This is a genomic window from Nonomuraea mesophila, from assembly GCF_004352805.1.
GTDB classification, from domain to species: Bacteria; Actinomycetota; Actinomycetes; order Streptosporangiales; family Streptosporangiaceae; genus Nonomuraea; species Nonomuraea longispora.
This window is the reverse complement of record NZ_SMLD01000072.1, coordinates 1-42,807: the sequence shown is the minus strand read 5'-3', so window position 1 is coordinate 42,807 and position 42,807 is coordinate 1. Positions and strand designations below refer to the sequence as shown.

42 protein-coding genes and 1 pseudogene are annotated in these 42,807 nt (G+C 70.9%); 23 read left to right on the top strand and 20 right to left on the bottom strand.

What is annotated here, in order from left to right; all coding sequences use genetic code 11:
* Positions 1 to 150: 150 nt before the first annotated feature.
* Positions 151 to 2,214 (bottom strand): S9 family peptidase, encoded by a 2,064-nt coding sequence (locus E1295_RS25460; RefSeq protein WP_132633375.1) that lies wholly within the window; start codon positions 2,212 to 2,214, stop codon positions 151 to 153.
* A 44-nt stretch (positions 2,215 to 2,258) separates the two neighbouring features.
* On the opposite strand from E1295_RS25460, the gene mshB reads away from it, so the two are divergent.
* Genes mshB through E1295_RS25445 form a run of 3 tightly spaced genes read left to right on the top strand, consistent with a single transcriptional unit; the run spans position 2,259 to position 4,102 of the window.
* Positions 2,259 to 3,164, top strand: coding sequence for an N-acetyl-1-D-myo-inositol-2-amino-2-deoxy-alpha-D-glucopyranoside deacetylase (mshB, locus tag E1295_RS25455; RefSeq protein WP_132633373.1), 906 nt, complete (start codon positions 2,259 to 2,261; stop codon positions 3,162 to 3,164).
* Positions 3,165 to 3,175: 11 nt separating this feature from the next.
* Positions 3,176 to 3,589: a DUF6113 family protein gene (locus E1295_RS25450; protein WP_132633371.1), complete on the top strand. Its 414-nt coding sequence runs from the start codon at positions 3,176 to 3,178 to the stop codon at positions 3,587 to 3,589.
* Between the two features lie 18 nt (positions 3,590 to 3,607).
* Entirely contained in the window at positions 3,608 to 4,102 is a 495-nt protein-coding gene (locus E1295_RS25445; RefSeq protein ID WP_246080341.1) for a flavin reductase family protein, read from the top strand.
* Between the two features lie 71 nt (positions 4,103 to 4,173).
* Here the strand turns inward: E1295_RS25445 and E1295_RS48950 are convergent, their stop codons facing one another.
* Positions 4,174 to 5,187: a hypothetical protein gene (locus E1295_RS48950; protein WP_166427405.1), complete on the bottom strand. Its 1,014-nt coding sequence runs from the start codon at positions 5,185 to 5,187 to the stop codon at positions 4,174 to 4,176.
* A gap of 75 nt (positions 5,188 to 5,262) precedes the next feature.
* Between E1295_RS48950 and E1295_RS25435 the strand changes: the two genes are divergently transcribed.
* A complete protein-coding gene (locus E1295_RS25435; protein WP_132633367.1) occupies positions 5,263 to 5,685 on the top strand; it encodes a hypothetical protein in 423 nt (140 codons plus the stop codon).
* 56 nt (positions 5,686 to 5,741) lie between these two features.
* On the opposite strand, the gene E1295_RS25430 is transcribed toward E1295_RS25435, so the two are convergent.
* The 8 genes from E1295_RS25430 to E1295_RS25395 all read right to left on the bottom strand — a co-directional run bounded on the left by E1295_RS25430 (position 5,742) and on the right by E1295_RS25395 (position 18,396).
* Positions 5,742 to 8,228, bottom strand: coding sequence for a penicillin acylase family protein (locus tag E1295_RS25430; RefSeq protein WP_132633387.1), 2,487 nt, complete (start codon positions 8,226 to 8,228; stop codon positions 5,742 to 5,744).
* A 106-nt stretch (positions 8,229 to 8,334) separates the two neighbouring features.
* Positions 8,335 to 9,699 carry a cysteine--tRNA ligase gene (gene cysS / locus E1295_RS25425; RefSeq protein ID WP_132633365.1) on the bottom strand — a complete coding sequence of 455 codons (1,365 nt, stop codon included), beginning with the start codon at positions 9,697 to 9,699 and terminating at the stop codon, positions 8,335 to 8,337.
* Between the two features lie 21 nt (positions 9,700 to 9,720).
* Entirely contained in the window at positions 9,721 to 11,565 is a 1,845-nt protein-coding gene (locus E1295_RS25420) for a sigma factor-like helix-turn-helix DNA-binding protein (RefSeq protein WP_132633363.1), read from the bottom strand.
* A 50-nt stretch (positions 11,566 to 11,615) separates the two neighbouring features.
* The gene (locus tag E1295_RS25415) at positions 11,616 to 13,439 is read right to left on the bottom strand and encodes a UvrD-helicase domain-containing protein (protein WP_132633361.1); all 1,824 of its coding nucleotides are present in this window, start codon (positions 13,437 to 13,439) and stop codon (positions 11,616 to 11,618) included.
* Between the two features lie 4 nt (positions 13,440 to 13,443).
* A complete protein-coding gene (locus E1295_RS25410) occupies positions 13,444 to 16,086 on the bottom strand; it encodes a hypothetical protein (RefSeq protein WP_132633359.1) in 2,643 nt (880 codons plus the stop codon).
* A 112-nt stretch (positions 16,087 to 16,198) separates the two neighbouring features.
* Positions 16,199 to 16,975, bottom strand: coding sequence for a class I SAM-dependent methyltransferase (locus E1295_RS25405; protein WP_132633357.1), 777 nt, complete (start codon positions 16,973 to 16,975; stop codon positions 16,199 to 16,201).
* A gap of 102 nt (positions 16,976 to 17,077) precedes the next feature.
* The gene (locus tag E1295_RS25400; RefSeq protein ID WP_246080339.1) at positions 17,078 to 18,148 is read right to left on the bottom strand and encodes an ABC transporter substrate-binding protein; all 1,071 of its coding nucleotides are present in this window, start codon (positions 18,146 to 18,148) and stop codon (positions 17,078 to 17,080) included.
* A gap of 17 nt (positions 18,149 to 18,165) precedes the next feature.
* Complete coding sequence (locus E1295_RS25395) at positions 18,166 to 18,396, bottom strand: putative acetyltransferase (RefSeq protein WP_132633355.1); 231 nt, start codon at positions 18,394 to 18,396, stop codon at positions 18,166 to 18,168.
* A 104-nt stretch (positions 18,397 to 18,500) separates the two neighbouring features.
* Here E1295_RS25395 and fdxA point away from each other — a divergent pair, with 104 nt between their 5' ends.
* The 3 genes from fdxA (at position 18,501) to E1295_RS25380 (ending at position 20,745) form a co-directional block, all read left to right on the top strand.
* Positions 18,501 to 18,827, top strand: a complete 327-nt coding sequence (gene fdxA, locus E1295_RS25390; protein ID WP_132335925.1) for a ferredoxin — start codon at positions 18,501 to 18,503, stop codon at positions 18,825 to 18,827.
* Between the two features lie 58 nt (positions 18,828 to 18,885).
* The gene (gene dapC / locus E1295_RS25385; protein WP_132633353.1) at positions 18,886 to 19,998 is read left to right on the top strand and encodes a succinyldiaminopimelate transaminase; all 1,113 of its coding nucleotides are present in this window, start codon (positions 18,886 to 18,888) and stop codon (positions 19,996 to 19,998) included.
* A gap of 90 nt (positions 19,999 to 20,088) precedes the next feature.
* The gene (locus E1295_RS25380) at positions 20,089 to 20,745 is read left to right on the top strand and encodes a DUF4178 domain-containing protein (RefSeq protein ID WP_246080337.1); all 657 of its coding nucleotides are present in this window, start codon (positions 20,089 to 20,091) and stop codon (positions 20,743 to 20,745) included.
* 6 nt (positions 20,746 to 20,751) lie between these two features.
* Here the strand turns inward: E1295_RS25380 and E1295_RS25375 are convergent, their stop codons facing one another.
* Complete coding sequence (locus E1295_RS25375) at positions 20,752 to 21,567, bottom strand: hypothetical protein (RefSeq protein WP_342775906.1); 816 nt, start codon at positions 21,565 to 21,567, stop codon at positions 20,752 to 20,754.
* A gap of 37 nt (positions 21,568 to 21,604) precedes the next feature.
* Here E1295_RS25375 and E1295_RS25370 point away from each other — a divergent pair, with 37 nt between their 5' ends.
* The 6 genes from E1295_RS25370 (at position 21,605) to E1295_RS25345 (ending at position 26,467) form a co-directional block, all read left to right on the top strand.
* The gene (locus tag E1295_RS25370) at positions 21,605 to 22,438 is read left to right on the top strand and encodes a 2,3,4,5-tetrahydropyridine-2,6-dicarboxylate N-succinyltransferase (protein ID WP_132633351.1); all 834 of its coding nucleotides are present in this window, start codon (positions 21,605 to 21,607) and stop codon (positions 22,436 to 22,438) included.
* Positions 22,438 to 23,493, top strand: a complete 1,056-nt coding sequence (dapE, locus tag E1295_RS25365; RefSeq protein ID WP_132633349.1) for a succinyl-diaminopimelate desuccinylase — start codon at positions 22,438 to 22,440, stop codon at positions 23,491 to 23,493. Before E1295_RS25370 ends, dapE begins: the two co-directional genes overlap by 1 nt.
* A gap of 249 nt (positions 23,494 to 23,742) precedes the next feature.
* Entirely contained in the window at positions 23,743 to 24,540 is a 798-nt protein-coding gene (locus E1295_RS25360) for an LOG family protein (RefSeq protein WP_132633347.1), read from the top strand.
* Between the two features lie 11 nt (positions 24,541 to 24,551).
* Entirely contained in the window at positions 24,552 to 25,136 is a 585-nt protein-coding gene (locus tag E1295_RS25355) for an LOG family protein (RefSeq protein ID WP_132633345.1), read from the top strand.
* Positions 25,137 to 25,196: 60 nt separating this feature from the next.
* Entirely contained in the window at positions 25,197 to 25,910 is a 714-nt protein-coding gene (locus E1295_RS25350; protein ID WP_132633343.1) for a hypothetical protein, read from the top strand.
* Entirely contained in the window at positions 25,907 to 26,467 is a 561-nt protein-coding gene (locus tag E1295_RS25345) for a DNA-3-methyladenine glycosylase I (RefSeq protein WP_132633341.1), read from the top strand. Before E1295_RS25350 ends, E1295_RS25345 begins: the two co-directional genes overlap by 4 nt.
* A gap of 9 nt (positions 26,468 to 26,476) precedes the next feature.
* Here E1295_RS25345 and E1295_RS25340 read toward each other — a convergent pair whose 3' ends face one another.
* Both E1295_RS25340 and E1295_RS25335 read right to left on the bottom strand, forming a co-directional pair.
* Positions 26,477 to 27,253 (bottom strand): enoyl-CoA hydratase-related protein, encoded by a 777-nt coding sequence (locus tag E1295_RS25340; RefSeq protein ID WP_132633339.1) that lies wholly within the window; start codon positions 27,251 to 27,253, stop codon positions 26,477 to 26,479.
* Positions 27,250 to 28,026: a PaaX family transcriptional regulator gene (locus E1295_RS25335; protein WP_132633337.1), complete on the bottom strand. Its 777-nt coding sequence runs from the start codon at positions 28,024 to 28,026 to the stop codon at positions 27,250 to 27,252. Before E1295_RS25335 ends, E1295_RS25340 begins: the two co-directional genes overlap by 4 nt.
* 181 nt (positions 28,027 to 28,207) lie before the next feature.
* Here E1295_RS25335 and E1295_RS25330 point away from each other — a divergent pair, with 181 nt between their 5' ends.
* Together E1295_RS25330 and E1295_RS25325 are read left to right on the top strand one after the other, a co-directional pair.
* A complete protein-coding gene (locus E1295_RS25330; protein ID WP_020545024.1) occupies positions 28,208 to 28,375 on the top strand; it encodes a DUF3117 domain-containing protein in 168 nt (55 codons plus the stop codon).
* Between the two features lie 83 nt (positions 28,376 to 28,458).
* Entirely contained in the window at positions 28,459 to 29,868 is a 1,410-nt protein-coding gene (locus tag E1295_RS25325) for a leucyl aminopeptidase (protein WP_132633335.1), read from the top strand.
* A 153-nt stretch (positions 29,869 to 30,021) separates the two neighbouring features.
* Here the strand turns inward: E1295_RS25325 and E1295_RS25320 are convergent, their stop codons facing one another.
* Complete coding sequence (locus E1295_RS25320; RefSeq protein ID WP_132633333.1) at positions 30,022 to 30,660, bottom strand: O-methyltransferase; 639 nt, start codon at positions 30,658 to 30,660, stop codon at positions 30,022 to 30,024.
* 185 nt (positions 30,661 to 30,845) lie between these two features.
* Here E1295_RS25320 and sigE point away from each other — a divergent pair, with 185 nt between their 5' ends.
* The 4 genes from sigE to E1295_RS25300 all read left to right on the top strand — a co-directional run bounded on the left by sigE (position 30,846) and on the right by E1295_RS25300 (position 34,821).
* Positions 30,846 to 31,478 carry an RNA polymerase sigma factor SigE gene (gene sigE, locus E1295_RS25315; protein WP_132335901.1) on the top strand — a complete coding sequence of 211 codons (633 nt, stop codon included), beginning with the start codon at positions 30,846 to 30,848 and terminating at the stop codon, positions 31,476 to 31,478.
* 1 nt (position 31,479) lies between these two features.
* On the top strand, positions 31,480 to 32,007 hold the full coding sequence (locus E1295_RS25310) for an anti-sigma factor family protein (RefSeq protein ID WP_132633331.1): 528 nt from the start codon (positions 31,480 to 31,482) through the stop codon (positions 32,005 to 32,007).
* A 167-nt stretch (positions 32,008 to 32,174) separates the two neighbouring features.
* Positions 32,175 to 34,010, top strand: a complete 1,836-nt coding sequence (locus E1295_RS25305; RefSeq protein ID WP_132633329.1) for a S1C family serine protease — start codon at positions 32,175 to 32,177, stop codon at positions 34,008 to 34,010.
* 445 nt (positions 34,011 to 34,455) lie between these two features.
* Positions 34,456 to 34,821 carry a sec-independent translocase gene (locus E1295_RS25300; RefSeq protein WP_132633327.1) on the top strand — a complete coding sequence of 122 codons (366 nt, stop codon included), beginning with the start codon at positions 34,456 to 34,458 and terminating at the stop codon, positions 34,819 to 34,821.
* A gap of 275 nt (positions 34,822 to 35,096) precedes the next feature.
* On the opposite strand, the gene E1295_RS25295 is transcribed toward E1295_RS25300, so the two are convergent.
* The gene (locus tag E1295_RS25295; protein WP_132633325.1) at positions 35,097 to 36,233 is read right to left on the bottom strand and encodes an Mrp/NBP35 family ATP-binding protein; all 1,137 of its coding nucleotides are present in this window, start codon (positions 36,231 to 36,233) and stop codon (positions 35,097 to 35,099) included.
* A gap of 160 nt (positions 36,234 to 36,393) precedes the next feature.
* On the opposite strand from E1295_RS25295, the gene E1295_RS25290 reads away from it, so the two are divergent.
* Positions 36,394 to 36,855 carry a MarR family winged helix-turn-helix transcriptional regulator gene (locus E1295_RS25290; protein WP_246080335.1) on the top strand — a complete coding sequence of 154 codons (462 nt, stop codon included), beginning with the start codon at positions 36,394 to 36,396 and terminating at the stop codon, positions 36,853 to 36,855.
* Here E1295_RS25290 and E1295_RS25285 read toward each other — a convergent pair.
* Positions 36,839 to 37,306: a DUF1003 domain-containing protein gene (locus E1295_RS25285; RefSeq protein WP_132633323.1), complete on the bottom strand. Its 468-nt coding sequence runs from the start codon at positions 37,304 to 37,306 to the stop codon at positions 36,839 to 36,841. The two genes, E1295_RS25290 and E1295_RS25285, sit on opposite strands and share 17 nt — an antisense overlap.
* The gene (locus E1295_RS25280; RefSeq protein WP_246080333.1) at positions 37,296 to 38,504 is read right to left on the bottom strand and encodes a magnesium transporter MgtE N-terminal domain-containing protein; all 1,209 of its coding nucleotides are present in this window, start codon (positions 38,502 to 38,504) and stop codon (positions 37,296 to 37,298) included. The genes E1295_RS25285 and E1295_RS25280 overlap by 11 nt, the downstream gene beginning before the upstream one ends.
* A gap of 96 nt (positions 38,505 to 38,600) precedes the next feature.
* Between E1295_RS25280 and E1295_RS25275 the strand changes: the two genes are divergently transcribed.
* Positions 38,601 to 39,587, top strand: a complete 987-nt coding sequence (locus E1295_RS25275; RefSeq protein ID WP_132633321.1) for an EamA family transporter — start codon at positions 38,601 to 38,603, stop codon at positions 39,585 to 39,587.
* Here the strand turns inward: E1295_RS25275 and E1295_RS25270 are convergent.
* The gene (locus tag E1295_RS25270) at positions 39,571 to 39,939 is read right to left on the bottom strand and encodes a hypothetical protein (RefSeq protein ID WP_132633319.1); all 369 of its coding nucleotides are present in this window, start codon (positions 39,937 to 39,939) and stop codon (positions 39,571 to 39,573) included. The two genes, E1295_RS25275 and E1295_RS25270, sit on opposite strands and share 17 nt — an antisense overlap.
* A 50-nt stretch (positions 39,940 to 39,989) precedes the next feature.
* Here E1295_RS25270 and E1295_RS25265 point away from each other — a divergent pair, with 50 nt between their 5' ends.
* Positions 39,990 to 40,922 carry an HpcH/HpaI aldolase/citrate lyase family protein gene (locus E1295_RS25265; RefSeq protein ID WP_132633317.1) on the top strand — a complete coding sequence of 311 codons (933 nt, stop codon included), beginning with the start codon at positions 39,990 to 39,992 and terminating at the stop codon, positions 40,920 to 40,922.
* On the opposite strand, the gene E1295_RS25260 is transcribed toward E1295_RS25265, so the two are convergent.
* Both E1295_RS25260 and E1295_RS25255 read right to left on the bottom strand, forming a co-directional pair.
* Entirely contained in the window at positions 40,912 to 41,457 is a 546-nt protein-coding gene (locus E1295_RS25260; RefSeq protein ID WP_132633315.1) for a DUF6529 family protein, read from the bottom strand. The genes E1295_RS25265 and E1295_RS25260 overlap by 11 nt on opposite strands.
* The gene (locus E1295_RS25255; RefSeq protein WP_132633313.1) at positions 41,454 to 42,185 is read right to left on the bottom strand and encodes a hypothetical protein; all 732 of its coding nucleotides are present in this window, start codon (positions 42,183 to 42,185) and stop codon (positions 41,454 to 41,456) included. Before E1295_RS25255 ends, E1295_RS25260 begins: the two co-directional genes overlap by 4 nt.
* Positions 42,186 to 42,283: 98 nt before the next feature.
* Between E1295_RS25255 and E1295_RS25250 the strand changes: the two are divergent.
* Positions 42,284 to 42,807, top strand: a pseudogene (locus tag E1295_RS25250) (hypothetical protein); the annotation flags it as partial.

Below are 42,807 nucleotides of genomic sequence, written 5' to 3'. Positions count from 1 at the left end.
GGGTGGTGGTTTCGCCGTTCGGTCTGGGGTGGGTGGTCGGCGGCTTCCGGTTTTCGTGCGTGGTGGTCTCGGGGTAGCCGTCCGTGGTGGGTTCGGCCCGCCGCCGGGAACACCCCTGGCCGGTACGGTGGCCGCCCCAGGCGGCGGGGGTCAGCCCAGCGCCTGCTTGAGGAAGTCCAGCTGCAGCAGCAGCAGGTTCTCCGCCACCACCTCCTGGGGCGTCATGTGGGTCACGCCGGACAGCGGCAGCACGCTGTGCCGGCGACCCGCCGCGAGGAGTGCCGAGGACAGGCGGAGGGTGTGCGCGGCCACGACGTTGTCGTCGGCCAGGCCGTGGACCAGCAGCAGCGGGCGTTCCAGCTTGCCCGCGTCCGCGAACAACGAGGACTTCTCGTACACCTCGGGCTGCTGGTCGGGGTGGCCCAGGTAGCGCTCGGTGTAGCACGTGTCGTACAGCCGCCAGTCGGTCACCGGCGCCCCCGCGACCGCCGCGTGGAACACGTCGGGGCGGCGCAGCACCGCGAGCGCGGCCAGGTAGCCGCCGAACGACCAGCCGCGGATGGCGACCTTTGTCAGGTCGAGGTCGTCGGGGTACTGCTCGGCCACCCCTTGCAGGGCGTCGACCTGGTCCTCCAGCGCCGGGGTCGCCAGGTCGTTGAGCACGGCCCGCTCGAAGGCCGTGCCGCGGCCGGGGGTGCCGCGCCCGTCGGCCACGACCACCGCGAACCCCTGCTCGGCGAACCACTGGCTCTCGAGGAAGATGCCGCGCTGGTTGAGCACCCGCTGGGCGTGCGGGCCGCCGTACGGGTTCATCAGGACCGGAAGCCGGCGGGAGCCCTGCTCGTGCCACGACGGCAGCACCACGGCGGTGGCCAGGTCGCGGCGGCCGGAACGGCCGAGCGAGACCCGCATGTCGAGGCCGGGACGCTCGGCGTACGACGGGATGGGCACCGCCGTGCCGTCGCGCTTCACCACCGTGGTCGAGACGCCTTCGGCGTCGAGGCTCTGCTCGGTCAGTACGCCCACCCCGCCCGACATGCGCCCCGAGAACACCCCGGAACGGGTCGAGACGGGCAGCAGTGAGTGGCCGTCCCACGTCCACAGCTGGATTTCGGTCGGGTCGCCGCTCGCGCTGAACAGCACGCTGTCGTGGTCGACGTCGAGCACGGCCCGCACCTGCAACGTCGGCGGGGTGACCGGGTGGTCGTCGATGTAGAGCCGGTGCCCGCCGTCGGCGGAGGCCACCCAGACCAGCGACCCGTCGTCGAGGTGCGCGGGCACACCCGTCACGATGTCGACCCAGGCGGGATCCGTGTCCTCGCGCACCAGCGTGCTGGCGCCGGTCGCCGGGTCGACGGTGAACAGCCGCATCGTCTTCTGGTCGCGGGTCATCGTCACGATCGACAGCGCGTGGGAGTCCCAGGCGGCGGTGGTGAGGTATTCCTCGGTGTACGGAACCGCGACGCGCGACCCGTCGAGCCCCAGCACGAACAGCTCGGTGACGGCGTTGGCCGTGCCGGCCGCCGGGTAGCGCTGGACCGTGGCCGGACGGTCGGGGTTGGCCGGATCGGCGATGTGCCAGACGTTGACCGGCGCCTCGTCGGCCCGCTCGACCAGCAGCGCGTCGCTCGACGGCGCCCACCAGTAGCCGCGCATCCTGTCCATCTCCTCGGCGGCGATGAACTCGGCCAGCGCGTACGTCACCGTCCCCGACTCCGGCGTGGCGAGCGCGCGGTCGGCGCCGGAGAGCACGTCCTGGACGCGCAGGGCACCGCCGGTGACGTAGGCGACGTGCCGTCCGTCGGGGGAGAGCCGGGGGTCGATGACCGCGCCGGGCGTGTCGAGCCGGTGCGCCTGGCCGCCGGCCAGGTCCACCACGTAGAGCCCGCCGGACAGGGCGAAGCAGGCCCGGGTCACCCCGGCGTCGGTGGCGTAGGAGACCACGCCGCCCGCCGACTCCCTGCTGCGCTCGCGTCTGGCCCGCTCCTCGGGCGGCAGGTCCTCCTCGTCGGCGTGAAGCGTGCGCGGATCGACGATCAGGCGTTCGACGTGGGTCTCGGTGTCGAGCTCCCACAGGCAGGTCACCGGGTCGTCGCCGGACTTCGTGCGCAGGAAGACCACCCGGCCGCCGTCAGGGGAGATCCTGAAGCCTCTGGGCACTCCGAGGGTGAACCGGCGGGTCCTGGCCGACAGTCGCGGGAAGCTCTCACTCATGGGGCCAATCCTGCCAGGGACGCACCATTGTTACGCTCAGGGCTATGACGGATCGACGGCTCCTGCTCGTGCACGCCCATCCGGACGACGAGTCGATCGGCACCGGGGCGACCATGGCGAAATACGTCGCCGAGGGGGCCCACGTCACGCTGGTGACCTGCACGCTCGGCGAGGAGGGCGAGATCATCCCTGGTGACCTCGCCCATCTGGCGGCCGACAGGGACGACGCGCTGGGGCCGTACCGGATCGGCGAGCTCGACGCGGCGTGCAAGGCGCTGGGCGTCGAGGACCACCGTTTCCTCGGCGAGCCGGGGCGCTGGCGCGACTCGGGCATGATGGGCGTGGCCTCCAACGACCATCCGAAGGCGTTCTGGCAGGCGGACCTCGACGAGGCGGCGGGCGAGCTGGTCAAGGTCATCCGCGAGGTGAACCCCCAGGTGCTGGTGACGTACGACGAGAACGGCTTCTACGGCCACCCCGACCACATCCAGGCGCACCGCGTCGCGCGCAGGGCGTTCGAACTGGCCGCGGACCCCGGCTTCGGCACGGGCGAGCCGTGGCGGATCGCGAAGTTCTACCACACCGCCGTCGCCAGGTCCGTGCTGCGCCGCAGCTCGGAGGCGCTGCGCGAGGCCGGGGTCGGTTTCCTCGTTGAGGACGTCGAGGACATGGCCTTCGGCTGCCCGGACCAGGACGTCACCACCGAGATCGACGCGCGTCCCTGGATCGGCAACAAGTTCGAGGCCATGCGGGCCCATGCCACGCAGATCACCGTGTCGGAGCCGTGGTTCGCGCTGTCCAACAACATCGGCCAGGAGATCGCGGGGGTCGAGCACTACACCCTGGCGATCGGGTCGCCGGGCCTGCCGGTGCCGGGGCCGCCCGTGGAGGCCGGAGGGCTCGGCGAGCCCCACAACCGCGAGAACGATCTCTTCGCCGGCATCCACTAATCTCAGTCGCTATGGAACATCGCAGCCAGGCCGAGTCGGCGCTGGGCGGGGCGGCGTACGGCATGCTGTTCGTGCTCGGGGTCGTGATGGCGGTCGTAGGCGGCTTCACCCACCCGTCGTGGCAGGTGGACGGGGTGCCGATGGCGGCGCTGGTCTGGGTGCTGGCGTTGCTCGGGGTGAGCCTGGGGGCGGGCCGGCTGATGCGCGCGAGGCTCGGGGCGGTGGCGACGGCGGCCGGCTGGCTGCTGGTGACGATGCCGTTCACGCTGGAGCTGGGCGCGGGCGACCTGGTGATCGCGCGGGGCGCTCCGGGCTACATCTATCTGTACGGTGGCCTGCTGGCCCTCGTGGCGGCCTACCTGCTGTCGCCCTCGTCAGGGGGTTCGTGGTTGCTGCGGGGGTATTCTCCGAATAATCCTATGTAGCGGCATAAAGTATCTTTCGTGCATTTCATCGAGCGGCACGTGGACCCCGCAACCCATCGCAAGGTCGTCGGCCGCTTCGCCACCGGAGTCGCGATCGTCACGACCCACCGCGACGGCGTCGATCACGCGATGACCATCAACTCCTTCACCTCCGTCTCCCTCGACCCGCTGCTCGTGCTCTTCTGCGCCGAGAAGGTGGCCCGGTTCCATGACGCGGTGCTGGAGACCGGGGTGTGGGGGGTGTCGGTGTTACCCGCCTCGATGGAGGACGCCTCGCGCTTCTTCGCCCACCGCGGGCGGCCGCTGAACGGGCAGCTCGCCCGGTGGCCGCACCACCGGGGCGGGACGGGGGTGGCGTTGTTCGACGGGGCTATCGCGACCGTGGAGTGCGTCACCACGGCGGTGCACGACGCCGGCGACCACTCGATCGTGGTGGGCGGGGTGGAGGCGCTGAGCACGCCCTGGGATGAGGCGCCGCTGCTCTACCACGAGGGCCGTTACCGGAGCCTCTGACGTGCCGTGAGCGCGGCGCATGAGTCGGGCCAGGCACGCGGCCTGGCCCGATCACTGGGTCGGATCCCGCGTCACTGGGCGGGAACACTCTCCGAAGGCGGCGGTGGCGCGCCCGTGTCCGTGGGGGCGCCGGTGTCCGTCGGAGGCGTCTGCGTGGGTGCGTCCGTGGGCGGCGGCGTGTCCGTCGGTGCCTCGGTGGGCGGTACGTCGGTCGGCGGCAGCGAGGCCGGTGGGCAGGTGGGGATCTCCTCCGTGGGGCCCGCCGAAGGCGGCACACCGTCCGTCGGCGGCGCGGTGTCCGTCGGCGGCGCGGTCGGCGCCGCCGTGTCCGTCGGCGCCGCCGTGTCCGTCGGGGTCACCGTCTCCGTCGGGCCGTCCGTGGGCTCCTCGGAAGGCGTCTCAGTGGGAGTCTCGGTGGCGGTCTCGGTGGCGGTTTCCGTGGGAGGCGGCGGGGGAGCGGTCTCGTCCGGCGGAGGTGTGTCCGTCGGTGCGTCGGTCGGCGGAGGTGTGTCCGTCGGTGCGTCGGTGGGTGGCGGCGTGTCCGTCGGTACGTCGGTCGGCGGCGGCGTCTCCGTCGGCGGGTCAGCCGGCCGGCAGGTGACCGTGACCGTCGGGCCTGGCTCGGTGACGGTCACCGTGATCCGTTCCGTCACGGTCGGCAAGGGGATGGGCGTGACCTCGACCCGAGGCTTGCCACGCTTCTTGTACGTGCCCCGTCCGAGCTTCTTCGTGGCCTCGGCCGCGCCGTCGACGACCGGGACGTCCGCGGTCGTGGTCCTGCACGACCCCCGTCTGCACACCCGCTGCTTGACGGTGAAGAGTGCGGGCCCTTCATGGGTGATGGAGACGTCCAGATAGGAGACGCCTCTCTTCTTGACCACCTTGGTCTTGGCGGTGTACTCCCCGGTCGTGGGACTTTCCGAAGGGACTGGAGTCTCGCTCGGGCCGTCGGTTAACGCGACCCTCGCGCCTAGTGGGCTGCCAGTGGATAGGGGTTCGGTCGCTGACGTCTGGGAGATCGCGGCTCCGCCGGCTCCTGCCAGTGCGACGGTGCCGAGCAGCGCGCCCAGGATGGAGAGTTTCATAATCCTGCTCTTGTGGGAGATTTCAGGACCCTGGCCATTATTCCGACTTGTCAAGATCGGTCAAGACTGAGACGCATGGACAAGCGCTTCCGGTTCCGGTGTGTGGCGAACTGCCTGAATCTCGCCACACCACTCGGCCTGCTCGTCAGCGTTCTCGGCGGCGCCACCAGGCAACCCGGCCCCAACGGCCTCATCCTCGCCTTCGGCTACCGCCACCGCTTCCCCGCCGCGAGCGCGTTCACCATCGGCAATGTGGTCCTGACCAGCAGGGACTCGCTGCACCACCGGCTCGTCATGCACGAGGACCGGCATGCCACGCAGTGGGCGTGGTGCGCGGGGCTGCCCATGCTGCCGCTCTATCTGCTCGCCGTGCTCTTCTCCGCGATCGTCTGCGGGGACCGCGCTTCGTACAACGTTTTCGAGCGCTTCGCCGGGCTGGAGGACGGCGGTTATCCGCGCGCTCCCCTCCGGTGGAGAAAGCGCGGAAGCGGTGGTTGACAGAGGTTGTCAACGTTCGCTGCGTCAAGTGACTTCACATGTACGAAGCGTACGCCTCAAGGGTTGAGCCGGAGCGTGTGCACGGCCGCCTTCTTGACCGCCTCCGGCGTGGAGAGCATCGGCATCAGCTCCCCACGCGCCCACGCCTCCGCCTGGTCCGCGTAGTTGTCGTGGAAGGCGTGCCCCGAGGCGCCCGTCAGGTTGATCCAGCGCGACTTGTCCAGGTCGGACAGGTCGACGACCATGCGCATCGACGGTACGGCGGTGACCTCGTACCCTCGCTGCACGTTCCACCCCGTGGCGTTCACCGCGTCCTTGCCGCCGGGCACCGGCAGCGGCCCGCGGTTGAACAGCGCCTCCACCGGCGCGATGCCCGAGGTCCCGAGCGAGTCGTGCACCAGGTCCAGCCGGTGCAGGTCGCCCCAGCGCCACGCCGTGACGTCGTCACCGAGGCGGTCGGCCAGTTCCTGGTGCGCCGAGGCCATCGCCTGGCGCAGGATGTCGTCGCGGGTCTCCTTGCGGTTCCTGGTGGTGACGTCGTCCCAGAAGGGGTCGTCGGGGGTGGCGAGCAGCCGCCTGACGACCTCGTACCAGCGGTCGCCGCCGGCCGGCCTGGCCTGCTCGGGCAGGTCGTCGTTGAAGGTCAGCACGAGCACCTGACGCCACACGGCGTTGAAGTACGCGGCCGCCGCGGAGTCGAGGTCCTCCCGCCTGTCCCACGTCTTCAGCAGTTGCCTGGCCTGGCCGCTGGGCCCGGCCAGATCCACCCGCATCAGCGCCGGGATGAGCGTCTCGGCGAAGCCGTTGTAGGTGTCCTGCTGGATGCGCGCCATGGCCGCCGCGTCGATCGGGCCCTTCGCGAGCGCCTCCTCGATGAGGTCGCGGATGCGCTGGGAGCGGTAGCCGTACGCCCAGTCCTTGGTGAGCAGGGGGCGGTAGCGTGCGGGGTCGATGACGGCGTTGTTGGCGGTGACGATGAACCCGTCGGCCGGGTCCTCCACGGACGGCAGGCGGTCGAACGGGATCGGCTCCGGCTTCCAGTCGTACTCACCCGTCCATCCGGGCACCGGCCAGGTGCCGTCGCCGTTCTCGCGTACGGGGATGCGTCCGGGCGCCTGGTAGCCGATCTTGCCTGACGTATCGGCATAAATCAGGTTCTGGGCGGGAACCTCGAACAGGGCCGCCGCCGCCTTGAACTGCTCCCAGTCGCTCGCCCTGTTGAGCTCGAAAACGGCGTCGGCCGTGCGCCCCGGCGTCAGCGCCGTCCACTGCAGGGCCACCGCGTTGGCCTCGCCGCTGGGCCTGGCGGTCTCGATGACCTCGTTGATCAGCGGCCCGTGCCGCGTGCTCCTGACCGTGATCGTGACCGGGTCGCCGCCGGCCACCTTGATCTGTTCCTTCCTCGTCTCCAGCTTCAGCCGCTCTCCCCGGTAGAGGTACGTGTCGCCCTCCACCTGCTCCAGGAAGAGGTCGGCCACGTCGGGCCCGAGGTTGGTGAAGCCCCACGAGATCTTGTCCGTGTGTCCGATGATCACGCCGGGCACGCCGGAGAAGGTGAACCCCGTCACGTCGTACGGGCACTGCGCCGAGAGCTTCTTGCAGTGCAGCCCCGCCTGATACCAGACCGACGGCATCTGCGGGGCCAGGTGCGGGTCGTTGGCCAGCAGCGGCTTGCCGCCGGTCGTGTTCGTGCCGGAGACCACCCACGAGTTCGACCCGACGCCCTCGCGGTCCTCGGTGCTCATCGTGCTGGGCACGGCGTCGAGGGCCGCGGCCGCCTGGGTGAGCAGCCGGCCGGCCCGCCGCCGCGGCTCCGCCTCCTGGTCGAACCGTCCCTGGGCGAGGGCGCCCTGCGTGACGATCGGGGAGTGGCGGTCGTACGGGTAGCCGGGAAAGAGCTGGTCGACCCGTTCCCTGGGCAGCTTGGTGAGCGCGAGCGCGCGGTCGATCTCGCTCTCCACGTTGGAGCGCAGGTCCCACGCCATCGCCTTGAGCCAGGCGACGGAGTCGGCCGCGGTCCACTTCTCCGGCTGGTACGAACCGTTCTGGAGCTTCAGCACGGAGTATTCGAGGCTGCGGTCGGAGGCGTTGGGGTTGGCGGCGAGCCAGGTGTTGACACCCTTGGCGTACGCGTCGAGGTTGTCGCGTGTGTCCTTGGCCAGCCCGGCGAGCTCCTGTTCTGCGACCCTGCGCCAGCCCATGGTCCTGAGCGCCTTGTCCGTCTTGAGCGTGGCGGCGCCGAAGAGCTCCGACAGGCGCCCGGCGGTCATGTGGCGCCGGAAGTCCATCTCGAAAAACCGGTCCTGGGCGTGCACGAAGCCCTGGGCCATGAACAGGTCCGCGGCAGTGTCAGCGTAGATGTGGGGAATCCCTAACTTATCGCGATAAATCTCTACACTTGCGGATAAACCGGGCAACCTCAGCGCGCCGTCCACCTGAGGGAACGACGTCCGCACGGTGATGATGATCACCCCGGCCAGCACCAGCGCCAGCGCGAGCAGAACGGTCAACACCCGAGCGAACCACCGCACAGGCCACGGCATCCACGCATAGGGCCTCACCGACTACCTCCATCATGCCGAAACTGGCATCAAGTCTGACAGCCCAAGATCACTCCTTGGAACGTCGCAACGGGGCGCGCGGAGGGGATCAGGCCCAGGTCTGGCCCTCCGGGGTGTCGGCCACGCGGACCCCCATCTCGGCGAGTTCGTCCCTGAGCCGGTCGGAGGCCTCCCAGTCCTTCGCCTCGCGGGCACGGGCGCGTGCCTCCAGCAATTCCCCGGCCCCGGGCGGCAGCACCCGCGTCTTGCCGATCTCGGTCGGCAGGTCCAGCGCCAGCACCTGGTCCAGGTGCAGGAACGCCTCCAGCTTCGCTCCCGGCGCCACCGACTCGTCGCGCTCCAGCTCCCGCAGGAGGCGCAGTGCGGCCGGCGTGTCGAGGTCGTCCTCGATCGCCGCCTCGACCCGCGCCACGTGATCGAGGGGCATGGGCGCACTGACCGACTCCGACCACTCGGCCACCCGCGAACGCCACCTGCGCAGCGTGCGGTCGGCGGCCCGCAACGTCTCCCAGGTCAGGTTGACCTGCTGGCGGTAGCGGTGCTCCATGAAGGCCAGCCGCAGGGCGAGGGGGTCGAGACCGGTGTCGACCACGTCGGAGAGCAGCACCACGTTGCCGGTGGACTTGGCCATCTTGCGCCCGTCGAACAGCAGGTGCTCACCGTGCACCCAGTGGTGTACGACCTCGTGCCCGGCGGCCGCGTCGGACTGCGCCCGCTCGTCCTCGTGGTGCGGGAACCGCAGGTCGATTCCACCCGTGTGGATCTCGAAGCGCGACCCGAGATAGCGCAGCGACATGGCCGAGCACTCCACGTGCCAGCCGGGGAAACCGCGCCCCCAGGGGGAGTGCCGGCTCAGCTCGCCCATGGCGGGCTTCCACAGGGCCCAGTCGGCGTGGAAACGTTTGTGGGGGTCGACGGCGTCGATGCGGTGGGCGGGCTTGAGCGCGTCCAGCCGGTTTCCTGAAATTTCACCGTACGTAGGAAATGTTCGTACGTCGAAGAAGACCGACCCGTCCGGCACCGCGTACGCGTGCCCCTTCTCGATCAGCTTGGCGATCAGCTCGATCATCAGGTCGATGTGCTCGCTCGCGCGCGGCGTGTGCTCGGGAGGCCGCAGGCCGAGCGCGCCGGCGTCACGATTGAAGGCGTCCTCGTAGAAGCGGGCCAGCTCGCCCGCGGAACGGCCCTCGGCCCGCGCCCGCGCGAGGACCTTGTCCTCGCCCTCGTCCGCGTCGTCGGCGAGATGACCGACGTCGGTGACGTTGCGGCAGACCAGCACGCGCACCCGACGCAGTTCCAGAACCCGTCTGATCAGGTCGGACATCAGGTAGGTGCGCAGGTTGCCCACGTGCGCGTGACGGTAGACCGTCGGCCCGCACGTGTACATCCGCACCGCCCGCCCGGCGTCGAGGTCCTCGACCTGCCGGGTGCGCGTGTCGTAGATCCGCAACATCTCCCGAGCTTAGCCCGAGCGTCATCCGCCCAGGAAACCGAGGATGTCCCGGTCGCCGCGCTCGCGCAGCCGGTCCAGGATCTCGTCGCGCGTGGCGAGGTCGGACGCCCCGATCCTGGCCCCGATCAGCCGCAATCCCTCGATCTCCGAGTTCACCGGCGCGGTGATCCCGATGAGGTAGAGGGCCCGGTTGAGCGGCGCCATCCCGGGCGGAGCGGCCGGCATGTGCCGCGTCAGCAGTTCGCCGCCGTCCGAGACGGTCAGGAACACGTGGTCGCCCTCGCTCGCCTTGAAGTCGGCCAGCACGTTGCGGATCGACCCCATGGTGGGCTGGTTGTGCCAGCTGATCACCACGTCACCGGTCGGCGTGGAGGCGGTCAGCGACCCGCCGGGCGCCATCCCCAGATAGGCCGCGAACCCGGTCGGCAGCGGCGATCCCGAGCCGCGCAGGTGCTCGGCGTTGATGTCCACCCGGTGCCACCAGCGCCCGTCGCGCGAGCGGAAGCTGCGCCGCGTCTCCGACACGCCCTTGCGCGGCTGGTACGGCTCCACCTCCCCGCTCGGCGAGGTGCCCGCCACCCGGATCCACCCCCGCTGCGTGCGCTCGAACCCCGGCCCGCCGGAGTAGGCCCGCACCGAGCTCTCGCTCACGTCGTAGCGGGAGGTCAGGTTCGTCACGATCGTGCTCACCGACGCCTCGCCGCCGGCCCGCTCGATCTCCCTGGCGATCATCTCCCTGATCCCCAGGTATTCGTCGCCGCCCCAGCGGGTCAGGCCGTACTTGTTGCGGTCAACCCGGCGGAACCGGTCGTCGGCGGTGAGCTGGTTGCGGATGCCGACCAGGCTGTAGTCCTCGCCGATGCGCTCCTGGATGTCCTCGGGCGACAGCGGCGTGCCGGCCACCGCCAGCACCGCCTCGGCCTTCTCGTTGATGCTGCGCGGCCACGGCACCACGTGCGTGCCCAGCACCCGCAGCTGCGGCACGCCGAGGATCCACCGTTCGGCGACGTCCTCCCGCACGCCGAGCTGGGCGACCATGGTGACGGCCTCGGCGAGCGGGTGCGGCCCGTCGGCGAACAGCTGGCGGGTCTTCTCCCTCAGGTCGTCGGCCCCGCCCGCCACGAGCCAGCCGTCGGACTGCTCGTAGCCGGTGAGGAGCGTGCGTACGAACCGCCACGCCGGGATGCCCAGGCTGCGCAGCTCCGCGGCGTGCCACGGGACCGCGGCCTGCAGGTCGTCGGCGGGCACGGCCGAGCCCAGCCGGCCGCGCAGCCACGACACGTGCGCGGCCAGCGCGGCGGCCTCCGGCTTGCCGAGCCAGGCCTCCACGTGCTCGCGCAGGTCGCGCTCGATCTGCCTGATCCGCTCCCGCGTCACCGAGAAGCGCTGCGCCAGCTCGTCGAGCGTGGCCCGTTGCGTGGCGTAGAGGCGGTCGCGGGCGATGGCTCGCTGCCGGTCGTCCAGCGACCCGAACAGGTCGTCGATGAGCTCGGGCAGCGGCTTGTCCGTCCTGGACGGCGCCGGCACGGCCTCGGGAAGCGGCTCGAGCAGCCGCTCGAACACGCCGGTGAACAACTTCTGCACGACGTCCCTGCCGAGCGTCTCCGGCGTGCGCTCCGCCTCGGCGGGGTCGGAGAACCGTAGCAGCGGAAGGATGTCGCCGAGCATCAGATGACCCCAGCAGGCCATGGCGAGACCGGCCAGGTGGCCCGCCACGGTCGGCGTGCCGGCGATGGCGCAGGCACGGTCGAGAGGGATCGCCTGCCACCAGGCCTCGGGCAGCTGTGGCTCCTCCACGATCGGCGCGATCTGACCAGGGGAGGTCCAGCGCAGTGGTGGCGCGAGGTCGCTCAGGCTGAGGTTCATTGAGGTCCAACCGGCAATGGGACGTTATATCCGCAGTTCAGACTATGTGATCAGAGGGACAAAAAGGGGCTCCCTCGTCCGGAATGGGAGATATAGAGCATCGATCGGGCACGGGTGCAGGCGACGAACAGTATGCTCCGTTCACGCTGCAGCGCACGAGCCCTGGCGTGTGGTTCCTCCGGCGGCGGCTCGGGCACCACACCCTCCGCCACGCCGATGAGCGCCACCCGCTCGAACTCGAGCCCCTTCATGTGCGGGAAGGCCGACGCGCGCACGTCCAGGCCCGACAACGCCCGCCGGGCCGCCCGGACATGCCGGGCGTCGCGGGCGCCGACCCCGATCTCGGCCGCGGGCACGCCGTCCGACAGCCACGACTCGACCACGGTCCGCAGCCCTTCCAGCTCCGCCTCCCGCGTCGCGTACGCCCTGACCACCGGACGGGCGCCGTTGCGCGTCGCGCGCAGGCCGTACATGTCGGTGGCGCCCTTGACCAGCCCGGTCGCGAGACCGCCGCCGCGCAACCTGACCACGAACGACAGCAGCTCCTGCGGCAGCCGGTAGGAGAGCTTGAGCGTGTGCTGGACGGCCGCGATGCCGACCGCGCCCAGCGCCACCCGCGTGTCCGTGACCTGCTGGTGGGGGTCGCCGACCACGAACAGGTCGTCGCGCGCGTGCGGCGCCGCCGCCCGCAGCAGCCGCCACTGCGCCGGGCTGACGTCCTGCGCCTCGTCCACCACGATGTGACGGTACGGCTTGCTCCCGGGATCGACGTCGTCGAGCAGGTCGCCCGTCGCGCGGGACAACAACCTGAGCGCCTCGTCGGTCAGTTCGGCCAGCGACCGCGCCCCCTGCCCCACCAGCGCCGGTCGCCGGCCCTCCGCATCGGTCACGATCCGCATGGCCAGCCGATCGGCGTTGTCCACCTCGACCCGCTTGCGCACCACCTCATCATCGATCAGAAGGTCGAGTTTCGCAGACAGTTCCTCCGCAAGCCCCTGGGAAAACGTCACGAGCAGCACCGGTCCCGCTCCGTGCGCGGCCAGATGAGCCGCCCTGTGCAGGGCGACGACGGTCTTGCCCGTGCCCGCTCCGCCCACCACCAGCACCGGCTGGTCGTAGCGCGCCGCCCTGGCCAGCCGGTGCTGCGGCGGATGCAGGAACGTGCACCAGTCAGGCGCCCGCAACACCCGGTCGAGCTCCACCTTGTCGGCCACGAACACCGCCCGGTCCGGGCTGCGCAGCAGCGCCGCGTGCAGATCGTCGGGGTCGACCGGGCCCTGGTCCTCGCTCCACGCGCGCCAGACGTCCAGCTCCCGCCACGCCTGCGCCAGCGTGCCGCCGCGGGCGAGCACCGCGAGCGGGGCGTGCTGGGTCGGCGGCAGCAGAGGCTCCAGCGCCGCCACGTCCGCCTCGGTCGAGACCAGCCTGAACAGCGGCAGCGCGTGCACGTCCAGACCCAGCGCGAGCAGGTCGCCGTCGCAGATGGGGGCGAACAGCCCGGGCGAGGACCGTACGGACCGGCGTAACGCGGGCTCGACCCGTTCGAGCGCCTCGGCGTCCCACTCCTCGATCACGCCGAGCACCGGGTTGACGCCGAACCTGTGACGCTGCGCGTACGACCAGGCCTCCGGGTCGGGCAGCACCGTACGCAGCCAGTACACGTCCCGCTGCCGCACCACCACCCCGCGATGCCCCTCGGCAAGGCGCAGCGTCGCGACCTTCGCGTCCCTGGCGCCCCGCACCCGCTGCGGATGCGGAGCGCCGGCCACGTTGAGCAGGAACCGGCGCAGCGCGACCACGGCATCCCTGCGCACCGGCGGGGCCAGTGCGCTGAGCTCCCTGGGAAACTCAGGGCCGATCGCGAGCCGCGGCACCGGCTCAGTCCAGCAGGGCGAGCAGGTCGCGGTCCCCGCGCTCGCGGAGCCTGGCGAGCAGGTCGGGCAGGCTGACCGGGCCCGTCATCCCGATCCTGGTGGCGATCACCCTGGCCGCCTGGTCCCTGGTGCCTCCAGGGGCGGTGTACCCGACCAGGCGCAGCGCCTTCGTGATCTTCTCCGCGCCCTGGGCGGCGACCGGCAGGTGCCTGGCCCTGAGCACGCCCTCGTCCGACAACGTCAGGAACAGATGGCCGCCCTCGCGCGCCCCCACGTCGACCAGGAGACGCTCGATCGACTCGAGCACCGGCCTGCCGTGCCAGGTCATCGTCAGCTCGCCCGCGGCGCTCCTGACCGTCCTGCTCTCGCCCGGCGACAGGTTCAGGTACGACGCGAACCCCGTCGGCAGCGTGCACTCGCCGCCCGCGAGCTGCTCGGCCGTCACGTCGATGCGCAGCCACCAGCGCCCGTCCGGCTGCCTGAAGCAGCGCCGGGTCTGGGAGACGTCCTTCAACGGTTCGTACGGCTGGCCGGACTCGTCGACCGCGCCATCGCCGTTCGACTCGCCCGCGGACGGGACCGGCGCGAACGCCTGGAACTGCGGCGGACCCGCGGGAGGGCCCGTCGTAGAGGACGCCCCCTCGACCGGGCCGAACGCCGACTGCGACGGCTGCGACGGCTGCGACGGCTGGGCCTGCGCCTGCACGGGCTGGGGCTGGGGCTGGGGTGCCAGGGTCGCCAGGACGAACTGCCAGGCGGGCACCTCGAGCGCGCGGATCTCCACCTGGTGCCAGTCGGCCGCGCCGATGAGCTGCTCCTTGGGAGCGGCCGGGCCCAGCGTACGCACCAGGTCGTCCAGATGGGCCCGGTACGGCGCCGCCTCGTCGCTGGCCAGCCACTGGCCGAGACGGGCACGCAGCTCGTCCTCGGTCGCGTCGATCTCCGCCGGGGGAACGGCGAAGAGCTTGGCCAGCTGGTCCACCGCCGACGGCTCGTCGGTGAAGATGCGGTTCTGCGCGACCGCCCAGCTCTTGTCGTCCAGCCCGGCGAACGCGGCCTCGATGAGCTCCGGCAAGGCCGGCCCATGCCCGCCAACCGCCGCCCCGCTCCCCGGAACCCCGGCCTCCGCCACCGCATGGGCCTCGGGTGCGGGTTCGGGCGCTGCGTGGGCCTGAGGCTCGGGTTCGGGCGCTGCCTGGGCCTGGGGCTCGGGTTGGGGCGCTGCGTGGGCCTGAGGTTCGAGCTCGGGCGCTGCCTGAGGCTGAGGTTCGGGCTCCGGCACCGCGTCGGCCCGGGGCTCGGGTTCCGGTCCGGCCGCAGGCTCGGCGGAGGCCTCCAGCACGTCCTGACCCGGCGCGAGAACATCGGGCGCGCCCTCCGCTCGTGCGGCGAACGGCTGCCATGCCTGCCCAGCCTGCTCACCCTGGACCTGCTCGGGTTGTGCCTGCTCGAACTGTGGTTGCTCGGGCTGCTCGAACAGGGGGCTCTCGGGCCGGGGCTCGACCTGCTGCTCCGCGCCCTCACCCATACCGTGCACGGCGACGGGCTCAGCCGCCGGTTCCGCGACCGGCTCCGGGCTGACGGCCTCAGCGGGCTGCTGGGCCGGCTCGGGGTTGAGGGCCTCAGCGGGCTGGGCGGCCGGTTCCGCGCTGATGGCCCCAGCGGGTTGCGGGGCCGGTTCCGGGTTGACGGCCTCAGCGGGTTGCGGGGCCGGTTCCGGGTTGACGGCCTCAGCGGGTTGCGGGGCCGGTTCCGGGTTGACGGCCTCAGCGCCGGGTCCCGAGACCTGCTCGGCACTCACTGCCTCAGCGTCAGGCCGGGCGTCGGCGGCCGGGGGCTCGGGCCCGGCGGCGACCTCGCTCCCGGCGGCCCCACGATCGCCGACATGCGCGGCTTCACTCGCTTCGGCGGCGAACTGCGCCACCGCGTCTGCGGCACGTTCCCCGGGCGCGTGAGGCATCGCCTGCTCAGCGGCCGACCCGCGACGCTCGCCCTCCTCAACGGCCTGCTGCTGCGCCCCGGGCTGCCCGCCCGTGACGGAGTGCTGCGCGTCCGGCTGCTCGGCCTCGGCGGGGTGCTCCTCGGCCGGCGGGGCGGGCGGCGGGTCGGCGGTGACCGGCTCCGACCCGTGCGCCGTCTCGGGGACGGCCGGGGCGGAGGCCAGGACCGGACCGACCGTGGCCGCGGCCTCAGCGGCCGACGCCGCCTCCGATGCCGGCGCGGAAGCCGGGTGGTCCTGGCGCGAGCGCGCGAGGCGTACCAGCGGGGCCGAGAACAGCGTGTTCAGCACCGGACGCGCCTGGATGAAGGGCTGGTCGACCAGCTCCCGGCTGGTCAGCGCCAGCAGCCCCGCCCACGAGCCGGCCCGGTCGAGCGCGATGACGACGGCGGGCTCGTCGGCCTCGTCGGGATCGAGGACGTGCAGCGCCGGCAGGACGTCGCCCACCGCCGCCGCCGGCCAGTGCTCCAGGGCGATCTCCGTCAGCAGCTCGCCCAGCGACTCCGGGCCGATGGCCGCGAGCACGCGGGGCATGGGCAGGGTGCGCCACCACGCGTCCGGCAGGTCCGGTTGCCCGGTGAGTAGCGTGATCGTCGACGCGTCGCTCCACCTCAACGGTGGTACGAGGTCGCTCAGGCAGAAATTCATCCCGTTCCGTTCACCAGCCCCTCACGCCGCCGCAGCGGTGCAGCCATAGTCTCGCCGCCCACGGAACAGACCATAGTCCGGCAAAACAGCCCTACGCATCATGCACTACGCATCAGCGCCGAACAGCGGCAAAGCGCAGGCGCACGTAGTCGGCCATCCAGCCACTCTCCCTGCGCAGCGCGGGCGCGGCCAGTTCGTTGACACGCCGCAGCAGGGGCCCCACGATGTCCGGCGGGAGCCCCTTGAGCACCGAGGCGGCGAACGTGCTCACCCAGTCGGCGGCTCCGCCCGGGCACTCGTCGAGGGGTGTCGGCCGATCGAAGTATTCGAGCAACCTGACGACGAAACCCTCCTGTTCGAGCCGCCGGGCGTACTCGGCAGGCGTGGGAAAGTACCACGGCAGGTCGGGTTCGCGCAGGCCGTACTCGCGCCAGGCGGTCAGCATCGCGGCGGTCAGCTCGGCGCAGTTGCCCGCGCCGCCCATCTCCGCGACGAAACGCCCGCCGGGCGTGAGCGCCTCGCGGACGTTCGCGATGACGGTGCCCGGGTCGCGGCTCATCCAGTGCAGCGCCGCGTTCGAGAAGACCGCGTCGTACGGTTCGACGACGGTGAAGTCGTGCCCGTCGCCGACGATGAAGTTGATGCCCGGATACTGAGCCAGCGCCTTCTCGATCATCTTGGCCGAGCCGTCGATGCCGAGCACGTCGGCACCTCGGAAGGCGATCTGGGCGGTGAGCACTCCGGTGCCGCACCCGAGGTCGAGCACCCGCTCGCCGGGTCGCGGGTCGAGCAGGTCGACCAGTGGCGCGCCCTGGGTCGAGACGTAGCCGAAGCTGCTGTCGTAGGCGCGACTGTTCCACCGCTCCAAACTCGGCGTGTCGTATCGCAAGACGATCAGCTCACATTCGATCAGACAACGGGCCCCCGTGGCCGTGCTGTCCGTTCACTTTAGAGCCTGAACGTCCCTACGACATATCAAGTCACATCGGACTCATCCCATGCTCTTCGCCCATTGCCGCTTGAGGTACGCCTTCGCGGCGTCTGCCTGCGGAATCGTCAGGATGACCGGAGGGCCTGGCGCCTTGGGCAATTTCGCGGCCTGCTCGGCGTCGAGGGTGCCCTTCATGCGCATCGCCTCGGTGCGCGCGGGCCGGGCGAACCCCTTCATGAGCAGGTTCTGGCCCTCGTCGGAGAACAGGAACTCCTGCCAGAGCCTCGCGGCGGCCGGGTGCGGCGCCGCCTTGTTGATCGCCTGTACGTGGTAGCCGCCGAGCGCGGCGTCGCGAGGGATCGTCACCTTCCACGCGTCGGGCTGGTGCGCGCTGCGGGCCGCGTTGAGGTGGTCCCAGGCGACGATCGTGTTGGCCTTGGACGGTTCCGTGAGCCTGCCCGCCTGCTTGAGCTTGGCGAACAGCGAGACCCCCTGCGCGGGCTGCGGCACGCCGGCCCGCATGGAGGCGGCCATCACGCCGTCGAACGCCGACGCCGAGCGCAGCGGGTCGCCGTCGAGCGCGACCCGGTAGCCGGGCTTCAGCAGGTCGGCGAAGGATGCGGGCGGCTTGACGGCGCGCGGGTCGTACCCGATGGACATGTAGCCGCCGTAGGCGGCGTACCAGCCGCCCGCGGGGTCCTTGACCTGGTCGGGCAGGTCCTGCCACCCCTGCACCTTGTACGGGGCGAAGCGCCCCGCGCCGGAGACGGCGACGTCCATCGTCAGGTCGAACACGTCGGGTTTGAGCTGCGCGGCGGCGTCGAGCTGACGCTTGCTGCCGGCGTTGGGTTCGAGTTCGTTGACCTTGATGTCGTACTTGTCGGCGAAGGTGTCGATGATCTCACCGAAGTTGACCCAGTCGCGGGGCAGGGCGATCACGTTGAGCTCACCCTCGCGCGTCGCGGCCTCGACGAGCCGCTCCATGGTGCCGAAGCCGGCTTTCATGGAGGCGGCCTGGGCGTTGAGCGGCGGCAAATTCTTGGCCTCGGTGGTGGCGGTCTCGGTGGACGACGCGCCGCATCCGGCGCTGGCGAGGATGGCTGCTGCGGCGGCGCAGGTACGTACAGTCACACAACGAATACTTACCGCTACATCCGTCCAGGTCGAGGAGGCGCGGCCGGAACGACCTTGGCGGCTACCAGCGTCTCCTCGGGAATCTCCACCAGCGTGCCGTCCTTCTTGCGGACGGTCAGCATCCCGGACTCCCACGACACGAGGATGCCCACCGCGTCGCGGAAGCCTTCTGGGACGCGCCTGCGGGTGGTGATCCGTGCGCCGATGTCCTGACTTGTGATCGCGATGACGAGCCGTGCGGCCACGAGTTTGCCACCCTCCGTTTCGGCCAGTCGGCAAGCACGGCAATACTAGGGCGTAGCAAACCGCGGTCAGAGTCATGCCATGGTGCGGAGAGAAGGAGCTCGAGGTGACCTACGTCATCGCGCAGCCTTGCGTGGACGTCCTGGACAAGGCGTGCATCGAGGAATGCCCCGTTGATTGCATCTACGAGGGCGAGCGCATGCTTTACATCCACCCCGACGAGTGCGTGGACTGCGGCGCGTGCGAGCCTGTATGCCCCGTCGAGGCCATTTTCTATGAGGACGACCTTCCCGAGCAGTGGAAGGACTACTACAAGGCGAACGTGGACTTCTTCGAGGACCTCGGCTCGCCCGGTGGCGCCTCGAAGGTCGGAAAGATCGAGAAGGACCACCCGGTGGTGGCCGCCCTGCCGCCGCAGGCAGAGGGTCACTGACGGTCCAGGCACGAAGCGAGCGGGGGCATCCGGGTCGGGTGCACCCCGTCCGTGAGGCATGCCCGGCGCTGGATACGGCAACGTGACACCCTGGAGAACCGTGAACAACCTGCCCGACTTCCCCTGGGACAAGCTGGAGCCGTACAAAGAGCGCGCGCTCGCACATCCCGGCGGCATCGTCGACCTGTCGGTCGGCACGCCCGTCGACTCCGTGCCGCAGGCGGTCCAGGACGCGCTGGCGCGGGCGGCCGACAGCCCCGGCTATCCCCTCACCCACGGCACCAAAGCGCTGCGCGAGGCCGCGGCCGGGTGGCTGCGTCGCCGGCACGGCGTCACCGTCGACCCGCGTGACGTGCTTCCGGTGATCGGATCCAAGGAGTTCGTCGCCTGGCTGCCCACCTATCTAGGGGCCCGGCGGGTCGTCTTCCCCGAGCTGGCCTACCCCACCTACGACGTGGGCGCCCGGCTGGCCGGGGCGGTCGCGACCGCGGCCGACGGCACGCTCGCGCTCGGCCCGGAACGGGTCGACCTGATGTGGGTCAACTCTCCCGGCAACCCCACGGGCCGGGTGCTGCCCGCCCAGCACCTGCGCAAGGTCGTGGCGTGGGCGCGCGAGCGCGGCACGGTCGTGGCCTCCGACGAGTGCTACATCGAACTCGGCTGGGAGGAGGAGCCGGTCTCGATCCTGCACCCCGACGTCTGCGGCGGCTCCCACGAGGGGCTGCTCGCCGTCCACTCGCTCTCCAAACGCTCCAACCTGGCCGGCTACCGCGCCGGGTTCGTGACGGGTGATCCCGTCCTCGTCAAGCGGCTGCTGGAGACGCGCAAGCACGCCGGCATGATCATGCCGGCGCCCGTCCAGGCGGCGATGACGGCCGCCCTGAGCGACGACGCGCACGCCGACCGGCAGCGCGAGCTCTACTCCGCCCGCCGCGCCCTGCTGCGCCCCGCGCTGGAGCGGGCCGGGTGGCGCGTCGACCACTCGACGGCCGGTTTGTACCTCTGGGCGTCGAATGGGCAGAGCGCCCGGGACCAGGTGGCCAAGCTCTCCGAAATCGGCATTTTGGTCGCGCCGGGTGAGTTCTACGGATCGGCAGGTGAACGGCACGTCCGCGTCGCCGTCACGGCCACGGATGAGCGGATCGGTGCGGCCGTGCGCCGCCTCCAGTAGGATCGCGCGACATAGCCCGCCGCGCGGGCTTGACGCATAAATTGATAAGAGCTTTTGCCGAGACAGACCGCGAGTGGAGCGAGCTGATCGATGAGCATGACCTCCATGGTCGTACTCGGGCTGAGCATCGTCACCATCCTGCTGTTGCTGGGTGCCTTCCTGGCCACTCTGCGGCAGGACAGGAAGGGCCGTACGACCGCGCCGCCGGCTGAGGTCGCTCCCGTCGAGACCCCGCTGGCCGCGCCGGCGATCGCGCCCGGGCATGCCGGCACCGACTACACCGACCCTCGCACGATCCAGGTCGGCGACCGGATCGACGTGCAGGGCTCGCCCGCGCGCGTGCTCGGCGCCATGCACGTCTCGTGGCAGGGCACCCAGTGGATCGAATATCTCCTGCGCGACGGCTCGCGGCGCCTGCAGTGGCTGTCGGTGGAGGTGCTCGACGGCGACCCGCCGCACCTGGAGGTGCTGCTCTGGACCGACGTGCCCACCCAGGGCATGGTTCCCGCCAAGAGCATGCTGATCATGGAGGGTGTGGAGTTCTTCCCGATCGAGCGGGGCACGGCCGCGTTCAGGAGCGAGGGCGACACCGGCAACCCCGACAGGGGCCTGCTCGACTTCGCCGACTACCGCGCCTCCGACGGGCGGCTGCTCTCCTTCGAACGCATCCAGGGCCGCTCATGGACGGCCTGCTATGCCCAGCCGCTGCCGCCCGGCTCGATCTCCATCGTGCGCAGGGCGACCTGACCGGCGCTACGACAGGTCGACCCGGCGGGCGCTCGCCTTGCCGCCCGTCTGCCAGCCGTCGCGCTCATAGTCGTTGACCCAGGTGGCGCCGTTGTAGCCGACGCGGTTGAGCCCGTACTTCTCGGCGTGGGCCACCGACCACGCGGCCACCAGCCAGCCGCGCCGCTTGGTGGTGATCGCTGTGCTGCCGAGCGCCCTGGCGAGCTGCTTGCGCGCCGCGGAGGTCCGCGACGTGGGCGCGGGCGTCTTCGTGGCGGGATACCAGCAGTGCACCGCCTGGGGGACACGCCCGGTGAACGCGGCGGCCAGAATCTTCGCTTCCTCCTCGTGCGCGGCATAGGCGTAGCCGCCCGCCGAGCGCTGCACGGCCTGCGCCGCCTCCGCCAGCGGGATCTTGCGGTAGTTCTTCACCTTGACCAGGGCGGCGAAGAACCTGTTGGTGGCGTAGACGGGGTCCATGAGCTGTTTCTTCCTGCCCCAGCCCTGTGAGGGGCGCTGCTGGAACACGCCCACCGAGTCGCGGTCGCCGAAGGCGATGTTGTAGAGCTTCGACTCCTGGATCGCCGTCGCGTACGCGATCACCACCGCCCGCTCGGGCAGCCGGCGCCGCGCCGCCACCGCCGCGATGGTCGCCGAGATCTGCGCCTGCTCGGGATCGAGGTTGCGCACGCCGCCGGGCGTGTTGACCACGCAGTACGGATGCCGCTCCGCCAGCTTGGGCGTCCGCTTGAGCAGGTGGTACAGGCCCACGGAAATGGCCACGGCGAGGACGATCACGATGATCGCGATGGTGATGACCCCACGGGAGAAGCGCACACGCACGCTGAAGAACCTACCCGGACGGATAAGCTCCGAGGCCATGAGGCACGTGAGCACCTCGTCACCGCTGTCTCCGGCGGTGGACGAGCTGTGGGAGCGCAGGGCGGAGCTGTCGCCCGCCGACGTCGACGCGCGCAACGTGGTGGTCGGCGCGGTCGACCTGCTCGACAGGGGCGAGGCGAGGGCCGCCCGCCCGGCCGGCGACGACGTCGTCGTGGACGAGCGGGCCAGACGGGCGATCCTGCTCAGCTTCACGGTGCTCGGCATGGCGCGTTCGCAGGTGGGCGACTTCCAGCACCACGACAGGCACCCGCTCAAGAGCTCGTTCGACGGAGTGCGGGTGGTGCCGGGGGCGATCGCCCGGTGGGGCTCCTACCTCGCGCCCGGCGTGGTGCTGATGCCGTCGTTCACGGACATCGGCGCGTACGTGGACGCCGGCACCACGGTCGGCACCTGGGCCACGGTCGGGTCCTGCGCCCAGATCGGCAGAAATGTGCATCTGTCCGGAGGGACGGGGATCGGCGGGGTGCTGGAACCGCCCGGCGCCGTCCCGGTCGTCGTCGAGGACGACGTGCTGATCGGCAACCGGGCCATGATCGTCGACGGCGCCCGGGTCGGGCAGGGCGCGGTCGTCGGCGCCGGGACGATCCTGTCCGGCTCGACCCCGGTGCTCGACGTGCGGACGGGCGAGGAGATCGCCCGCGGCCGCATCCCCGCCCGGTGCGTGGCGGTCGGCGGCACCCGCCAGAAGGAATTCCCCGGCGGCACGTTCGGCCTGCCCTGCGTGCTCGTGCTCCACCATCTGCAGCCGGGACAGCGGCACGACAAGGCGGCACTCGACGAGGTGCTGCGCGAACACGGAGTGAACACCTGATGCTTGACCTGACGCAGGACGTACGCGCCCTCACCGCGGCGATCGTGGACATCGAGTCGGTGAGTGGCGCCGAGCGGCGGCTGGCCCACGAGGTGCAGCGCGCGCTGTCCGCGCTGCCGCATCTCAAGGTCGACCGGTCGGGGGAGACCGTCGTGGCCCGCACCGAGGCGGGCCGCCCGGAGCGGGTGCTGATCGCCGGGCACCTCGACACCGTCCCCATCGCCGCCAACCTGCCCAGCCGGGTGGAGGGAGACCTCCTGTACGGCTGCGGCACCTCCGACATGAAGGCCGGCGTGGCGGTGGCGCTCAAGCTGGCGGCGGCCGTCCCGTCGTCCGGCAGGGACATCACGTACGTCTTCTACGACTGCGAGGAGGTCGAGGCCGAGCGCAACGGCCTGAACCGCGTCGCCAGAGACCACCCCGACTGGCTGGCGGCCGACTTCGCAGTGCTGATGGAGCCGACCGACGGCGTGATCGAGGGCGGCTGTCAGGGCACGCTGCGCGCCGAGGTCACCGTGACGGGCAAGCGCGCCCACAGCGCCAGGTCGTGGCTGGGGAGCAACGCCATCCACGGGATCGAGCCGGTGCTCTCCAGGCTCAACGCCTACGAGGCCCGGCGGCCGGTGGTCGACGGTCTGCAGTTCCACGAAGGGCTGAATGCGGTCGGCGTGCGCGGCGGGGTCGCGGGCAACGTCATCCCCGACCGGTGCGTGGTGACCGTCAACTACCGGTTCGCGCCCGATCTGTCGATCGAAGGGGCCCAGGAGCACGTACGCGAGGTGTTCGACGGCTTCGAGGTGGCCTTCGTCGACGCCGCTCCCGCCGCGAGGCCGGGCCTGACGCATCCGGTGGCCGCGGCCTTCACCGAGGCGGTCGGCGGCACGCCGCGCGCCAAGCTGGGCTGGACCGACGTCGCCCGCTTCTCCGCGCTGGGGGTTCCCGCCGTCAACTACGGGCCCGGCGATCCGAACCTGGCGCACCAGCAGGGGGAGTACGTGTCGCTGCCGAAGATCGTCGAGAGCGAGCGGGCCATGCTCGACTGGCTCTCCACATGAAAGTGGCCTTCCTCGCCGGCCATTTGGCGGGGAAGACCACTTTCAGTCCCGAGCAGCACCCTCGGCAATTAGACGCGGGGGAGTCGAAATTCGGTTCCCTGCTTCTTTCAAGATTTTTTAGCAACCTGTTTCATGGCCCTGAACTGCGGATATGCCCCGAGTTGTGGCTCGGATCGCCGCCGCGACGCCGTCCGGGCCGCCGGGTGAAGGTGGAACCGGCGGCGTCCGAAGGCGACTAGCGTGACCCGCATGGAAAAGTCACGCCGCGAACGCCGTCACGGGCAGGCCGTCGTCCGTGGCCGCCTGGTCCCCACCTCCACGCACGACCAGCGGCTGCTCGCCCGCCAGGGATCCTCCGACTGGGTGCACATGGACCCATGGCGGGTGCTGCGCATCCAGGCCGAGTTCGTGGAGGGCTTCGGCCAGCTCGCCGAGCTGCCCCCGGCGGTCACGGTCTTCGGCTCCGCGCGCACGGGCGAGGATTCCCCCGACTACGAGCAGGGCCGCCGGCTCGGCCAGGCACTGGCCGAGGCGGGCTACGCCGTCATCACCGGCGGCGGGCCGGGCGTCATGGAGGCGGCCAACCGGGGCGCCCGTGACGTCGACGGAGCGGTGTCGGTCGGGCTCGGCATCGAGCTGCCGTTCGAGCAGCGCATGAACGACTACGTCGACCTCGGCATCGAGTTCCGCTACTTCTTCGTGCGCAAGACGATGTTCGTCAAATACTCCTGCGGCTTCATCGCCCTGCCCGGCGGCTTCGGCACCCTTGACGAGCTGTTCGAGGCGCTCACGCTGGTGCAGACGCGCAAGGTCACCTCCTTCCCCGTGGTGCTGGTGGGCACCGAGTTCTGGGGCGGGCTGGTCGACTGGATCAAGACCACCCTGCTCGGCACCGCCAAGATCGCCCCCCAGGACCTCGACCTGATCACCGTCACCGACGACGTCGACGAGGCCGTGCGCATCATCGTGGACTCCGACCGGGCCCGATCGCAGCAGCATCAGGAGGAACTGGCGGCGGCCGCCGCCCAGCCCGCCGAGCCCCAATAGGCTGGGCCCTCGTGAACATCTGCGTCTTCTGCGCCTCCAGCATGCGAATCGACCAGAAATACATCGAGCTGGCCCGGCAGGTCGGCACCGAGCTCGCCAAGCGTGACCACACGCTGGTGAGCGGCGGTGCCACCGTCTCCTGCATGGGCGCGGTCACCTCGGCCACCAGGGCCGCCGGCGGGCGAACGGTCGGCGTGATCCCCCAGGTCCTGGTGGACATCGAGGTGGCCGACGAAGACTCCGACGAACTGATCGTGACCAACGACATGCGCGAGCGCAAAGGCGTCATGGACGCCCGTTCCGACGCCTTCCTCGTGCTTCCCGGCGGCATCGGCACGCTGGAGGAGCTCTTCGAGATCTGGACCGCGCGGGTGCTCGGCATCCACGACCGTCCCCTGGTGATCCTCGACCCCTGGGGCCTGTACGAACCGCTGAGGGCCCTCGTCGACGGCATGTACGACCAGGGCTTCACCAGGGCCGACGTCTTCGACGCGATCTCCTGGGCGACCACCGTGGAGGAGGCGTTCGCCCACCTCGAAGCGCGTTCGCAGCCCGTACGGCCCAGCGTCGCCGAACTCGGCGAGGCGACCGGTTGACCGGATTGCGCTGCTTGCGGTGATGCTGAACGAGCTCCGCCGTATGAGTACGATGCCAATGTGCTGGTCGTACTCGCCATCGCCGCCATCGCCATCCTGGCATGCGTGGTCTTGGTCTCCCTTGGCAGGGGCGGTGAGCTGACCGAGTTCCCGCCGGACGTGCCGCCCTTGGACCTGCCCGAGCCCGGGCAGCTGACGGCGGTCGACTTCATGGCGCTCCACTTGCCGGTCAACCTGGTCGGCTACCACACGCAGAGCGTCGACGAGACCCTGCGCAGGGCCGCCAACGCGATCAGTGCCCGTGACTCGCGGATCGCGGTGCTGGAGCAGCGCGTCTCCGAGCTGCTGGCCAGCCGGCTCCACGCGCGGCAGGAGACCCACGCCGCGCCGGGCTCGGGGCTGCGCACCGACCACGCTCCGCAGGCTCCGGCCGCGTACAGAGAGCTTCCCGAGTCGGGCGACCCGCTGCCCGGCGCGGAGCCCTGGGGCGACGACGGGGAGGGGCAGCGCGCGCGGTGGCGTGTCCCTCCGCGCGATGCCGCCGTCGAGCAGGCCTCCAACGGCGCGACCGGCGACGGCGAGGCGGAGCAGCCTCCCGCCGACCGCGCCGCCACGGAGCCGGCCGACACGTCGGCCGACACGGATGGCGGCCCGGCGACCGGCCCGGTCGAGGAAACGGCCGAGCGAACGGTCGAGGAGACGGTGGCGAAAGACGATGGGGAGGTGCGCGGGGAGGCGCCCGCGCACTCCGCGCCGGGGGACGAACGACCGTGACCGAGCCGATCCGGTGCACGTGGCCGGGCATGGCGGACCCGATGTACCTCGCCTATCACGACGAGGAGTGGGGCCGCCCGGTCAAGGGTGACGACGCGGTCTTCGAGCGTGTGGCGCTGGAGTCGTTCCAGTCGGGCCTGTCGTGGCTGACGATCCTGCGCAAGAGGGAGAACTTCCGCGCCGCCTTCGACGGCTTCTCGATCGTCAAGGTCGCCGCGTACACCGAGCAGGACGTCGAACGGCTGCTCGGCGACCCCGGCATCGTCCGCAACCGGGCCAAGATCGAAGCCGCGATCGGCAACGCCAGGGCCGCGCTCGACCTCCCCGAGGGGCTGTCGGAGCTGGTGTGGCGCTTCGCCGACCCCGGCGCGCCCGTGCCGAGGACGATGGCCGACGTGCCCGCTTCGACGCCCGGCTCCAAGGCGCTGGCCAAGGAGCTGAAGAGGCACGGGTTCAGGTTCGTCGGCCCGACCACGGCCTACGCGCTGATGCAGGCCATCGGCCTGGTCGATGACCACATCGAGGGCTGCCTGGTGCGTTCACGCCGGCCGGCCTGAAGGGCCCCGTCACCTGCCCTCGAACGTGGGGCGCTCCTTGGCGACGAAGGCTCTCGTCGCGTTGCGGTGGTCCTGGGAGGCGGCGCACGCGTCCTGCAGTTCGGCCTCCAGGGCCAGCGCGTCGGGCAGCGCGTGCGTCGCGGCGTACGCCAGCGCCCGCTTGGTGGCGGCGTACGCCACGGTCGGGCCCTGCGCCAGCGACCCGGCGAGCTCCCGTGCGGTCTTCAGCACGTCGTCAGCGGGGACGACGCGCGTGACCAGCCCCAGCTCCAGCGCTCGGGCCGCGTCGACGGGCGCGCCGAGCAGCATCAGCTCGGCGGCCCTGCCCTGGCCGACCAGCCGCTGCAACGTCCACGACGCGCCCGAGTCGGGCGCCAGCCCGATGCCCGCGAACGCCAGCGCGAACTTGGCCTTCTCGGAGGCCACCCGCAGGTCGCAGGCGAAGGCGATGGACGCGCCCGCGCCCGCCGCGACGCCGTTGACGGCGGCCACCACCGGCTTGGCCATGGTGGTGATGAGCTCCACGATCGGGTTGTAGTGCGCGCGCACGGTGTCGGCCAGGCCGCGGTCCGCCTCCAGGTTGGCGGCGTGCTCACGCAGGTCCTGGCCCGCGCAGAAGGCCCGTCCTGAGCCGGTGAGCAGGACGGCCCGCACCGCGGGGTCGTCGGCCGCCCGGCGGAGCGCGTCGAGCAGGGCCTGTTTGGTCTCGGTGGTCAGCGAGTTCATCGCGTCGGGGCGGTCGAGGGTGATGGTGGCGACGGCGTCGGCCACGTCATAGCGGATCAAGTCAACTCCCTGTCGACGAACGCGGCGGCTGCGGGCAGCAGCCGGGCGGCTTCCTGCTCGAAGTAGACCCTGGCCTTCTCGCCCGGCCAGCCGGCGGGCAGCAGCTCCGGCGGCAGCCCCGGGTCGCGGAACAGGAAGTTGCGCCAGCCGTGCACGAGCCTGCTCCTCGTGGCGAACACCTGGTCGGCCGGTGCCCCCTCCGGGAGCCCGCTGATCAGCGTGTCAGCCTCGGCCAGCCAATGTGCGTACGCCTCGCCGATCGCGGTCAGATCCCACGCCCTGGCGACCAGCTCGCGGGGGTCGCCCTCCAGCGCCGAGTCGAACCTGTCGGCTCGTACGCCCTCGCTCTCCAGCAGGTTGTCCAGCTCGATCGACGAGCGCGGCCCGATCCAGGCCGTCTCGGACAGCGCGGCGTAGCCCAGGAACGTCAGGTCGGCGCGCAGCCGCTCCCTCCGAGGGCGGTCCTTGACCGGTTCGAAGACGATCAGATGCCACCTGCCGTGCCAGGTCAGCGTTCCGGCTCGGTAAATTCTCAGCGCCGCCTCGTCCAGGCGCCTGACGCACTTCGGCGTCAGCCCGTAGCCGGGGCCCCGAGGAAGCCTGACGGGCTGCAGCCAGCCCTGCCGCACCATGCGCGAAACCGCCGTACGCACGGCGGGAGCGGCGATTTCCAGGGGTTTCATGAGGCGTACGAGGGCGGCCACGGAGGCTTGCCCACCGCGTGAGCGCAGGTGGTCTCCATAGAGGTCGAACAGAGCGGCGCGAGCGTGCACGGAGTCCAGTTTGGACGCGATCGCCGACCTCGACAACGCATTCTGGGAGGAGATCGTTACCCATGAGCGCTCTCGATGCGGGAGAATAGGACATCACAGAAGACGTGAATGCGCCGACCACCCCCGACGGGCGGTCGGAAATCGCGGGCCGCGGGAGCCCAAGGCAGGAAGGGAAACACGCATGGCGGCGATGAAGCCGCGGACCGGCGATGGTCCGCTCGAGGTCACCAAGGAAGGGCGCGGCATTGTCATGCGGGTCCCCCTGGAAGGTGGCGGCCGGCTCGTCGTGGAGATTTCCGCCGACGAGGCCAAGGCGCTCGGCGAGGCGTTGAAGAACGTCGTCGGCTGAGCGCTCCCGGGAGACACCTTTTTTGTTCTACGACCCTGGCGATAATCCGGCGCCAGGGTCGCTGACGTTCGAGGAGAGATTCCGTGCCCATTGAGACCACTGCGTCGGTGGTCGCCGAGGCCCCCGACGACCCCGAGCTGCTGGCCGTCCCCTATGCCTCTGACCTCAGTCCAGCGCATGCCGTCGAGCTGCACCTGCCCGTGCCCGACCTGCTGGAACACTACGAGGCCAAGGGAGAGGCGGGCGAGGTCGTCGAGGTCCCGGTGGCACGGGGCGGCGGCGTGGGCCGCGTGCTGCTCTACGGCGTCGGCGACCGTTCGCCGCGCGCGCTGCGCAGGGCCGGCGCCGCGCTGACGCGCAAGGTCAAGGGCAAGGACACGCTGACCGTGGTGACGCCCGGCGGCGACGTGACGGCGTTCGCCGAGGCGGCGCTGCTGGCGGCCTACTCGTACAAGATCGGCAAGGCGGGCAAGCCGGCCGTGCGGACGCTCGCGTTCGCGGGGGCCGACGAGGCCCAGGTACGCCGCGCGCAGGTCATCGCCCAGGCGGTGGCGCTCGCGCGCGACCTGGCCAACACGCCCTCATCGGTGAAGAACCCCGCTTGGCTCGCCGAACGGGCCGCCGAGAGCGGCATGCCGGTCAAGGTGTGGGACGAAGAGCGCCTGCAGGCCGAGGGCTTCGGCGGCATCCTCGCCGTGGGGCGCGGCTCGGCCAGCCCGCCGCGGCTCATCCAGCTCTCCTACACGCCCGACGGGCCCTACGACCGGCACGTGGTGCTGGTGGGCAAGGGCATCACGTTCGACTCCGGCGGGCTGTCGCTGAAGCCGACAGACAACATGAAGACCCAGAAGACCGACATGGCGGGCGGCGCGGCCGTGATCGCCGTGCTCGGCGCGCTGGCCCGGCTGGGCGCACCCGTACGCGTCACCGGGCTGGTCGCAGCCGCCGAGAACATGCCGTCGGGCACGGCGCAGCGGCCCAGCGACGTCATCAAGCACTACGGCGGCCGTACCGTCGAGGTGCTCAACACCGACGCCGAGGGACGCCTGGTGCTGGCCGACGCCCTCGCCTACGCCGACGCCGTCCTCGACCCCGACGCGGTGGTCGACGTCGCCACGCTCACCGGGGCGATCACGGTGGCGCTCGGGCGCAACGTCGGCGCCGTCTACTCCTCCGACGACGGGCTGGCCAAGCAGCTCGTCGACGCCGGCCAGAGCGCCGACGACCGGCTCTGGCGCATGCCGCTGATCGAGGACTACGCGCCCGCGCTGAAGTCGCCGATCGCCGATCTCAGCAACGTCGAGTCCGGGTCGAAGTTCGGCGCGGGGTCGATCACGGCGGCGCTGTTCCTGCGGGAGTTCGCCGGGGGACGGCCGTGGGCGCACCTCGACATCGCCGGCGTCGGACGCAGCACCGTCGACGAGGGCACGCTCAGCAAGGGCGCCACGGGGTTCGGCGTGCGCGTGCTCCTCGAATGGCTCACGCGCACGTAACGGTCGCTCGCCGCGGAAGGGCGCACGCCCACGCCGCCCGGCCGGGGGCGCGTGCTGCCGACGCGCGCGTGCGCCCTGTGCTCGCCTGCGCCGTGCGCGCGTGTGGCGCGTACGTCGTGGAGAGGCACGCGCACGTACGGGGCAGTGGGCGCGTCAGTCAGCGATCTTGACGGCGGCCAGCAGGCCGTCGCCCAGCGGCATCAGCACCGAGCGGAGCCGCTCGTCCGACTGCACCAGCTTGCCCACCTCGCGCAGGGTCACCGTGTCGGGGTCGCGCTGCGCCGGGTCGGCCACCCGGTTGTGCCACAACATGTTGTCGAAGGCCACGACGCCGCCCACGCGCAGCAGCCGGACCGCCTCGGAGAGGTAGTCGGCGTACTCGTGTTTGGCGCCGTCGGCGAAGACCATGTCATAGCCGCCGTCCGACAGCCGTGGCAGCACGTCGAGCGCCCGGCCCGAGATGAGGCGTACGCGCCCGCCCGAGAAGCCCGCCTCGGCGAACGCCTGCCGGGCCAGCCGCTGGTGTTCGGGTTCGACGTCGACGCTCGTCAGCGTGCCGTCCGAACGCATGCCGCGCAGCAGCCACAGGCCCGAGACGCCGCAGCCCGTGCCGACCTCGACGACGGACTTGGCGTTGACCGCGGTCGCCAGGAAACACAAGGCCGCCCCGCCGCCGGGAAGGATGGGCGTGGCCCCCATCTCCAGCCCGCGCTGCCGCGCAGCGTGCACGATCTCATCCTCGTGATGGAACTGCTCCGCATAGGCCAGAGTGGCCTCCACCGGAGTGGTCATCGGCCGCCTCCCCCCACTTTCGTGCGATTGTCGCAAAAGGTCATACACGTGATTGGTGCCGATCGCAGCCTATGGGAGACACGCCGGGACGGGAACTCAGGAGGGACCTGAGGCGTTGCAGGTTTAAACGGGCTTTGCCGGTCCGGAAGGCAGGCAGTGCGCACGAAGGGACGAAACCAGGCACTATGGCGGTAGCGGTGGTCCCAGAGAGAGGAGTTCTGGTGGACGAAAGCGACCACCAGACAGATACTCCGGTGTCGTCTGACTGGACTCCTCCCACGTGGGAGGAAGTGGTGCGGACCCACTCCGCACGCGTGTATCGGCTGGCATACCGGCTGACCGGCAATGTCCACGACGCGGAAGACCTGACCCAGGAGGTCTTCGTCCGGGTTTTCAGGTCGCTGTCAAGCTACACCCCCGGCACCTTCGAGGGGTGGCTGCACCGGATCACGACCAACCTGTTCCTCGACATGGCGCGCCGCAAACAGCGCATCAGATTCGAGGGGCTGGCCGACGACGCCGCCGAGCGGTTGCGCGGCCGTGAGCCGTCCCCCGCGCAGGCGCTGGACGACGCGCATCTGGAGCCCGACATCCAGGCCGCCCTCGACGCGCTGGCCCCGGAGTTCCGGGCGGCGATCGTGCTGTGCGACATCGAGGGCCTGTCCTATGAAGAGATCGCGGCCACGCTCGGCGTCAAGCTGGGCACGGTCCGAAGCCGCATTCACCGTGGCCGGGCGCAGTTGCGGGAGGCGCTCGACCATCGGGCCCCCCGTAATTCTCAACTCCCCCCGACCGTGATCCGTGGGGAGGAAAACTGATATGGCTCATCTTGGAGAACGCGTATCCGCGCTCGTCGACGGGGAGCTCAACCACACCGAACGCGAGCGTGCGCTTGCCCATCTGACCTTCTGCGCTGACTGTCGTCGAGAGGTCGAGTCGATGCGGGCGCTGAAGTCGCGCCTGCGCTCGCTCGACGATCCGTCGATGCCCGCCGACCTGACGATGTCCCTGCTCCGGATGGCGGAGCCGGGAGGGCCGCTGCCCCCGAGGGAGCGCCCTTTCCCCACACGCACCTTCGGCGGGGTGCCCATCCCTGGGCCGCACAGCATCGCGCCTCTGGACAACCGCCCGCGCAGGGACGCCGCTGGTGGAGCCACGGGCCCTGGGCGCGGTGGTAGGCGGCGCTCGACCTACGTGGCGGTCGGGGTGGTCTCCGCGGCCGTCGCACTCGGCACGTTCCTCGCGGCCTCCGGCGTCGGACAGAGCAACCCCGCGCCCCCGGTCGAGCTCTTCCAGCAGCCCGCTCGCAACTCGCCGACGAGTGCTCCCCCCACCGCCACACCTTGAGCTCGCACCATGCCTGGGATACTCGGGGTGGCGTAGTCAACGACGCGCGGGGCATACGATCTGGGTTCGGGATTTGTCACGAGCGATTCATGACAAATGCTTTATGACCCTCGTATGCCGCACAAGCGAGGATTGCGGTGGCCGAGCCAAGGAGTGGTGAGACTTAGATGACCGACGAGACGCGCCCCAACGAAGGACGCACGACGTCGGACTACCCCGAGCCACAGGGGCGGCCGGACTTCCTGCCCGCCGGAGATGAGTCCGAGCACGAGGACAGGCGGCCCGAGCCGCCCGCCTCGTTCGGCTCCTCCTGGGGCGACCCGTCGGGCCGCTCCGAGGGTTTCGGCACGCCACCGTACGACCGCCCGGCCGGCCAATCGCCCGCCGAGGGCGGGTCGGCGGGCGACGACCCTGGCCGGACCGGGTCACGGCTCAGCGTGCCGTCGTTCGGCCCGCCCGACCCGGACACCCGCTCCCATGAGCATCCGCCGCCGCCCGAGCCGGGCTCGAGCCCCTACGAAGGCTCCTACGACAACTCACACGAGGGTCCCCACGAAGGCCCTCACGGAGGCCCGCAGCCCGACCGCGACTCACGGTCCCACGACGGTCCGATCTTCGGGCTCGCCGAGAGCAACACCCAGGAGAACCCCGCGTTCGGCCGCACTGACGGCGGTGAGAGTGGTTTCGGCCGTCCCGATGGCGGTTTCGGCCGTCCCGACGGCGGCACGCGGGCGTACGAAGCGCCGCTCTTCGGCGGCCCGCCCTCCTTCGGCGGCACGCCACCACCCCCGCCCCCGCGTCAGGCCCTCGGCATGGGCGCGGGCTGGGCGCCGCCTCCATCGGGCGCGCACGGCCACGTCAGCAGGCCGCGCCGCATCCCCAGCACCGGCTTCCTCATCTCGACCGCCGTCGCCATCGCCCTGGTGGCCTCGCTGCTCGGCAGCGTCGGCACCTACCTGCTCACCAAGCCGACCAGCGACAACGACCCCGGCTACAGCCTGGGCCCGGTGCCGACGGGCGCCACCGACCGGGCGCCCGACTCGGTGGCGGGCGTGGCCGCGCGGGTGCTGCCGAGCGTGGTGTCCATCGAAGCCGGCAACGGCATGGCCACCGAAGGCGCCTCCGGCTCCGGTTTCGTGATCAAGAACGGTTACGTGGTGACCAACAACCACGTGGTCGCCCCGGCCGCCAAGGGCGGCGAGATCCGGATCATGTTCAACAACCGCAAGACCACCACGGCCCGCATCGTCGGCCGTGACCCGGGCTCCGACCTGGCCGTCATCAAGCCGGAGGACACGTTCGGCACGCCTGAGATCACCCTCGGCAACTCCGACCAGGTCGTGGTCGGCGACCCCGTGATCGCCGTCGGCTCCCCGCTGGGCCTGACCGGCACGGTGACGACAGGCATCGTCAGCTCGCTCAACCGGCCGGTCATCGCCGGCGACGACACCGGCGCCAGCTCCGAGGAGCCCGCCTACATCAGCGCGATCCAGACCGACGCCGCCATCAACCCCGGCAACTCCGGCGGGCCGCTCGTCAACGGCCGCGGCGAGGTCGTCGGCGTCAACTCGGCGATCGCCACCCTCAGCCGCTCGCTCAACAGCCAGAGCGGCAGCATCGGCCTCGGCTTCGCGATCCCCGTCAACCAGACGCGGCGCGTCGCCGAAGAGCTCATCGCCACCGGCAGGGCCAAGCGCCCCAAGATCGGCATCCTTCTCGACCGCGACTACAAGGGCCAGGGCGTACGCATCGCCTCCGAGCCGGTCGGCGGCCAGCAGCCGGTCGACGCTGACGGGCCGGCGGGCAAGGCCGGGCTGAAGGCGGGCGACGTGATCCTGGAGATCGACGGGCTGGCGCTGCAGGACGGCAACGAGCTGATCGCGCTGATCCGCAGCAAGGAACCCGGCTCCACGATCGACATCAAGTTCCAGCGCGCCGGCCAGGAACAGAGGGCCACCCTCACCGTCGAAGCCGACGAACAGCCCGCGCCGAGTCCGTCTTGATCTGTCGCTCCGTCCGGATCTCTTGGGGTCCGTCCGGATCTCCTGGGTCCGTCCGTCCTGACCTGGTTGGCCTGTCCGGGTTTCTTGGGGTCCGTCCGTCCTGCTCTGGTTGGCCTGTCCGGGTTTCTTGGGGTCCGTCCCTCCTGCTCTGGTTGGCCTGTCCTGATTTTTACGGCACAGCCGACCTGCCCCCACCCACCGTCGTGCGTGACCGGCCTTCCAGGGTGACGCTCACCGGCTTCCCCGCCGCGCCGCCGTAACGAACCGGGCCAGGCCGTCCGCGTGGTCGAAGCGGCCCCCGTGGTCCGCACGCGGTGGCCGGGTGGGCAGGCGATTCGGAGTAAAAATGACCATAGGGCGGCGACCGACCTATGCCGCAGAGCCCTTAGTCTGTGGATAGGCCGGGGTTGTCCTCGGAGAGGTTCGACTGCGGTAGGAGCTCACGGTGTTCGGACTTGGGTGGTGGGAAGTCGCAGCGTTGATCGTGCTCGCGCTGCTCGTCTTCGGCCCCGACAAACTGCCTCAGGCCGCTTCGCAGGCGGGTCGGACACTGCGCAACCTGCGGCGCATGGCCACCAACGCGCGCGACGACCTGCGGGCGGGGCTCGGCCCGGAGTTCTCGAACTTCGACCCGGCCGACCTGAACCCGCGTACGTTCGTCCGCAAGCACCTCCTCGACGACATCGAGGAGGACTGGAACAACAACAAACAGCGCGAGCTCGAACCGGCCACCACGGCCCCCGCCACGCCTGGCCCGATGGACGAGCTCGGCTACGGCGAGATCCCTCCGTACGACTCCGAGGCCACCTGACGCCGCTCCCTCGCCGTCCCTGCCCTTGTCCGGACCTGGGCCGCACCCGTACCCGCACGCAGACGGTCGATCCCACGGCGGCTCCCGCGACCTTCCCCGCAGCCCGATCCGCGCAGTCCCATCCGTGCGGTTCGATCCGCGCGGTCGCCTGTCGTGCCTGGTGTTGCGGGGTCGTGCTGGGGGTGTGGTTCGGGGGCCTGAGGGCTCGGGGTGGTCGGCCCTGGGGTGGTTGGCCCGCGCGCGATGCGGGCGGCCCGGACGCGCGCGGGACGGAGTCAGCGGCGGGGTGCCAGGCCCAGCTGGAGGCCCTTGAGGCTGGAGGAGCGCTTGCTGAGCGCTCCGGCGATCGAGCGCAGTTCCGTGGCGGCGGGTGAGTCGGGGTCGGTCAGCACCAGAGGCTTGCCCTCGTCGCTGCCCTCCCGCAGCCGCAGGTCGATCGGCACCTGGCCGAGCAGCGGCACCCTGGCGCCGAGGGTGCGGGTCAGCGCGTCGGCGACGGTCTGGCCGCCGCCCTCGCCGAACACCGCGATGCGCTCGTCGCAGTGGGGGCACGGCAGCCACGCCATGTTCTCGATGACGCCGGCGATCTGCTGGTGCGTCTGGGCCGCGATCGAGCCGGCGCGCTCGGCCACCTCGGCGGCTGCCATCTGGGGTGTCGTCACGACCAGGATCTCGGCCGACGGCAGCCGCTGCGCCACCGAGATGGCGATGTCGCCGGTGCCCGGGGGCAGGTCGAGCAGGAGCACGTCGAGGTCGCCCCAGTAGACGTCGGCGAGGAACTGGTGCAGGGCCCGGTCGAGCATCGGGCCGCGCCACACCACCGGCGTGTTGCCCTCCGGCTTGAACATGCCGACCGAGATGACCTTGATGTCGTGGGCCACCGGCGGCATGATCATGTCTTCGACCTTGGTGGGCCGTTCGGCGGCGCCCAGCATGCGGGGCACGCTGTGGCCGTAGATGTCGGCGTCGACGATGCCGACCTTGAGGCCGCTCGCGGTCATGGCGGCGGCGAGGTTGACGGTGACGGACGACTTGCCGACGCCGCCCTTGCCGCTGGCCACCGCGAACACGCGGGTCAGCGAGCCCGGCTGGTTGAAGGGGATCTCCTTCTCCGGGCCCCGGTCGCCTCGCAGCTTGGTCTGCAGGGCCTTGCGCTGCTCGGTGCTCATCACGTCGAGTTCGAGCTGCACGTCGGTCACGCCGTCGAGCTTGGCGACGGCGTTCTTCACGTCGCGGCGGATGGTGTCCTTCATCGGACAGCCGGCCACGGTGAGGTAGACGCCGACGTGCACGGCGCCGCCGGGAGCGATCTCGATGCTCTTGACCATGCCGAGGTCCGTGATCGGGCGGCGGATCTCGGGGTCGATGACGGTGGCGAGAGCGGCCGTCACGTTTTCCTGGGTTAGTGCCATCGAAGTCTCGGCACGAGGGAGTGCCGGCCCTCCTTTGTCGGTATATGTGTGACAGGCGCTGGACGCCAGTGAGGATGCCCCTCCATCGTATGAACCGAAGGCCTCGCTGAGTTAATCCGAGCTGTTAGATGTCCGTGCAACAACGTCCTAAGGTTACTCCGTGACTCTTCTGCGCCACGAGGGCCTCACCGTCGATGAGTTGGCGGTCTGGCGGATGCTGCAGCGGGCCCAGGTGCGCATCACCCGCCACCTGGAGGCGGAGCTGCTGGTCGCCCATGACCTGCCGCTGGCGTCGTACGACGTGCTCATGCAGCTGGCCGAGGCTCCGGAGCGGCGGCTGCGCATGAACGATCTGGCCGACCGCGTGCTGTTGTCCCGCAGCGGGCTGACCAGGCTCATCGACCGGCTCCAGCGCGACGGCCTGGTGGCGCGCCAGGCGTGCGCCGACGACGCGCGCGGGTTGTTCGCGGTGCTGACCGAGCGCGGCGCGTCCAGGCTGGCCGAGGCGACGCCGACCTACCTGCGCGGCATCAGGACGCAGTTCCTCGACATGCTGGGCCCCGACGAGCTCGGCGAGGTGCGCGCGATGCTCGCCAAGCTCGACATCACCGGCGCTCCCTGAGCTCCTCCAGGAGGCGTCCGAGCTCGGAGCGCAGATAGTCGCGGGTGGCCACCTCGTTCAGCGCCAGGCGCAATCCGGCGATCTCGCGGGTCAGATATTCGATCTCCGCCTGGTTGCGCTCGGCGCTCTCGCGGTCCTGCTCGTACTGGATGCGGTCGCGGTCGGTCTGGCGGTTCTGGGCCAGCAGGATCAGCGGCGCCGCGTAGCTCGCCTGCAGCGACAACATCAGTGTGAGGAAGATGAACGGGTAGGGGTCGAACTTCAGCGGGTCGGGCGCGGCCACGTTCCAGATCACCCAGGTCGTCACGAAGACGGTCATGTAGACGATGAACCGGGCGGTGCCGAGGAAACGGGCGATGCGCTCCGACAGCCGTCCGAACGCCTCGGGGTCATAGTGCGGACGCAACGACCGCCGCAGGTCGCGGGGCTGGTCGAGACGTTCAGACGTCATGGTCGGCCCCTTCGCGCCAGTCCTCGGGAAGCAGGTGGTCGAGCACGTCGTCGACGGTCACCGCGCCGACCAGCCGGCCGAACTCGTCGACGACGGGCGCGGCGACCAGGTTGTAGTTGGCCAGGTAGGAGGTGACCTCGCGCAGCGTGAACTCCGGTTTGATGGGGTCGATGGAGGGGTCGAGCACGCCGCCGAGGATCGTGGACGGTGGCTCGCGCAGCAGCCGCTGGAAGTGCGAGACGCCCAGATAGGTGCCCGTCGGCGTCTCCGTGGGCGGCCTGGTGACGTAGACCTGGGCCGCGACGGCCGGGGTGAGGTCCTGCTGGCGGATGTGGGCGAGGGCCTCGGCCACCGTGGAGGTGGGAGGCAGGATCACGGGCTCGCTGGTCATCACGCCGCCCGCGCTGTCGACCGGGTAGGTGAGCAGGCGCCGCACCGGGGCGGCCTCCTCCGGCTCCATCAGCGCCAGCAGCCGGGCCGCCTGCTCCTGCGGCAGGTCGTGCAGCAGGTCGGCGGCGTCGTCGGGCCCCATCTCCTCCAGCACGACGGCGGCCCGTTCGGGCTCAAGGGTGCCGACGATGCCGATCTGGTCGTCGGGCGGGAGCTCTTCGAGCACGTCGGCCAGCCGCTCGTCGCTGAGGGCGCCGGCGATCTCGATGCGGCGCTTGCTCGGCAGCCCGTGCAGCGCGCTGGCCATGTCGGCGGCCCGGAGCGACTCGAACGCGGAGATCAGCCCCGCGGCCCCCTGGTCCTTCTGCAGCGTGTCGAACCCGGACACCTCGTCCCAGTCGACGATGCGCAGGTCGCGCCGGCGGCCCCGGTGGAGCGCGATCTTGGTGATCTCCCACGTGGACGGCCTGACCTCTTCCATGGCAACGTCGTAGACGGTCATCCGCCGGTCGTCGTAGGTCACGACCAGGTCGAGCATCTCGCCGATGACGAGCGTCTCCGTGGCCCGCTGCTCGAACCTGCGCATGTTGAGCCGGCCGGTGAAGACCACGGCGCCGGCCTCGATGCGGCGTACGCGGGTGATGGGCAGGAACACGCGGCGGCGCGGCTGCACCTCGACCACGAAACCGTGCACGTTGGGCCGGCGGGTGAGGCGCAGGCCCGCCACGACGTCCCGCACCCGGCCGATCTGGTCGCCCGCGGGGTCGAAGACCGGGGTGCCCTGCAGCCGGCCCACGAAGATCTGCACGTGGCCAGGCTAACAGGGCGTTCCCGTTGCGCCCCGGACGCCGGACATGTCAGTATCAAACCTGCTTAACGGTCATTACTGGTCAGGTGGTGTGCGGTGAGGTATGCGGGGCTGGCGCTCGCGTTCGTGGGATCGTGGTGTTTCGCGTTCGCGGGGCCGATGGCCAAATATCTCATCGAGGCCGGGCTGGAGCCGATGGAGGCCGTCTGGACGCGGATGACGGGGGCGGGGCTGCTGCTCGTCGCCGTGCTCGCCGTGGTGAGGCCCCGCGCGCTGCGCATCCCGTCGTCGAAGTTGCCGTTCCTCGGGCTCTACGCGGTCATGGGCGTGGCGGGGGTGCAGTCGTTGTACTTCGTGGCCATCACCCGGCTGCCGGTGGGGGTGGCGCTGCTGCTGGAGTTCATGGCGCCGGTGATGGTGGTGGCGTGGGTGCGGGCCGTGCGCAGGATCAGGCTCGCCAGGGCGGCGTACGTCGGCGCGGTCGTGGCCATCGTGGGCCTCGCGATCGTCGTCGAGGCCTGGCAGGGGTTGCGGATCGACGCGCTGGGCCTGCTGCTCGGGCTGCTGGCCGGAGCGTGCTGCGCCGGATATTTTCTGATGTGCGATGGCTTCGGCGACGACATCGACCCGCTCGGCCTGATCGCCTGGGGCCTGCTGGGCGCGGCCGTCCTGCTGCTCCCGTTCTCGCGGCCCTGGGACATCCCCTGGGAGGCCTTCACGGTCTCCGCCACGCCGGAGGGCGCCGTCACACTCCCGGTGCTCGGGGCCTACCTGTGCATGGCGGTCGTGGGCACCTCGGTCGCGTACATCCTGAGCATGTACGCAGTGCGCCGGTTGTCCGCCGCCGTGGGCGCCACCGTCGCGTCCCTGGAGGTCATCGCGGGCGCGGTGCTGGCGTGGGCGCTGGTCGGGGAGACGCTCGGCGTGTTCCAGATCGTGGGCGGGCTGATCGTGCTCTCGGGCGCGCTGCTCGCCCAGACCGCCACCGCGTCCGCCCAGTCGCCGGCCCAGTCGCCGGCCCAGTCGCCGGACGGGCCCGAAGCCGCCGCCGGGGAACCGGCTTCGGTCACCGCTCCGGGGTGAGGCGCACGACCGTGCAGTCGCGGGCCCAGCGCTCGGCGAGGTGCTCGCTGTCGCGGGCGTTGAGCCTTTCCTTCGCCAGCGCCGCCACGGCGTCACCGGCGGCGGCCTGGTCGACGACCGACACCGCGGCGTCGAACTCCATCAGCCTCGCGCCGTTGTCCTTGCTGCGCAGCGTGACGTGCACCCGGTCGAGCGCGTCGAGGCCGGGCAACTGCTGCTCCTCGCCCCCCGTCACCAGGTAGATCGCGCCGTCGTGCCACGAGTGCCAGGCCAGGCGCGGGCGATCGAGGGAGAGCCAGAGGATGCCCGACTTCTTCGCGCCCTCTTCGATCGCGGAGGTGTTGTCGCTCACAGCTCCGACTGTACGGCCGGGCCGGGGCCGGGGACGAGTAGCGTGTGCGCATGCGTTCCCGTCGTTCGGTGCTCGCCGTGCCAGGCAGCAACCCCCGCTTCCTCGACAAGGCTCAGACCCTGCCCGTCGACGAGGTCTTCCTCGACCTGGAGGACTCCGTCGCCCCGGCGGCCAAGCAGGAGGCGCGCGAGAACGTCGTGACCGCGCTGCGCGAGGGCGACTGGTCGGGCAAGACCCGGGTGGTCCGGGTCAACGACCTCACCACGCAGTGGGCCTACCGCGACGTGATCGAGGTCGTCGAGGGCGCGGGCGAGTTCGTCGACTGCCTGATGCTGCCCAAGGTCCAGGACTCCACCGACGTCGTCTGGCTCGATACGCTGCTCACCCAGATCGAGCAGGCCATGGGGCACGAGGTGGGCCGCATCGGCATCGAGGCGCAGATCGAGAACGCCCGCGGGCTGGTCAACGTCGACGCCGTCGCGGGCTCGTCGCGGCGGCTGGAGACGCTCGTGTTCGGCCCCGCCGACTTCATGGCCTCGATCAACATGCGTACGCTCGTCGTCGGCGAGCAGCCGCCCGGCTACGTCGAGGGCGACGCCTACCACTACATCCTCATGCGCCTGCTCATGGCCGCGCGGATGCACGACCTGCAGGTGATCGACGGCCCCTACCTGCAGATCAAGGACGTCGAGGGCTTCGAGAAGGTGGCCCGCAGGGCGGCGGCGCTCGGGTTCGACGGCAAGTGGGTGCTGCACCCCTCCCAGGTCGACGCGGCCAACGCGGTGTTCTCGCCCACGCAGGAGGACTATGACCACGCCGAGCTCATCCTGGAGGCGTACGACTACTACACCGCGGTCGAGAAGCGCGGCGCGGTCATGCTGGGCGACGAGATGATCGACGAGGCCTCGCGCAAGATGGCGCTCGTCGTGGCGGCCAAGGGGCGGGCCGCCGGGCTCACCCGTACGACGTCCTTCACACCTTGAAGCCGATGGCGGTGAAGAACCAGAACGACGACGTCAGCCAGAGCCCCACGAGCACCGTGAACGCCACCCCGCCGAACACCGGCAGCGTCCAACCCGGGGCGCCGCGCCTGGGCAGGGCGAGCATCTTCGTGGTGAACACCCCGTAGAAGAAACAGCCGAGCAGCGAGTGCACCAGGACCCTCGGCACGTCGTACTGCAGGCCCAGGGCGTAGAGGCAGTGGAAGGCGACGGGGATCGTCAGCAGGAACGCGATCCGGCCCGACCAGCGGTGCACGGCGGGCGGGATGGCGACGCCGAGCCTGTCCCACATCGACAGGGCCGAGACCACCTGCACGATCGCGAGCACGAACGCGCCGGTGGTGAGCCAGACCTTCATCGGCAGGGCGGCGGAGAAGCCGGCCACGCCGACCGCGAACCCGGTGGGTGTGTGCGCCCGTCCGAAGATGCCGAGCGCGACCACGACGAGCCCTCCGGCGATCAGCGGCCAGAGCAGCGGAGTCAGGCTGCGGGACGGCCGCTGGTGGATGGCGGTCATGACATCTCCTCGATGAAGCCGTCGACGTCCTTGGGGTAGACCGTGGTGTCGTCCACGGTCAGGGGGGTGGTGGGCCGCTCGCCGTCGAGCCGCGGGATGTCGAGCTGCTCCTCCCCGAGTACGGCGGCGCCGACCTGCGTGAAGCCGCCCTGCGGGTTCTTCAGCACGATCCAGCCGGCCCTGAGCTTGGCGCCCCTGACGATCGCGGTGGCGCGGTAGAGGCCCGACGGCTTGACGACCGTGGGGGCGACGAAGCTCCACTTCTTGCCGCCGAGCGCGACCGTACCCCTGGCCTTGCCGCCTCCCAGCGCGGCCGTGACCTTGGCGCTGCCGAAGCCGGTCAGCGACAGCTCGCCCGCCGACTCCTTGCCCTTGAACCACGCCTCGGTCCTGCCGTCGCAGAAGTAGCCGATGGCCTTGCCGTTCCTGATGGAGATGGCGATGAGGCCGCCGTTGCCCTTGACGCGCCCGCCGTAGTCGGCTCTGGCGATCTTCTTGGGTTCGGTGGGGGAGGGCGCGGGGGACGGTTCCGCGGTGTTCCTCGTCGCGGGGGGCGATTCGGTGGCGTTCTGCCGCGCGGGGGTCGTCTCCTCCGTGGAAGGCGCCTCCGCAACGGTGTTCGCGGCCGTGTTGTCGGCCGCGGGTGCCGCGTTGATGCTGGCGACACCGAGTCCCGCGGCGAGCACGACGCCCGCGGCGAGGGTGATGACAGGTCCCAGCCTTGACATGGACTGCTCCCAGGGTCGAATGCCTACGAACCCGAGCATCCGCCTAAAAGAGCGCGCCGTCTGTGAACTATTGCGCACCAAGCGGACAGAATGTATGGATGCAGGAGAATCCAGGGCCCCAATTTCCGTACGGCGGGCCGCCGCCGGCCCACCCGTATCCGCCGCCACGCCCGTCCTGGTTCCTGTCCGCGCCGCGCGGGGCCCGCTATGACCATCTGGCGAGGACCGCCGCGTCGCATCCGTGGCGGGCGATCGTCGGCACGCTCGTCATCGCCGCCGGGTTCTTCACGCTCGGCGTGGTGGTGGTGTTCGCGGGCATGGTGGTGTCGCTGATCGCGGGCATCCCGTTCACGGTGGAGCCCAGCGGGCAACTGACGGGCAATCCGGTGTTCTCGCTGGTGGTGCTGCTGCTGTCGCTGGCGCCGATGATCCTGCTCGTGTACGGCACGGTGGCGCTCATCCAGCGCCGCCGCCCCGGCACGATCTCGTCCGTGGCCGGGCGGCTGCGCTGGTCGTGGATGGCGCGCTGCGCGGGGCTGGCGGTCCTGGCGCTGGCGGCCGGCCAGGGCACGCAGATGCTCGTCATGTCGGCGGGGGGCGACGACAGCGAGATGTTCGGCTG

Coding starts and splice junctions, on each gene's coding strand:
- E1295_RS25265 (WP_132633317.1), top strand. CDS start 39,990: ATGCGTTCCCGTCGTTCGGTGCTCGCCGTGCCAGGCAGCAACCCCCGC.
- E1295_RS25330 (WP_020545024.1), top strand. CDS start 28,208: ATGGCGGCGATGAAGCCGCGGACCGGCGATGGTCCGCTCGAGGTCACC.
- E1295_RS25435 (WP_132633367.1), top strand. CDS start 5,263: ATGGACAAGCGCTTCCGGTTCCGGTGTGTGGCGAACTGCCTGAATCTC.
- E1295_RS48950 (WP_166427405.1), bottom strand. CDS start 5,187: ATGAAACTCTCCATCCTGGGCGCGCTGCTCGGCACCGTCGCACTGGCA.
- E1295_RS25460 (WP_132633375.1), bottom strand. CDS start 2,214: ATGAGTGAGAGCTTCCCGCGACTGTCGGCCAGGACCCGCCGGTTCACC.
- E1295_RS25295 (WP_132633325.1), bottom strand. CDS start 36,233: ATGGCACTAACCCAGGAAAACGTGACGGCCGCTCTCGCCACCGTCATC.
- dapC (WP_132633353.1), top strand. CDS start 18,886: ATGCCCGGCGCTGGATACGGCAACGTGACACCCTGGAGAACCGTGAAC.
- E1295_RS25450 (WP_132633371.1), top strand. CDS start 3,176: ATGGAACATCGCAGCCAGGCCGAGTCGGCGCTGGGCGGGGCGGCGTAC.
- E1295_RS25410 (WP_132633359.1), bottom strand. CDS start 16,086: ATGAATTTCTGCCTGAGCGACCTCGTACCACCGTTGAGGTGGAGCGAC.
- E1295_RS25430 (WP_132633387.1), bottom strand. CDS start 8,228: ATGCCGTGGCCTGTGCGGTGGTTCGCTCGGGTGTTGACCGTTCTGCTC.
- E1295_RS25360 (WP_132633347.1), top strand. CDS start 23,743: ATGGAAAAGTCACGCCGCGAACGCCGTCACGGGCAGGCCGTCGTCCGT.
- E1295_RS25370 (WP_132633351.1), top strand. CDS start 21,605: ATGAGGCACGTGAGCACCTCGTCACCGCTGTCTCCGGCGGTGGACGAG.
- E1295_RS25310 (WP_132633331.1), top strand. CDS start 31,480: ATGGCTCATCTTGGAGAACGCGTATCCGCGCTCGTCGACGGGGAGCTC.
- E1295_RS25255 (WP_132633313.1), bottom strand. CDS start 42,185: ATGTCAAGGCTGGGACCTGTCATCACCCTCGCCGCGGGCGTCGTGCTC.
- cysS (WP_132633365.1), bottom strand. CDS start 9,699: ATGTTGCGGATCTACGACACGCGCACCCGGCAGGTCGAGGACCTCGAC.
- E1295_RS25285 (WP_132633323.1), bottom strand. CDS start 37,306: ATGACGTCTGAACGTCTCGACCAGCCCCGCGACCTGCGGCGGTCGTTG.
- E1295_RS25380 (WP_246080337.1), top strand. CDS start 20,089: ATGAGCATGACCTCCATGGTCGTACTCGGGCTGAGCATCGTCACCATC.
- mshB (WP_132633373.1), top strand. CDS start 2,259: ATGACGGATCGACGGCTCCTGCTCGTGCACGCCCATCCGGACGACGAG.
- E1295_RS25320 (WP_132633333.1), bottom strand. CDS start 30,660: ATGACCACTCCGGTGGAGGCCACTCTGGCCTATGCGGAGCAGTTCCAT.
- E1295_RS25305 (WP_132633329.1), top strand. CDS start 32,175: ATGACCGACGAGACGCGCCCCAACGAAGGACGCACGACGTCGGACTAC.
- dapE (WP_132633349.1), top strand. CDS start 22,438: ATGCTTGACCTGACGCAGGACGTACGCGCCCTCACCGCGGCGATCGTG.
- sigE (WP_132335901.1), top strand. CDS start 30,846: ATGGCGGTAGCGGTGGTCCCAGAGAGAGGAGTTCTGGTGGACGAAAGC.
- E1295_RS25260 (WP_132633315.1), bottom strand. CDS start 41,457: ATGACCGCCATCCACCAGCGGCCGTCCCGCAGCCTGACTCCGCTGCTC.
- E1295_RS25420 (WP_132633363.1), bottom strand. CDS start 11,565: ATGAACCTCAGCCTGAGCGACCTCGCGCCACCACTGCGCTGGACCTCC.